The following is a 57,671-nucleotide window of genomic DNA, read 5'->3' on the forward strand; positions in this document are numbered from 1 at the left end:
GGGGGGCTGGGCCCGAGGGGGGGCTAGCCCCCGGAAATCCTGAGGAAAACCACAGGGGAAGTGTGCGATTTTCCCCAGCGCGCCGGGGGGCCTCGGACGCGCAGAATCAGGTGGGAACCGGCCAGGCCCCCACGCCGCACACCGGGCCGAACCGGACCGCACCGGGCCGCACCACCACCGCACCACCGCACCGCCACCGCCGAACCACCACCACACCGCCACACAGCGCGAGGCGCGCACCGTGCCTCACGACGCCTGAATATCAACGGACTTAGGAGACTTACCGTGACAACGGCTGTAACCATCCCCAAGCACGGGGGAACGGGAGGGCGTTTGGCCGTCGCCGCGCGAGCGCGGCAGGTCGTCAAGGCCTACGGCTCGGGGGAGACCCGGATCGTCGCGCTCGACCATGTCGATGTGGACATCGCCCGCGGGCAGTTCACCGCGATCATGGGCCCGTCGGGCTCCGGCAAGTCGACGCTGATGCACTGCCTCGCCGGGCTCGACACCGTGTCGTCGGGGGAGATCTATCTCGACGAGACCGAGATCACGAAGCTCAAGGACAAGAAGCTCACGCAGCTGCGCAGGGACCGGATCGGCTTCATCTTCCAGGCCTACAACCTGCTGCCGACGCTCAACGCCCTGGAGAACATCACGCTCCCCATGGACATAGCGGGCCGCAAGCCCGACCGGCAGTGGCTCGACCGGGTCGTGGAGACCGTCGGTCTCGCCGGCCGGCTCAAGCACCGGCCCACCCAGCTGTCCGGCGGTCAGCAGCAGCGTGTGGCCGTCGCCCGCGCGCTCGCCGCCCGGCCCGAGATCATCTTCGGTGACGAGCCGACCGGAAACCTGGACTCGCGGGCCGGCGCCGAAGTGCTGAGCTTCCTGCGCAGGTCCGTGGACGAGCTGGGGCAGACCATGGTCATGGTCACGCACGACCCGGTCGCCGCGTCCTACGCGGACCGGGTGCTGTATCTCGCCGACGGCCGGATCGTCGACGAGATGCGCGACCCGACCGCCGAGCAGGTCCTCGACCGCATGAAGAACTTCGACGCGCGGGGGCGGACGTCGTGACCGTCGTCAAGACCTCCCTGCGCAACTTCCTCGCGCACAAGGGACGCATGGCGCTCTCCGCCGTCGCCGTCCTGCTGTCGGTGGCGTTCGTCTCCGGGACGCTCGTCTTCACCGACACCATGAACACCACGTTCGACAAGCTCTTCGCCGCGACGTCGTCCGACGTCACCGTCAGTCCCAAGGGCGCGGCCGCGGCCGACGAGACGCCGTCACAGACCGGCAAGCCCGAGTCGCTGCCGGCCTCCGTCGTCGGCCGCGTCGAGAAGTCGCCGGGCGTGAAGTCCGCCGAGGGCGCGGTCAGCAGCATGAGCGTCACCGTCGTCGACGCCGAGAACAAGAACGTGGGAGCGTCCAGCGGCGCCCCGACGATCGCGGGCAACTGGACCGACAACGACCTCAAGTCGATGGAGATCACCTCCGGCCACGCCCCGCGCGGTCCCACCGAGGTCATGGTCGACGCCGACACCGCGGACAAGCACGACCTGAAGCTCGGCGACGAACTGCGCACCATCGTGGTCACCGGAGACCTCAAGGCGAAGATCGCCGGTATCGCCACCTTCAAGGTGACCAACCCGGGCGCCGCCATCGTCTACTTCGACACCGCGACCGCCCAGCGCGGACTCCTCGGTGAGACCGGTGTGTTCACGCAGATCAACGTCGTGGCCGACCAGGGGGTGAGCGACGCCCGGCTGAAGGCGGACCTCGCGGGGTCGCTCGGGGGCACGTACAAGCTCCAGACGCAGAAGGAGATGGCGGACTCGAACAGGGACAGCGTCGGCTCGTTCCTGGACGTGATGAAGTACGCGATGCTCGGCTTCGCCGGGATCGCCTTCCTCGTCGGCATCTTCCTGATCGTCAACACCTTCTCCATGCTGGTCGCCCAGCGGACCCGGGAGATCGGCCTGATGCGGGCCATCGGGTCCAGCCGTAAGCAGGTCAACCGCTCCGTGCTGCTGGAGGCCGTCCTGCTCGGCATCGTCGGCTCCGTCGCCGGCGTCGCCGCGGGCGTCGGACTGGCCGTCGGCCTGATGGAACTGATGTCGTCCATGGGCATGGAGCTGTCCACCCAGGACCTCACCGTGAAGTGGACGACCCCCGCGATCGGACTGGCGCTCGGGGTGATCGTCACCGTCCTCGCCGCGTACATACCGGCCCGCAGGGCCGGGAAGATCTCGCCGATGGCGGCGCTGCGTGACGCCGGTACGCCGGCCGACGGCCGCGCCGGACGGATCCGGGGCGCGATCGGCCTGCTCCTCACCGCCGGTGGCGTCGCCGCGCTCCTCGTCTCCACCGGGGCCGAGAAGGCGGGCGAGGGCTCCCTCTTCCTCGGCCTGGGCGTCGTGTTGACCCTCATCGGCTTCGTCGTCATCGGCCCGCTGCTCGCCGGTTTCTTCGTCAGGATCCTGAGCGCGGTCGTGCTGCGGGCCTTCGGTCCCGTCGGCCGGATGGCCGAGCGCAACGCGCTGCGCAACCCGCGGCGTACGGGAGCCACGGGCGCGGCCCTGATGATCGGCCTGGCCCTGGTGGCGTGCCTGTCGGTGGTCGGTTCGTCGATGGTCGCCTCGGCGACGGACGAGCTGGACAAGACGGTCGGCGCGGACTTCATCATCCAGTCGGACACCGGTCAGCCGATCGTGCCGCAGGCCCAGAAGGCGCTGGAGAAGGCACCCGGTATCGCGCATGTCACCGAGTACAAGATGGTCGAGACCAAGCTGACCACGCCCGACGGGAAGACCGTCAGCGAGGACCTGGCGGCGGCCGACCCGACCTACGCGCGGGATCTGCGCCGCGAGACCGTCGCCGGTGAGCTGTCCGCCGCGTACGGCAAGGACTCGATGTCCGTCGGCGACACCTTCGCCGAGGAGCACGGCGTCAAGGTCGGGGACGAACTGACCGTCGCCTTCAAGGGTGGTGAGAGCGCCAGGCTCAAGGTCGCGGCGATCACCTCCGACGACGTGTCGGTGGACAAGGGCGCCAAGTACACCTCCATCGAGACCGCCGAGCGGTATCTGCCGGCGGAGAAGGTGCCGAAGAACATCCTCATGTTCGCGGCGGCCGACGACGGCAAGGAGAAGGAGGCGTACGCGGCGCTGAAGGACGCGCTCGCCGCGTACCCGCAGTACAAGGTCCAGGACCAGACGGACTTCAAGCAGGATCTGAAGGACCAGATCGGCCAGCTGCTCAACATCGTCTACGGCCTGCTCGGACTGGCGATCATCGTCGCGGTGCTGGGAGTGGTGAACACCCTCGCGCTGTCGGTCGTCGAGCGGACGAGGGAGATCGGACTGCTGCGGGCCATCGGTCTGTCGCGCCGTCAACTGCGCCGCATGATCCGCCTGGAGTCGGTGGTCATCGCCCTCTTCGGAGCACTGCTGGGCCTCGGTCTGGGCATGGGCTGGGGCACGGCGGCACAGCAACTCCTCGCCCTGGAGGGCCTGGGGGTCCTGGAGATCCCGTGGCCGACCATCATCGGGGTGTTCGTGGCCTCGGCCTTCGTGGGACTGTTCGCCGCGCTCGTCCCGGCGTTCCGGGCCGGGCGGATGAACGTCCTGAACGCCATCGCCACGGACTAGTTCCCGTCCGGCGAGTGATGGCCGGTAGTTGGCCAACGTAGGTTTTCGGCTCCGGTGGGCGTCCTTCACGCTCATCGGGGCCGATTTCGTTCTCCCTGGTCAGGGAGGTGCTGACAACAAGCTGCGCGCGTAGATGCAGCAAGCTGACAAGTCTCGGCCCCCCATTTCGAGACACCCGCTGTCATCGTCGTCCCACCGGAAGCGATCCGGTCCGACGGAACGATTCAACAGGGGGAATTGTGCTCGGTGTACCGCACTGCAACTCCAAGAAGATCACGGCCCGTTCGCGCACCGCGCGTACCGCACGTACCGCCCTCGCCCTTGGTGTCTGTACGGCCGCACTGACCCTGTCCGCGGGGACCGCCTCCGCCTCCGCGCCGTCCGCCGGTGACGGCGTGAGCATGAGCAAGCTTGTCAACGGCTGGGACTGAGGCGTAGCCGGTGCGGTTTCAGCTCCTCGGGCCGCTCAGCATCACGGACGGCTCCGACACCGTCGTCCTCCAGCCGTCCAAACCCACCATTCTCCTCGCCTCACTGCTCCTGCATGCGAACTCAGTCGTCTCCGCCGACTACTTGCAGCGGACCATGTGGGGCGAGGAACAGCCCGCCACCTCCCGGGCCGCGCTCCAGACGTGTGTGCTGCGGCTGCGCCGGCTGTTCACCAAGCACGGGGTGACCGAGACCCCCATCGAGGCCGTGCCCGGTGGCTACCGGATCACGGCCGGGCCCCGGCATCTCGACCTGATCGGTTTCCGGGACGAGGTACGGCGTGCCGCGGAGAGCGCCGACCCGGAGAGTGAACTGCACGTGCTCAAAGGGGCGTTGTCGCTGTGGGAGGGCTCCGTCCTGGCCAATGTCCGCTCCGACGTGCTGCACCGCGACGAAGTACCCCGGCTCGTCGAGGAGCGGCTGCGGATCCTGGAGCGCGCCTGCGACCTCAAGCTGCGGCTCGGCCGTTGCGGCGAGGCGCTGGTGGAGCTGTGGAGCGCCAGCCGGGCCCACCCCGGACACGAGCGGTTCCGTGAACAGCTCATCGAGGCGCTGTACCGCACGGGCCGACAGACCGAGGCGCTCGCCGAGTACCGGCTGGTCAAGGACTATTTGCACGACGAGTTGGGCGTGGACCCCTCGCCCGCGCTGCGCCGGCTGGAGATGGCCATCCTGCGCGGCGAGAACCTGGGGCCCGCCGACGACCGGCACCCCGCCGGTCCCGCGTACCTCCCCGGCGGCGGCGAGCGGCAGCACCCCGTCGCCTCCGCCGTCGCCACGAACCGGGCCGCGCCGCCGACGGCGATGGTGGGGCCGGTCGCGGCCGTGCACTCCTTCACCGGGCGCGCCGCCGAGACCGCCGCGCTGCTGGAGCGGCTGACCGCGCCCGGCCACGACCCGGTCACCCTCCTGGTGTCCGGGGCCCCCGGTATCGGGAAGTCCGCGCTGGCCCGGCACCTCGCCCACCAGGTCAAGGACGCCTTCCCCGCGGGGCTGTTCATGGTGCGGATGGTCGGCCCGGACGGTGCGCCCCGCAGCCCCGGCGACGCGGCGGCCGAGGTGGCCGCCGCCCTGCGCGAGCAGGTACGCGGTGAACGCGCACTGCTCGTGCTGGACGACGTGGTCGACGCCGACCAGGTCAGGCCGCTGCTGCCGGCCGGCGCCGACGGCGCGGCGATCGTCACCAGCCGGCGCGGCCTCGCGGGTCTCGTCGCCACCCACGGCGGCTGGGTGCTGCGGCTCGGCACCTTCGCCGAGGAGGAGTCGTACGCGCTGCTGCTCGCCGTACTCGGTGCCGAACGCGTCGGGGCGGAGCCGGAGGCGGCCCGCCGGCTCGCCGAGGCGTGCGGTCACCATCCGCTCGCCCTGCGCATCATGTCGGCCCGGCTGCTCACCCGGCCGGCGCTGCGGCTGGCGGACTCCGTGAGCTGGCTGGCGGAGGACCCGCTGGCGCGGCTCTCGCTCGCCGACTCGCCCGAGTTGTCGGTGCACCGCGTGCTCGGCGGGGCGCTCGACCGGCTCGACCCCCGGCTCGCCGACGCCTTCCTGAAGGTCGCCGCGCAGATCCCCGACCACTTCACGGCCGAGGACAGCGTGCGCGTACTCGGGATGTCCCCCGTCGAGGCGGACGACGTACTGGACCGGCTCGCCGACGCCGGACTGCTGGAAGAAGGGCCGCCCGGCCCGTACCGGGTGCATGAACTGCTCCGTGTGTACGCGCGCAGAACCGCGCCGTATCGATCCCGACCGATACAGAAGGTGTGAATCCCCATGGCTGCAGAAGCGACAGCGACTCCGACGGCCGTCGCGCCTCCGGTGGTTCAGGGAGCGGCGGTTGAAGTGACGGCCGCGGCCGCCGAGACCGCCGTGTCCGCCTTCGACGCCCTGGCCGGCACCAGGCCCCGAGTCCGCCGGGACGTGCTCTTCACCGAGACGCCCGGCGGGGTCCTCTTCCACAACGCCGACGGAGGCTTCCACCTCACCGGCCGCACCGCCTACCGCTTCGCCTCGCTGATGGTGCCGCACCTCGCCGGCCACCACCGGCTCGCCGACATCTGCCAGGGTTTCGGCCCCGCTCAGCAGGCCATGGCCGCCGAGCTGGTCAAGACGCTGTACGAGCGCGGCTTCGCCCGTGACATCCCCGAGGACGAGACCGCCACCTCCGGGACCGCCACCTCCGGGACCGCCACCTCCGGAACCCCCGAGACCTCCGCCGCCCCCGTCCCCGACGACCTCCCCGACGTCCTGACCGACGCGGTCACCACCCGATTCGCCGCCCAGATCGCGTACGCCGACCACTACGCGGACGGCGCCCTCGCCCGCTTCCGCCGCTACCGCACCACCCGCGTCGCGATCCTCGGCACCGGGCCCGTCGCCCGCTGGTGCGCGCTCAGCCTCGTCCGCAACGGCGGAGCCCGCCTCGCCGTCGAGGGCGACGCGGACAGCGACCGGACCCTGCTGGCCGAGATCGCCGAACTGGCCGCCCAGGACTGCCCGGTGACCGTCGACAGCCTGGCCGCCGACCCCGACTGGACCGCACTGGACGGCTACGACATCGTCGTCGTGACCGGCGCCGACGCCTCCGCCCGCACCCACGCCCTGCTCTCGGCGGGTGTGCCGGAGGGCACCACCCTCATCCCCGCCTGGACGTTCGGCCGCAGGTCGGTCACCGGGCCGCTCAGCAAGGCGGGTTCGACCGGCTGCTGGTCCTGCGCGGTGCTGCGCCTCGGTGGCAACACCGACGCCGGGACCGCCGCCGACATCTGGAGCGAGGTCGCGGGCGGAGCCACCGCCCGTGCCGCGGGACGCTCCCCGCTGACCGGCCCCGTCGCCGCGATGTCCGGCAACCTCCTCGGTTACGAGATCTTCCGCCTCACCACCGGCGTGCTGCCCGCCGAGACCGACGGACAGGTCCTCGTCCAGGACCTCGAATCGCTCGACGTCATGGCCGAGCCCGTCCAGCCCCACCCACGCTGCGCGCTGTGCGCGCCCGCCACCGCGGCCGAACGCCCCACCCTCCCCGGCGGGCCGACCCTCCCCGTCACCCCGACCGTGGAGGGCGCGGGTGAGGCGGAGGCCCTGGTCGAAGGGCTCAACCGGATCAGTACGGCGCTGGTGCGCCCCTTCACCGGCATCTTCAGCCGGTACGAGGACGAGAGCCTCACCCAGACCCCGCTCAAGATCAGCCGGGTCGAACTGGCCGTCGGCCACGGACCGCGCAGGCGGATCGCCGCATTCGACGTGCACCACCTGGCGGGTGCCCGGCTGCGCGCGCTGTACGCGGCGGCCGAGACGTACGTCGAGCACGTCGTGCCCGTGACCCCCGAGACCGGCCCGCCCGGGGCCGCCGCGCTCGCCCCCGACAGCCTGACCACGGGCAGTGGCACCGGCGCGGGCGTCGAGACGGTCGGCGCCTGGCTCACCGCGACCTCGCTGCTCACCAAGGAGCCCGTACGGGTACCGGCCGCCGCCGTACGGCCGTTCGGCCCGTACAACGCCGAGCGCCTGCACCAGGCGACCACCGCCGGCGCGGGCGCGGGTCCCAGCCCGCAGGAGGCGGCGGGCCGCGGTCTGCTGTCGGCGCTCGCCCACGGCGCGCTGCTGCGGGCGGTACGCGGCGAGGCGCCCGGCGCGCTCGTCACCTCCCCGGCGGCCGGGGAGCCGGACGCCGACCCGGAGCTGGTGTTCCTGCTCAAGTCCGTCCCGAACGTGGGGATACGGGCCGAACTCGTCGACCTCGGCGAGCAGGACCACTCCGGCGCCCATGTCGTCCTGGCCCGTGAGACGGGCGGAGTGGACGGCGTCGGACCGGGAGCCGGATCCGAAGGGCGGGGCCGCTGGGCCGTCGCCGCCGGGCTCTCCCGGACCGCCGCCGCGTGCGCCGCGCTGCGCGACCTCATCGGCCAGGTGCAGCTCGACACCGAGGACCCGGACTCCACCGTCGACACCGGCGACCCGCTGATGGGTGAACTCGCCGCCGCCACCGTCCTGCTGACTGCCGAACCGGTCGCCGCCGACGCGACCGCCACCACGTTCGACGCGGTCCTCGACCGGCTGGGCGCGGCCGGGCGGGACGTGCTGTACGTCGCCACCACCCCGGCCGACCTGCCCGCCGGCGGCATCAGCACGGCACGCGTCCTGCTCACCACCGGCGTGGAGGGTGCGCCCGATGCAGGCTGAGCCCTGGGAGCGGTCCGCCCGCGACCTCGCCACGCTGATGCGCCGCAGCTTCGACGCGGCGGCCGTCCCCGCCCCCGCGCTGGACGTCGCGCCGCTCGGCGTCCGCGACGCCTTCGCGCAGGAGGGCGAGGGTGACGAGGCGCGGCGGGACGGCGTGCCCGTACGGTTCTACGGCCGCCACGCCGTCGTCGGACCGTTCCCCGCCGCCAACACCGACAGCACCGCCAACGCCGACGGTGCCGCCAACCCCGACAACACCGACCGTGCGGCCACCCACCGCCCCTGCGCCCGCTGTCTCGCCCGCCGTTGGCAGGGCGTGCGCTCCGTCGCGCTGCGCGAGGCCCTCGAACTGGGCTCCGGCACCAGGGCCGCCGGGGAGTCGCCGTACATCACCCCGTTCACCGCCGACGCCCTCGCCGGGATCGTCGCGGCCCGCCTCGCCGGGCAGGGGCCGTCGACCGGCTCCTTCCCGGCGGTCCACCTCGTGGATCTGGAGACCCTTCAGGTACGGCACTACCCGCTCGTACCGGACCCCGAGTGCCCCCGCTGCGGACGCGGCGAGGAGGACACTCCCGAGGCGGCGGTCCTCACCCTGAACCCCGCGCCCAAGCACAAGCCGGGCAGCTTCCGGCTCCGGGACATCAGCGCGTACGAACTGCCCGTGGAGCCGTACGCCAACCCCGTCTGCGGGTCCCTGGGACCCTCCGTCGTGCAGGACATCTCCTCCGCGTCCACCTCGGCGACCATCGGGTGCTTCTCGATGCGCTCCGGCGACTATCTGCGCGAGACGTTCTGGGGCGGCCACGCCGACACGTTCGCGCAGAGCGTGCGCATCGGTGTGCTGGAGGGACTGGAGCGGTACGCCGGGATGCGCTCGCGCGCCAAGACGGCAGGCGTTCTCGGCTCGCTCAACGGGCTGCGGGCGGCCGGGGAGCACACCCTGGACCCGCGCGAAGTCGGCCTGTACTCCGAGGAGTTCCACCGCGCCAACCCGCGCGTCACGCCCTTCCACCCCGACCGTGAACTCCCCTGGGTCTGGGGCTACTCGCTCCGCGACAGCCGGCCCGTCCTCGTACCCGAAGTGCTGACGTACTATCACGCGCCGGGCCTGGAGAACCGGTTCGTGCAGGAGAGCTCCAACGGCTGCGCGTCCGGCGGCTGTATGGAGGAGGCCGTGTACTTCGGCCTCATGGAGGTCGTGGAACGCGACGCCTTCCTCCTCACCTGGTACGGCAAGGCCGCCCTCCCCGAACTCGACCCGCGCACCAGCACCCGCCCCGCCACCCGGCAGATGGTCGACCGCCTGGAGATGTACGGGTACGAGGCCCGGTTCTTCGACACCCGGATCAGCTTCCCCATCCCGGTCATCACCGGTGTCGCCGTACGGCCCGACGGCGGCCCCGGCCGGATGTGCTTCGGCGCGGGCGCCGGTCTCGACCCGGAGTCCGCGCTGTCCGGGGCGCTCTGCGAGATCGCCACGGACGCCGTGAACCTCCAGGGCCGCACCGCGCGGGACGAGGTACGGCTGCGCGCCATGGCCACCGACTACGACAAGGTCGCCGCGCTGCACGACCATCCGCTCGCCTACGGCATCCCGGAGATGGGGAACAACGCCCACTTCCTGATCGGCGAACCGGGCGCGCCCCGGCCGCGCAAGCGCTCACTCACGGAGGCGTACGGCGACGGATCCCTGCCGCCCGTCTCCGACGACCTGCGCGACGACCTCACGCGGTGCGTCACCGCCGTGACCGACAAGGGATTCGACGTGGTCGTCGTCGACCAGACCATGCCCGAGCAGCGTGATCTGGGCCTGACGACGGTCTCGGTGATCGTCCCCGGCCTGCTGCCCATCGACTTCGGCTGGACCCGGCAGCGCGCCCTCGGCATGCCCCGGCTGCGCACCGCCCTGCGCGAGGCGGGCCTGCGCGAACACGACCTGACCGACGCCGATCTGAACCTCGCGCCGCACCCGTTCCCCTGAGAGGAGCACCACCCATGGGGTACGCCCATGACTACGCCGCCGCGATCATGCAGCGGGGCCGGGTCCCGATGCCACCGGCCGACTTCGTGCCGAACTGGTCCGACGGGCCGCGCAAGGCGAAGTACTACCCGGGGGTCGACAGCCTCCCGCTGCCCGTCGCCGACTACCCGGCGGGCGCGAGCCTGGACCGCGCCTTCGGCTTCGACAACGGCGCACCGGGCGCGGGGGAGTTCGACCTGACGTCGCTCTCCGGGATGCTCCTCGACTCGTACGGCCTCACCGGCCGCCGGCTCGGCGTCCAGGCCAACACCGACCTGAGCGCCCTGCCGTTCTACCCGCTCGCCAATTGGTCGCGCGGCTCCGCCTCCGGCGGCGGTCTCTACCCCGTGAGCGTCTACTGGGTCTCCGGGCCGAGCGGCCCCGTCACACCGGGCGTGCACTACTACTCGACCCGCCACCACACCATGCAGCGCCTGCTCACCGGAGACGTGTCCGGCGAGGTGCGCGAGTCGCTGGGCGGGCCCGGCGCGGACACCGACCAGTACCTGGTCCTGGGCATCAAGTACTGGCAGAACTCCTTCAAGTACAACAGCTTCTCCTTCCACGCCGTGAGCATGGACCTCGGCGCCGCCGTGCAGACGTGGCGCATGTGGGCGGGGGCGCGCGGGCTGTCCGTCGAACCGGCGATGTGGTTCGACGAGGCGCGCCTCCAGAAGCTGCTCGGCGTACAGGGCGAGGAGGAGGGCGTGTTCGCCGTCATCCCGCTCAAGTGGACCGGAAAGTCCGGCGGTTCGGCCGCCGCGACCACGGGAGCGACCCCCGCGGACGTCTCCGTACGGCGCCGTGATGTCGAGCGCTCGCGCGAGGTCTTCACCTTCGACGCGCTGCTGAAGATGCAGGCGGCGACCTCCGCGCACGCCGCCGAGCGGCCCGCCCCCGGCGTGCTCGCCCCGGCCGCCGCGCCCCCGGCCGACCCGGGCCGGCCGCTCGCGCCGCTGCCCGCCGCACGGCCGATGCCCGGTGACGTACGGACCGTGCTGCGCCGCCGCCGCAGCAGCTTCGGCCGCTTCGACGCGAGCCGCCCGGTCACCGGCGAGCAACTGGCGGCCTGCCTCGCCGCGTCCAGCGCGGGCTCACGTCTCGGCGGCGACACCGGTACCGGCGCCGAGGACGGCGTGCGGCTCGCGAAGCTGTACGCCTTCGTCAACCACGTCGACGGCCTGGCACCGGGCGCCTACGAGTACGACCCCGACGCCCGGGAGCTGCGGCTGGTCAAGGCGGGCAGCCCCGGCGAATTCCTTCAGCGCAACTACTTCCTCTCCAACTACAACCTGGAGCAGGCGGGCGCCGTCCTGGTGCCCACCGTCCGTACCTCCGCCGTCCTCGACGCCGTCGGTGACCGCGGCTACCGCCTGGTCAACGCGACCATCGGCGCCGTCGCCCAGTCCGTCTACACCGCGTGCAGCGCGCTGGAACTGGGCTGCGGCGTCGCCCTGGGCTTCGACAACGTGTCGTACATCGAGGAGTTGGCGCTCGACGCCACCGGCGAGGCGCCGCTCCTGATCATGATGGTCGGCAACGAGCGCCCCGCCCCCGCCGACTTCCGGTACGAGATCGCCTGAGCCGATGAACTATTCCAAGGGGAACAGGGATGCCTGACCAGGCGTACCACTCGCACGACCAGGATCCGAGACGCGCGTTCATGCTGCGCGTCGCCGGGCTGCCGATCGAGACCGTGCGCGCTCTGCGCTGCCCGGCGAGCCGCCGCTGGGCGGAGACCGTGCTCGCCGAGGAGGAGCGGCTGCGGGCGGCGGGGGAGCGCGTCGGCGATCTGCTGCACGACCTCGTCGGCCGCACCGGCGACGGCGCGGACGCCGAGCCCGGTGAGGCCGCCGACCGGCGCGCGCTGCTGAAGCTGCGCCGCGAGGTCTTCAACAACCGGCTGCCCGGACGGCCCGGCGCCGCCCTCGCGCTGGTCGCCGGGCGCGACGCGGCGACGGGCGAGGCGCTGTCCCGCTGGCTGCTCGACCGGCGGGAGCTGGCCGAACTGCGCGCCGGGGGAGTCGGGTTGCTCGCCGGCGAGAGCGCCGACGCCCGTGCCGCGCTCCGTGGGATCGCGGGGGAGGAGCGGCTGCGCAAGGGGCTGCTGCTGGCCTCGCCGACGCTCGACGCGCAGATCGACGGCTTCGTCCGGCAGGGTGCGGACGGCAGTCACGACGCCAGGCCCGACAAGCGGCGCAGGAAGATCGAGCGGTCGCTGCTGTCGTACCTCTACCGCACCGTCTGCAAGACCAGCCCGTTCTCGACGTTCACCGGGGTCGCGCTCGGTGAGTTCGAGGACGAACAGGCCGGGGACGGCTTCGAGGTATGGGTCGGCGAGAAGTGGACCGGTCACGCGCGGGTCAACGTCGTGGCGCTCGGCCGCCTCGCCGAGTGCGTGATCGCCGACCCCGTACGCCGCGCGGATCTGCCCGTCGCCCCCGCCTCCGGCTGGGGCAGGGACGACGACCGGGTGCGATACGTACGCCGCTGGATCACCACCGGCGACGACGACACGGCCGTGACCTTCGACGCGGTGAAGGACCGGCTGTTCTTCCTGCGCCGCAGCGGCACGCTGGAGCGGCTGCTCGACTTCTTCGAGGAGCACCCGGTCCTGCGGTACGGCGAGTTGGCGGCGTGGCTGGCCGACGACGCGCAGGCGGACGCGGAGGAGGCGGAGCAGTATCTCGCCGCCCTGCTGGACCTGGGCATGGTCCAAGTACCCGCACTGCGTACGGCTGTTCACGACACCGACCCGCTGCGCGCCTTCCAGCGATCCCTGCGTGAGCTGGGCCGACCGTGGGCCATGGAGCTGGCCGGGCGCCTGGACGGGGCGATCGCGCTGACCGACCGGTTCGCCGGGGCGGAGCCCGCCGAGCGCCGCGAGGTGCTCGCCGCGCTCCGGACCACCCTCCAGGACATCCAGTCGGAACTCGGCGCCGAGAAGGCCCGGGTGCCGCAGACCCTGCTGTACGAGGACGCGGCGGCCGGACGCGGGACGACGATGGACCTCGGTGCCTGGCGCGCGCTGACGGCCGCGCCGCTCGGCCGGGTGGAGAGCGTGCTGCCCGCCTTCGATCTGACGCTCCCCCAACGCGTCACGTTCAAGGGCTACTTCCTGGCCAGATACGGGCAGGGCGGGCGCTGCGACGATCTGCTCAAGCTGGTGCACGACTTCCACGAGGACTTCTTCGACCAGTACATGACGTTCACCGCGAGCCGTACGCCCTTCGACGCCGACGGGCAGTACGTGCCCGAGGTGAACTGGCTCGGACTGCCGCAGCTCAAGGCGATCGACACGGCGCGGCAGATGTTCATCGAGCGGATGCGCGCGCTCTGGTCCACGGAGGGCGACCGCGACGAGATCGACCTCGACACCGGCCTCCTCACCGACATCGCCACCGAACTCGCCCCGGCGGCACCGAAGTTCGCGCCGATGAGCCACCACATCCAGCTCGCCGACCGCCGGCATGACCCACTGGTCGTCCTCAACCGCTCGTACGGCGGTCTGTCCTTCCCCTTCAGCCGCTTCACCCAGTGCTTCGAAGGACTCGACACCGCCCTGCTGGCGGGCGCGGCCCGGGTACAGCCGCCGGGAGCGGTGTTCGCCGAGGTCACCGGCGGGCCCGTCACCAGCAATCTCAATCTGCACGGGCGGCTCACCGAGTACGAGATCGTCTGCCCCGGCGAGAGCGGCACGCTGCCCGAGGACTGCCGCATCGACCTCGACGACCTGTTCATCGAGCATGCCATCGACGACAACGGCGCCGACCGCCTGGTGCTGCGCTCGACACGGCTCGGCCGCGAGGTCATCCCCGTCTACCTCGGCTATCTCGTACCGCTCGCCCTGCCCGAACTGCCCCGCACCCTGCTGCTCCTGTCACCCACCTCGATGTCCCCGCTCAACGTGTGGGGCGGGGTGCCGGAGGGCGAGGCGGTCGGCGGCGTCACCCGCAGGCCGCGCGTGCGGCACGGCAGCGTCGTACTGAGCAGGCGCAGTTGGAGCGCGCCCGCCGCCGAACTGCCGCTGCTCGCGCCGGGCGTCGGCGACGACGAGTGGTTCCTCGGCTGGCACCGCTTCCGGCGCGCGACCGGGCTGCCCGACCGGGTCTTCGTGACCGTGTCGGACAGCGGGGCGCGCGGCGCGACGGGCGCCAAGCCGCAGTATCTGGACTTCGACAGCCCGCTCTCGCTCACCGCGTTCGAGGCGCTGCTCAAGACGGACGGGGCGCGGGTCGTGTTCCGCGAGATGCTGCCGGACGAGGACGGGCTGCACGCCGTGTCCGAGCGGGGCCGCCATGTCGCCGAGCTGGCCGTGGAAACCCTGGCAGGCCCGGCCCCGACCACTCCCGCGGAACTCGTATCCGCCGACTCCGTACGAAGGGACGCCTCATGACCACCCCCGGACCCGTCGCCGTCCCCGGCGACTGGCAGGCCACGCACGTCTTCTACGCCGCCAACCCCAGGCCCTTCCTGCTCCAGTGCGTGCGTCCGCTGGTCGCCGAGCTGACGGCGGAAGGACTCATCGACAACTACTTCTTCATGAACTACTGGCTCGAAGGCCCCCACATCCGGCTGCGCCTCAAGCCCGCCGACGAGGCGGTGGCCTCCACCGTGCGCGCCCGCACCGAGCGGGCCGTCGACGCCTTCCTGGCCGAGCGCCCCGCGCTGTACGAGGTCGACTCCGGCTTCCTCAACGACTTCTACAACACGCTGTTCGAGATCGAGTTCCCCGGCAGCGAGCGCGGCCACTACATGGACGACCAGGGCCGGATGAATCTGCGCCCCAACAACTCGCGCAGCGCCGAACCGTACGAGCCCGAGTACGGCAAGTACGGCGGCCCCGCCGGGATCGAGCTGGCCGAGTGGCACTTCAGGCACTCCAGCGATCTCGTCATCGAGGCGCTGCGCACCAAGAACCTGCATCTGCGGACGGTCCTGCTCGGCACGTCCGCGCAGCTGATGATGGCCATGTCGGGGACGTTCCTGCCGGGCGACCAGGAGCTGACCGACTACCTGGAGAGCTACTACGAGTTCTGGCACACGGCGTTCCCGGGCACCGGCTTCATCGGCACCGTCGAGTACGACAAGAACTACGCGGCGATGGCCCCCGGCCTCACCAGCCATTTCGCCCGGATCAGGGCCGCCGTCGGCGCCGGTGAGCCCGGCAGGCTGCCCGGCTTCCTCGCGGGCTGGGCGGAGCACTGCGCCGAACTGAACGAGCGGGCACGGAAGCTGACCCTCGACGGCGACCTGGTCTTCCGGTCCTGGGACGGCGAGCGGGACGAGCGGGTGACGGACCCGGCGGTCGCGCTGCCGCTGCTGCTCTCCCCGTACATGCATATGACGAACAACCGGCTGCATGTCACCATCCGCGACGAGGCGTATCTGTCGCACGTACTGGGCCGGACCCTGCGGGAGTCCGTTGCCCCGGCGCCGGCGGAGGCGGCGGCGGTGACCACGCCGTGACCGCCCCCACGGACCAGGTCCCGACCGACCGGTACCGGCCGTGTCTGCGCCCCGAGGTGCTGGTCAGCGACGCGCTGTTGCTCGGCCCCCGGATCGTGCACCTCGTCAAGAACCCGCGGAGCGGCAAGTCGTACGAGGTCGGGGTCAAGGAACATTTCCTGATGGCGCGCATGGACGGCACACGCGGTCTGGACGAGCTGGGCGCGCAGTACGCGGCGGAGTACGGCAAGCGCCTCGGCGACGCCAACTGGCAGCAGCTGCTGACCATGCTCGGCAGCCGGGGGCTGCTCGCGGACGGGCCCACCGCCCCGCCCGCCGAGGTGACGCCGAAGCCCGCGCGCACCCTGCTGCGCGGCACCCTCCCGCTGGTCGCCGACGCCGACGCGACGGCCGAACGGCTCCACCGCGCCGTCGGCTTCCTGCTCGCCGCGCCCTTCATGGTCCCGCTGCTCCTGCTGATCACCGCCATGGAGGTCGTGGCCGCGGCGCGCCTCGGCGAACTCGTCGACGGCGCGGTGGCCCTCTTCGCCAACCCGGTCCTGCTCGCCGGCGCCGCCGCGCTGCTCTGGTTCAGCACGGCGCTTCACGAGCTGGCCCACGGGGTGGTGGCGAGACGCTACGGCGGGCAGGTCGCCGAGATCGGACTGCGCTGGCGCCTGCCCGTCGTGATCATGTACTGCACGGTCGACAACTACCTCTATCTGCGGACCCGTCGGGACCGCGTCGCGACAGCCGCCGCGGGCGCCGTGATGAATCTGGCCGTCCTGCTGCCGTTCTGCGCGGCCTGGCTGTTCCTCCCGGTGGACGACGCCACCGGCGAGGCGCTGGCCGGGCTGCTGCTCCTGGGCAGTGTGCAGGCGCTGGCCATGCTCGTACCCCTCCCGCCGCTCGACGGGTACAAGATCGTCGCGCAGCTGTGCGGCGCGACCGGACTCGCCGCGTCCAGCCGGGAGTACGTGCGCCTCGCCGTGCGGCGCGATCCGGCGGCGAAGGCGTACCCGCGCCGGGCCCGTACCGCCTACCTCACCTACACGCTCGGCTCGCTCCTCGTCCTCGCCGGGATCGTCGCGGCCGTCGTCGCGCTGCTCGTCCACCTCCTGGCCACGTGAGCCGCCCCACCCCGCACGCCGTCCGCTTCAGGGAGACCCGCATGACCCCCACCCCCGCCTCCACCGACGACCCGACCGACGACCGGACCGACAGCCCCGCCGTCGTCCTCGACACGATCCACAAGCGGTACGGGGAGAAGAGCGCGGTGGACGGCATCTCGCTGACCGTCCCGCGCGGCGAGTTCTTCGGTCTGCTCGGCCCCAACGGCGCGGGCAAGACGACCCTGGTCGAGATCATGGAGGGCCTGCGCCGACCCGACTCCGGCTCGGTCACCGTCCTCGGCCGGCACCCCTGGCCGCGCGACCCCGAACTGCTGCCCAGGCTCGGCGTCCAGACCCAGGCGTCGGCCTTCTTCGTACGGCTCACGGCGCGCGAGCACCTCTCGACGGTGGCCGCGCTCTACCGGGCCGACGGGGAGGCGGCGGAGCGCTCTCTCGCCGCCGTCGGCCTCACCGAGCAGGGCGACGTCCGGGTCGACGACCTCTCCGGTGGTCAGCGCCAGCGCCTGGCCATCGCGTCCGCGCTCGTCCACGACCCCGAACTGATCTTCCTGGACGAGCCGACGGCCGCGCTCGACCCGCAGGCCCGCCGCGCGCTGTGGGACGTGCTGCGCGCGCTCAAGGGCGCCGGGCGGACCATCGTCTACACCACGCACCACCTGGACGAGGCCGAAGCGCTCTGCGACCGCGTCGCGATCCTCATCGACGGCAAGATCGTCGCGCTGGACTCGCCCGGCAGGCTCGTCGCCGCCAGCAGCGCGCTCACCCGGCTGCTGGTCCCCGCGGACCGGCTCCCGCTCGCCGACGCGCAGGCCATCCCCGGCGTCCTGCGGGCCTCCGTGGACGGCGACTCGGTCGTGCTGGAGACCGAGGACGCGGGGCCGGTGCTGTCGGCCGTCGACGCGCTCGCCGGACTGCACGGCGTACAGACACGGACCGCCAGCCTGGAGGACGTGTACCTCGAACTGACCGGCAGCCCGCAGCCGCAGCCGCCGTCGCCGTCGCCGTCGCCTTCTCAGCCCCAGCCGCAGGCGTAGCCGAGCACGACACACGACGCGCGACCGAGCACCGAGAGACGGAGCACCGACGATGAGCACCACGACGCCCACAACCACGACGCGACCGCGCGCCATGAGCGCCTATTCCGCACTGAGCCAGGCCGGTTTCAAGGCGTACACGCGCGACAAGACCACCCTCTTCTTCACGTTCGCCTTCCCCCTCCTCTTCCTGATCGTCTTCGGTCTGATCTTCCACGGCATGACCGTCGAGGAGAGCGGACGCCCCTACATCAACTACATCGCCCCGGGCGTCCTGTCGTGGGGTGTCGCCAACGCCGCCGTCTTCGGCGTCGGCTTCGTCATCATGCAGTGGCGCCGCGACGACCTCCTGCGGCTGATCCGGATGACGCCGACCCCGCTGCCCACGATCCTCGGCTCGCGCTACGTCCTGGCGCTCGGCATCGGCACCGTGCAGGCCGCGATGTTCGTGCTCGTCGCGATGCTGCCGTTCTTCGGCCTCGAACCGGCCGCGAGCTGGCCGCTGGCGCTGCCGGTGCTGTTCCTCGGTATCACCGCGTTCCTCGCGGTCGGTGTGATCGTCGGCTCGTTCGCCAGGACCCCGGAGGCGGTCGCCGCCGTCGCCAACTGCCTGATGGTGCCGATGGCGTTCCTGTCCGGGTCGTTCTTCCCGCTCGACGCCATGCCCGGCTGGATGCAGAACGTGTCGCTGGTCCTGCCGCTGCGCTACTTCAACGACGGCATCTCCGCCGCCATCACTGGTGACGGGGGCGGCGGCGACATCCTGGTGGCCTGCGGCGGCATCACCGCCTTCGCCGTCGTCTTCGGCGCGGTCGCGCTGAAGACCTTCCGCTGGAGCGACCAGTCATGACGACAGCCACCGGGCCGACGGCCGCCACCGGTACGGAGGCGGGGGCGGCTGTGGTCCTCGCCGACGGCGCACCCCTGGAGCGTGGCCGTGCCCGTCTGCAACAGGCCCTGACCGTACGGTACGAGGCCGCCGCCGCCCGCACGGCGCGGGTGCCCGCCCCGCTCGTGGTGCCGCTCGGCGCCGCCGACGTCCTCGGCTTCGGGCGCCCCGACCCGTACGCCGCCCTGCGCCCGCGCGCCAACGTCCAGCTCACCTCGCGCGCCGCCCTCGTCGGCCCCTGGGGCGCCGCCGGCACGGACAGTGCCGCCTGCGGACAGTGCCTCGCCATGCGCTGGCAGCGGCTGCGCAGCCGCTCCGAGCGCGAGGCGCTGGAGCTGGGCCACGAACCGCGCGGCGCCGCCGACTGGCCGCTGCTCACCGACTACGCGGTGGACGCCGTCTGGGCGGCCCATCTCGCCGTCCACACCGGGGAGTCGACGCCACCCGCCACCGGCGCGCCCGACCGCGAGCTGCCCCAGGTCACCCGGATCGACCTCGGCACCCTCGCCGCCGCGACCTTCCCGCTGCTGCCCGAACCGCTCTGCCCGTCCTGCGTCCCCCCGCGCCCCGACACCGCCGACGCCGCGCGCATGCACCTGACGGCCAGGCCCAAGCCGGACCCCGACGGTTACCGGCTGCGCCCGCTCGGCGCGTACCCGCTGCCGACCGCGGCGCTCGCCAACCCCGTCTGCGGCACGCTCGGTTCGGACACCTGGATCAACCCGACGTCCACCACGACCGCCCCCGTCGCCGGCACCAACTTCGTCCGCGGCTACGCCGGACTCAACGACGTCACCTGGAGCGGCCAGGCCAACAGCTACTCCACCAGCCGGACCCTGGCCTATCTGGAGGGACTTGAGCGGTACGCGGGCACCCACCGCCGCCGTGGCACCTCCCCGGTCGTCGACTCGTACAACAATCTCAGCCCCGACGCGCTGAACCCGGCGGACCGCGGCTTCTACGCGGACGCCACGTACGAGAAGGACCCTCTGGTCAGCCCGTTCGACCCCGACCGGCCGATCCCCTGGGTGTGGGGCCACTCGCTGCGCGACGAGCGCCCGATCCTGATTCCCGCGCGCCTGGCGCACTACAGCGCGGGCGTCGACGCCGACAACTTCGTCTTCGAGTGCTCCAACGGCTGTGCCACCGGCGGGAGTCTGGAGGAGGCGATCCTCTTCGGACTGCTGGAGCTGATCGAACGCGACGCGTTCCTGCTCGCCTGGTACGGCCGCGCCCGCCTCACCGAGATCGACCTCGGCTCGTGCACGGGCGGCGCGATCCGCACGATGCTCGACCGGGCCGCCCTGCACGGCTACGACGTGCACGCCTTCGACACCCGGATGGACCTCGCCGTCCCCGTCGTCACGGCCCTCGCGGTGCGCCGCGACGGCGGTCTCGGCACGCTCTCCTTCAGCGCCGCCGCGGGCTTCGACCCGGAGGGCACGGTCGACGCCGCGCTCTCCGAAGTCCTCACCTACATCCCCCATCTGCCCTACCAGGTCGCCGAACGCGAGGGGGAGCTGAAGGAGATGGCGGCCGACTACCGCAAGGTCCTGCACCTCAAGGACCACGCGCAGCTGTACGGCCTGCCGGAGATGGCGCGCCACGCGCGGGAGTACCTGGAGCCGACGGCCGTACGCTCGCTCGACGAGACGTACGCCGACTGGGCCCCGCTCAGGCCGCGCACCGGTGATCTGCTGGACGATCTGCGGCTGCTGCGCGACGAGTTGGCGGGCGCGGGATACGACGTGATCGCCGTCGACCAGACGACGCCGGAGCAGCGGCGGATGGGGCTGCACACCGTGAGCACGCTCGTGCCCGGACTGCTGCCGCTGGACTTCGGCTGGACGCGGCAGCGGGCCCTGCTGATGCCCCGGCTGCGGACGGCGCTGCGGGTGGCCGGGCGGCGCCCGGACGATCTGCCCGAGTCCGCGATCAAGGCGGTCCCGCATCCGTTCCCGTAACACCACGGGCCGTTCCCGTGACACCACGGGCACGACGGCCGACGGCCCCTCCCCTGGCGGGTGATACCCACGGGGGAGAGGCCGGCGGTCATGTGCTGTCTGCGACGCCGGATCAGGCGGAGCAGGAGGTGGTGCTGGTGGTGCTGGAGCAGGTGGACGTCGAGGAGCACGACGTGGAACCGGCGAGAACGACCTCGGACGCGTCCGAGTAGTCCGAGATCTCGAAGGTCTCCGACTCGAGCTCCAGGATCTCGTCGGCGAGGGTGGCGAGACCAGTCTTCGGGGCCATGGGGATCTCCTTCGGTCACCGGGGCTTCACCGGCTTGTCCGGCGGCGCTCCCTTGCGATGTCCCCATTCCACCGGTGCCCGCTGTCAGTTCGGCCCGGCTTTCGCTGTCACCCCGCTGACACGTGGTGTCAGCGGAACGTGTGTCAGGTGCGCGTGCCCTGCCGCACGCTCGATCCTCAAGGAATGCTCAAGCAAGGAGGTGCGTGGCGCATGATCGACGCGCTGAACGGGGAATCACTCCGAGCCGGACCTGAAGCCGCGCCCGAACCGGAAGCGGCGCCCCGACCGGATCCCGCGGCCCTCGGCCCCGCCGCCGTACCGCGCGAGACCCTGCGGGACGCCCTCGGGCTCTATCTCGAACTGCACGCCCACCCGGAGCTGTCCGGCGCCGAGGCCCGGACCGCCGAGCGTTTCGCCGACCACCTCGCGGGCGACGGGGCCACCGTCACCCGTGGCCTCGGCGGCCACGGTGTCGTCGGCGTCCTGCGCAACGGCACGGGCCCCACCCTCATGCTGCGCGCCGAACTCGACGCCCTGCCCATCGGCGAACGCACCGGCCTGGCGTACGCGAGCACCGTCCCCGGCACCATGCACGCCTGCGGCCACGACCTCCATCTCGCCTCCGCCGCAGGCGCGTTCGCCCTGCTCGCGCGGTCGGCGGACAGCTGGAGCGGCACCGTCCTCGTCGTCGGCCAGCCCGCCGAGGAGACCCTGGAGGGGGCGGGCGCGCTGCTCGCCGACGGCCTCTACGAGCGGTTCGGCACCCCCGACGTCGTCCTCGCCCAGCATGCCGCGCCCCTGCCCGCCGGGTCACTCGCGCACGGCCGGGGCCCGATGATGGCGGCGAGCGCCGCGCTGGACGTCGTGATCCACGGTTACGGCGGGCACGCCGGCACCCCGCAGCTCACCGTCGACCCCGTCGTCACCGCCGCGGCGACCGTCATGCGCCTCCAGACCGTCGTCTCCCGCGAGACGGCGCCGTCCGACCAGGTCGTCCTGACCGTCGGCTCCCTGCGCGCGGGCCGGCTCGGCAACGTCATCCCGGACGACGCCGAGCTGAGCATCACCGTCCGCGCGGCGACCGACCAGGCCCTGGAACGGGCCGTGGCGGCGGCGGAGCGGATCGTACGAGCCGAGTGCGCGGCCTCCGGCTGCCCCAGGGACCCCGACGTCACGGTCGTCTCCCGCTCCCCCGCGCTGCTGCCCGACCCGGCGGTCACGGCGACCGTACGAGCCGCCCACGAGCGGGCGTTCGGCCCGCACCGGGTGGCCGACTGGCCGGGCTCGATGGCCACCGAGGACTTCCCGCGCTTCGCCGTCGACGGTGTGCGAACGGCATACTGGATGGTCGGTACGGTGTCCCCGCGTCAGTGGCGCGCCGCCCGCTCGGCCGGCCGGCCGGTGCCGCCCAACCACTCGGCGGAGTTCGCCCCCGACGTACGGACCGCTCTGCCGGCGGGTATCGCGGCCATGGCGACGGCCGCCGGGCAGCTGTTCAAGGAGACAGGTTGATGATGACGGCCCAGTGGCACGGATGCGCGGACATCGGGAACGCCCCCGGATACGTGGAGGTGGTGACGGTCCGCGAGGACAGCGCGGCCCCGTCCGCCGAGACGACGGTCATCCGTCTCCTGGGGCTGCTGGCAAAGCACTTGAGAGGTGTCCCGGAGGTCGCGGAGGTCACCGGTGACCTGGTGCGGCTGTGGATCGCGCGGGACGTCGCGACGACCGACACCGACATCCGCCACGCGGTCCGGGCGGTCCTGGCGGACGCGGCGCTGAGGGGCTGGACGGAGCAGCGCTGACCCGCCCGTTCTCCCCGACCGTCCGTCAGATCCAGCCCCGTTCGCGGGCCAGCAGCGCACCCTGCGCGCGGCTCGCGGCGCCGAGCGCCTGAAGCAGGTCGGCCACATGTCTTCGGTACGTACGGACCGAGATCCCCAGGTCCCGGGCGCCCGCCTCGTCCTTGCCCACCGTGCACATCGAGATCAGCACCTGCTGCTCGATCTCGCTGAGCCCGTCCACCGCGTCGGCGCTCTCCTTGGTGACGGTGCGCAGATCGTCCGCCTCCGTCCAGATCTTCTCGAACAGGGCGATGATGTTGGTGACGAGCCCGCTCTTGTGGGCCAGCAGCGCCCCGCGCGCGGTGTTCTGCGGGTCCACCGGCACCAGGGCCGTACGGCCGTCGTAGACCAGGATCCGCTCCGTGATGTTCTCCGCGACCCGGATCTGTGCCCCGCGCTTGACCAGCTCGCGCAGATAGTCACGGGTCGGCAGATCGTCCAGCGCGGCGGCGAGCACCACATTGCGGATGCGCACCCCGCGCCGCAGACATCGCAGGTCCAGCGGGCGGGACCGTTCGATGTTCTCGGCCGAGAGCTTCGTGTACGGCTCCACGGACAGGATCTCGTCGCGCGCGAAGAACGCGAGGTCGTCGATCCGGTTCCGTATCTCGGTCAGGCCCTCCAACTGCTCGATGCCCTGCACCGGGGGCAGCCGCGAGCCCTGCTCGGCGCGCAGACCGTCGACGAGATCGCGGGCCTGCATGACCCGGCGCAGCTCCTCGTGGAGCGCGTTGAGCCGCGAGTCGGTCAGCCGGCCGATGGCCACGCCGGGGTCGGCGGGGGAGACGCGGTCGTGGCTGCTGTCGGGGTGGAGCAGGCCCAGCTTCCGCAGCCGGTCCAGGCTGTGCTTGGCGTCGTCCTGCGCGGTGTGCACCAGCAGGTGGATGTCGTCAGCCGACGTATCCGGATTGCGGAGAAAGTGCCGGTAGATCTCTTCCTCGGTCGGAGAGACGCCGAAGACGGACATCTCGTTGTCGCCCAAGACTTGGCCTCCGCTACTTGATCAGTTCACGCCGAGGACGGGGTGGGTCGTCGGTGCCGTTGGTGCGATTCGCCGGACTCGCGGCGCCGCTCGGAGGGGCCCCTGGAGAGAGTAAAGGCAATGCCATGACTCTGTAACTGATCTTGCGAGGAACTGTGGCCTGGATATGGGTGAACCGTGCGTGTCGTAACTGACCGCTGTCCGCCCGGCGCGCCGGGTTGCGAAGCGGCTCGGCGGGCTCGCGCCCCCTCCCCGTGAGCGGTCTCCGGGCAGTCTCCCCACGGTCGTCGCCGCCTACACAACGGCCCCGCGGGCGCTCCGGCGGCCCTGCGGAGGCGGGGCCCACTCCGGCGGGCGTAACCTGGAGACCCCCGGCCCGTTCGACGTGTCGGGCCCTTTGCGTTGCCCACCCCACACCCGCGTCACCTGTATTCGGACGGAAGCCCCTTCATGAGCCTGCACGGTCTGCTCGACGCCGTTGTACGAGACCCGGCGCTCGCCGAAGCGGTCGGCGCCGCCGCCGACGGGCATCGAATGTATGTCGATCTGGTCGGCCCGCCCGCCGCCCGCCCCTTCGCGGTCGCGGCCCTCGCGCGGGACGCGCGCCGTACCGTCCTCGCCGTCACCGCGACCGGCCGGGAGGCCGAGGACCTCGCCGCCGCGCTGCGGTCCCTGCTGCCCGCCGACTCCGTCGCGGAGTTCCCGTCCTGGGAGACGCTGCCGCACGAGCGCCTGTCGCCCCGCAGCGACACCGTCGGCCGCCGGCTCGCCGTGCTGCGCCGGCTCGCGCACCCCAGCGCCGACGACCCCGGCGCCGGGCCGGTCAGTGTCGTCGTCGCGCCCATCCGCTCCGTACTCCAGCCGCAGGTCAAGGGCCTCGGCGACCTGGAGCCGGTCTCGCTGCGCGGCGGCGGGACGGCGGACCTGAACGAGGTGACGCAGGCGCTGGCCGCCGCGGCGTACTCCCGTGTCGAACTGGTCGAGAAACGCGGCGAGTTCGCCGTACGCGGCGGCATCCTGGACGTCTTCCCGCCCACCGAGGAGCACCCGCTCCGCGTGGAGTTCTGGGGCGACGACATCGAGGAGATCCGCTACTTCAAGGTCGCCGACCAGCGCTCACTCGAAGTCGCCGAGCACGGACTGTGGGCGCCGCCCTGCCGTGAACTGCTGCTCACACCGCAGGTACGGGAGCGGGCCGCCGCCCTCGCCGAGGTGCACCCCGAGCTGGCCGACATGCTCGGCAAGATCGCCGAGGGCATCGCGGTGGAGGGCATGGAGGCCCTGGCCCCGGTCCTCGTCGACGACATGGAGCTGCTGCTCGACGTACTGCCCGCCGGCTCGATGGCGCTGGTCTGCGACCCCGAGCGGGTCCGCACCCGGGCCTCCGACCTGGTCGCCACCAGCCAGGAGTTCCTCCAGGCGTCCTGGGCGGCCGGAGCCGGCGGCGGCGAGGCCCCCATCGACGTCGGCGCGGCCTCCCTGTGGGGCATCGCGGACGTCCGCGACCGGGCCCGTGAGCTGGGGATGATGTGGTGGTCGGTGGCGCCGTTCGCCGCCGACGAGGAGCTGTCGCAGGACACCCTCAAGCTGGGTATGCGCGCCCCCGAGACATACCGCGGCGACACCGCCCGCGCCCTCGCCGACACCAAGGGCTGGCTCGCCGACGGCTGGCGCACCGTCTACGTCACCGAGGGCCACGGCACCGCCGCCCGTACCGTCGAGGTACTGGGCGGCGAGGGCATCCCCGCCCGCCTCGACACCCCCGAGGCGCACGGCGGCAAGGGCCTGGGCGAGATCACCCCGTCCGTCGTGCACGTCGCGTGCGGCTCGATCGACTACGGCTTCGTGGACCGGGCACTGGGGCTCGCCGTCCTCACCGAGACCGACCTGTCCGGCCAGAAGGCGGCGGGCAAGGACGGCGTACGGATGCCGACCAAGCGCCGCAAGACGATCGACCCGCTCACCCTGGAGGTGGGCGACTACATCGTCCACGAGCAGCACGGCGTCGGCCGGTACGTCGAGATGGTGCAGCGCACCGTCCAGGGCGCGACGCGCGAGTATCTGCTCGTCGAGTACGCCCCCGCCAAGCGCGGCCAGCCCGGTGACCGCCTCTACATCCCCACCGACCAGCTCGAACAGGTCACCAAGTACGTCGGCGGCGAGGCCCCCACCCTGCACCGCCTCGGCGGCGCCGACTGGACGAAGACCAAACAGCGCGCCAAGAAGGCCGTCAAGGAGATCGCCGCCGACCTCATCAAGCTCTACTCGGCACGGATGGCGGCCCCCGGCCACGCCTTCGGCGCGGACACACCCTGGCAGCGGGAGCTGGAGGACGCGTTCCCGTACGTGGAGACGCCCGACCAGCTCTCCACCATCGCCGAGGTCAAGGAGGACATGGAGAAGACGGTCCCGATGGACCGCCTGGTCTGCGGCGACGTCGGCTACGGCAAGACGGAGATCGCCGTGCGCGCCGCCTTCAAGGCCGTCCAGGACGGCAAGCAGGTGGCCGTCCTCGTACCGACGACGCTGCTCGTGCAGCAGCACTTCGGGACCTTCTCCGAGCGGTACGCGCAGTTCCCCGTCGTCGTGAAGGCCCTGTCCCGCTTCCAGAGCGACAGCGAGGCGAAGGCGACCCTCGAAGGGCTGCGGGAGGGGTCGGTCGACATCGTCATCGGCACGCACCGCCTGTTCTCCTCCGAGACGAAGTTCAAGGATCTCGGCCTGGTCATCGTGGACGAGGAGCAGCGCTTCGGCGTCGAGCACAAGGAGCAGCTGAAGAAGCTGCGCGCCAACGTCGACGTGCTGACGATGTCCGCGACGCCGATCCCGCGCACCCTGGAGATGGCGGTGACCGGCATCCGCGAGATGTCGACCATCACCACCCCGCCGGAGGAGCGGCACCCGGTGCTGACCTTCGTCGGCCCGTACGAGGAGAAGCAGATCGGCGCGGCGATCCGCCGTGAACTGCTGCGCGAGGGCCAGGTCTTCTACATCCACAACCGCGTCGAGTCGATCGACCGCGCCACCTCGCGGCTGCGTCAGATCGTGCCCGAGGCGCGCATCGCGACCGCGCACGGCCAGATGTCCGAACAGGCCCTGGAACAGGTCGTGGTGGACTTCTGGGAGAAGAAGTTCGACGTCCTCGTCTCCACGACGATCGTGGAGTCCGGCATCGACATCGCCAACGCCAACACGCTGGTGGTCGAACGCGGCGACAACTTCGGCCTCTCCCAACTCCACCAGCTGCGCGGCCGGGTGGGGCGCGGCCGGGAACGCGGCTACGCGTACTTCCTCTACCCGCCGGAGAAGCCGCTCACCGAGACGGCGCACGAACGTCTCGCGACGATCGCCCAGCACACCGAGATGGGCGCCGGCATGTACGTGGCGATGAAGGACCTGGAGATCCGCGGCGCGGGCAACCTGCTCGGCGGCGAACAGTCCGGGCACATCGCGGGCGTCGGCTTCGACCTGTACGTACGCATGGTCGGCGAGGCGGTCGCGGACTACCGCGCGGCCGTCGACGGCACGGTGCAGGAGGAGCCGCCGCTGGAGGTCAAGATCGAACTCCCGGTCGACGCGCACATCCCGCACGACTACGCGCCCGGCGAGCGGCTGCGCCTCCAGGCGTACCGCGCGATCGCCTCCGCCAACTCGGAGGCCGACATCACCGCCGTACGGGAGGAATTGACGGACCGTTACGGCAAGCTCCCCGAACCGGTGGAGAACCTGCTGCTGGTGGCGGGCCTGCGCATGCTGGCACGCGCCTGCGGGGTCGGCGAGATCGTCCTCCAGGGCCCCAACATCCGCTTCGCGCCGGTGGAGTTGAGGGAGTCGCAGGAGCTGCGCCTCAAGCGCCTGCACCCCCGCACGGTGATCAAGCCGACGGCCCACCAGATCATGGTCCCGCGCCCGACGTCGGGCAAGATCGGCGGCAAGCCGGTGGTCGGCCGCGAGCTCCTGTCGTGGACGGGGGAGTTCCTGGCGACGATCCTGGGGTCGTGACCGCTCTCAGACTCAACTCCCCGCGTACCGCCCGTCCGGTACTTCCGCTGCTCGTCGTCGCCCTCGCCGCCACGCTGCTCACGGGGTGCGACGACCTCGATCCCGCCGGGTCCGGCGAGGCCGACGGCAGCGCCCCGGACGGGCGGGCGACCAGCCCGCTCAAGAACACCGACGGCACCGCGCCAGGTCTCGCGCCCCTCACCGGGGACGCGGACCTGGCGGCGGCGCGCAAGCTGATCGGGTCGCTGGAGGTGAAGGGGCGCGGGCCCAGGACCGGGTACGACCGGGACAAGTTCGGCTACGCGTGGATGGACTCGGCCGACGGCGTCCCGTTCGCCCGCAACGGCTGCGACACCCGAAACGACCTGCTGAAACGCGACGGCCAGGAGGTCGAGTTCCGGTCGGGCTCCAACTGCGTGATCGTCTCGATGACGCTGCACGACCCGTACACCGGCAAGGACATCGCCTGGAAGAAGAAGCGGGCGACGGCCGTCCAGATAGACCACATGGTGCCGCTCTCCTACAGCTGGCAGATGGGCGCGGCCCGCTGGAACGAGGACAAGCGTGAGCGGCTGGCGAACGACCCCCTGAACCTGCTGCCCGTCGACGGCCCCACCAACAGCGGCAAGAGAGACTCGGGCCCCGCCTCCTGGCTGCCGCCGAACAAGTCGGTGCGCTGCGCGTACGTGGTGCGGTTCGCGCAGGTCGCGGCGGAGTACGAACTCCCGGTGACCGCCGCCGACAAGCGCGTGATGACCGTCCAGTGCGGCGGCTGACAACGGCGCGCACGCGTGAGCCGCGGCTTCGCCGAACCGCTCGCCCCGGGTACCCGGTGCCCTCATGGCCGTGCACTGCGAGGCCACACGCGGCTACGGTGTCTACGTCGAACCCAATGCGTGGGTGCGTCACCGGATCCGAGCGTTGGGGACAGGTCCGGGGGCCGGGGGAATCCGTACGGCAGGGTTCGGCGGGCGGTGCCGCTGTATACCCTCGATACGCTTTCGCAGACGTCCCCCTGGCCTGTCAGGAGCAGCATGCACGGCCCCGGAATAGCGCATCCTCCGCCGAACGGCACACCCACGCCGGGGATGCTCGCCTTCCTGCGCGTGATCTTCGTGGCGATGCCGTTGCTGACCTGCGGTTTCCTCTCCTGGGCGGCGACGCTGCGGGTGGCGATCGTGACCCGGTCCGTCCTGAACTGGTGGCTGTTCGTCGGGAACGTGGCCCTCAGCGTCCTGTGGATCTTCTATCTCGCCCAGGACGACACCGACGACTTCGGCAGCCGTGAGGGCAACATCGGCATGATCGGCATGCTGTCGACCGGTGCCGCCGCCATCGCCTACTACCTGTACGCGGACTTCAAGCACTACCGGGGCCACGCGGGGCCGTACGGGGGCTACTACCCGCCGCCCGTGACGGGGCAGTACCAGCCGCCCGCCAACTCCGGTTACGGCTACGGCGGTCCCACCCGGCCCATGGCCGGCCAGCAGCAGCCGCAGCCGTACCAGCAGCCCGGCCCCGCGGCCCCCGTCCGGGCGCAGCCCAACCACCCCACGCCGCCGCCCCGGATCGACCAGGTGCGCGCCGAGCTGGACGAGCTGAGCGATCTCCTCCGCCGCGACGGCCGCGACAGCGGGAGCGGGAACGGCGGGAGCGGCGGGAACAGCCGCGACGGCGGCAACAGCGGCGAGGGCGACAAGCGGTGAACGCCCGCGTCGTCGCGGGCCGTTACGAGATGGCCGGCCTCATCGGCCAGGGCGGCATGGGCCAGGTCTGGACGGCGTACGACCAGCGCCTCGGCCGCCGCGTCGCCGTGAAACTGCTGCGCCCCGACAAGATGGCCGCCGACGCCGGCGCCGAGGACATGCGCCGCCGGTTCATCCGCGAATGCCGGGTCACCGCCCAGGTCAACCACCCCGGCCTGGTCACCGTGCACGACGCGGGCAGCGACGGCGACGAGCTGTACCTGGTCATGCAGTACGTCGAAGGCACCGACCTCGCCGCCCACTTCATCGGACACGCGCCCTATCCGTGGCAGTGGGCGGCCTCGGTCGCCGCCCAGCTGTGCGGCGTCCTCGCCGCCGTACACGCGGTGCCCATCGTGCACCGCGACCTCAAGCCGCGGAACGTGATGGTCAAGCCCGACGGCACCGTCCTCGTGCTCGACCTCGGCGTCGCCTCCGTCATCGACACCGACACCACCCGCCTCACCCACACCGGATCGGTCATCGGCAGCCCCGCCTACATGGCCCCCGAGCAGGTGATGGGCGGCGCCGTCGGCCCGTACACCGACCTCTACGCACTCGGCGTGGTCCTGCACGAACTCCTCAGCGGCAGCGTCCCGTTCCCGGGGACGACCGCCCTCGGTGTCCTGCACCGGCATCTGTACGAGCCGCCCGTCCCGGTCCGCCGGATCCGCCCGGAGATCCCCGAGACGCTGGAGGCGCTCGTCCTGCGCCTGCTCGCCAAGGACCCGCAGCACAGGCCCGCCGGAGCGCAGGAGGTGTACGAGGCACTCGCCCCGCTGCTTCCCACGCGCGGTGTGGTCGGCGCGCCCCACTCCGGCCAGGCCGGCACACCGCTGGACCCGAGCCGCCCGTTCCTGCGCCCGCACGCGCCCTGGCCCGACCGCGCCGCCGCCCCGCCGCCCGCGCCCCTGGCGCCGAAGCCGGAGAACGTCCCCGCCCGGCGGCCCGACGTCGCCGCCGCCGTTGACGAGGCCAAGCGTCTCCTCGGCGAGGGCAGCATCACGCAGGCCGTGGACATCCTCGGCGGAATCCTCCCGGCTGCGGCGGCCGAGCACGGCGAGCGCTCACCGGTCGTCCGCATCCTGCGCAAGCAGTACGCGACGACGCTGATGGACGACGGCCAGTACCGCCGCGCCCTGCCCGAGCTGCGCCGCCTCGCCGACGACCGCGCGGCCGAGGCCGGCCCCGGCGACCCGCAGACGCTCCAGTTCCGCTTCGATGCCGCGCAGTGCCTCGAACAGCTCGGCGAGGCGGGCGCGGCGCTGGAGGAGTACCGCGCGGTGCTGCCCTACTACGAAGGCGCCGGACAGCCGGGCGCCGACCAGTCGCGTGCCTTCGACATCCGGCACCGCATCGGGCATCTGCTGCTCGCGGTGGGCGACCACTCGGCGGCGCAGCAGCAGTTGCAGTACCTGCTGTACGACGCGGAGCGCGCGTACGGCCCGTACCACCCGCTGCCCGTCGAACTACGGCGTGGGCTCGACCGCAGGCAGCAGTTCCGGGGCACCACCCGGGGCAGGTAGTTCCGCCGGGCCGGGCTGTTCGTCACGTCGCGGCTGTTTGTCACGTCGCGGCTGTTCGCGACGTCGCCTCCGTACGGAGAGCGCGCCGACGCCCAGCAGCACGAGCAGCGACGCGGCCCCCAGGGCGCCGCCCGAAAGCAGCCCCGGCGGACGGAAGGAGCAGTCGACCGAGGTCGTCGTGCCGTCCGGGTCCAGCGGGACGGCCACCAGCCCCAGCGACGAGTCGGCGGGCTTCCCGGCGCAGCTCCAGCCGGCGATACGGGGTACGGCGAGAACGGCCGTTCCCGCGCTCCCGGGCGGCAGTTGGGCCCGTACGCCATGGTCCGATACCCGCACGGAGACGGCGCCGGTCTTCTTCATCCGGTCCACGGCGGCGGCGAGGCGCGCCCGGTCGAGGCAGGCCACCGTCCGCACGCCGGGCGCCTTCCGGTCGAACGTCACCCGCTCACCCACGCGTTCGGCCGTCCCGAGCGATGTCACGGCCGCGCGCCAGCGGGGCCTGTCGCCGCGCAGCATGACCGGCGGGGCGTCGCCGAGCCGGGCGGTGCCGTAGTAGTCGGGCGCCCAGAGGAAGACCTCGCGGCCGGCCGGGCAGGCGCCCGCCACGGGGGCGGCGTAGACGCGCGAGCCGAGCAGCAGTTCCTGATTGCGGAAGGGCGAGGGCCCGTAGCGCGGTGGGGTCCGTTCCGGCGGCCGTACGGTCACCAGCGGAGGCACGTCGGCCCGGCTCACCTCCGGGCGCGACAACGCGGGCCCGCCCGCCGATCCGCCCGCGCGCCCGCCCGCCGCCGAAGATCCGGCCTCCTCCGTACGGAGGCGCGCGCCCACCGCGAACACGGCGTCCACGACCGGGTTGTCCAGGCTCTGCACCGCCCGCCCGTTCGACGTCCAGCCGGCGCCCAGCGCGCCGAGCGTGCGCGTCAGCACCTCGGGCGTGTGACTGCTGTAGTAGGAGGAGCCCTGCCCGCCCAGCAGCAGCGGATCGTTCGCGGTGATCTGCGTACGCCCCGGGTCGGTGCGGTAGCGCGGCCACCCGTCCACCTCGGCCAGCGCGTCGGCACGCTTCTCGTGCGCCGCGCCCCAGGCCGGGTAGTGGTCGAGCCGATCCAGCCGCGCCCGGTCGGCGTACGCGGTGGTCGCCGCCGCCTGCCCCGCGAGCCCGCCCACGAGCAACAGGGCGGCCAGCGCCGCGTAACGGCGCCGGGGGAGCCGTACCACCAGCAGCGCCGCCACGGCCGCCGCGAGCCCGCACGCGAACAGCGCGAGGGCGCGCCGCCCGGTCAGCGCGTCGGTGGCGGCGACGAGCCCGACCGCGACCAGCACCCCACTGCCGCCGAGCAGCGCACGGCGGCCCGGCCAGCCGTACGCCAGGCACTGCCAGGCCGCGATCACCAGCAGTCCGGACAGCACGAACGTCTGGCGGAAGGGGCTGCCGTTGGGCGTCGCGAAGGCGTGCCACACCAGATGCGTCGGCCCCCACTGCGAGGAGAGCGCGACCGCGCCCGCGAGCCCCGCCCACGCGACGCGCTCGCGTCTGGGGACGGCCCGGTTGAAGGGCAGCACGGCGGCGAGGAGCAGGGCGCCGCCGCCCAGGAAGACGGCGGGCGTGAAGAAGTCGTACGTCGCGGGCAGCGCCCGCGCGAACACCTCGCTCCAGCCGGCCGCCCTGAACTCCGTCGTCCAGCCCGGATAGGCGTGCCGCGTCCCCATCACGACCGGCAGCAGCACGGGCGCGGCGAGCCCGATCCCGAGCAGCACGGTGAACGCGCCGCGCACCAGGACCCGCAGCCGTTCGCGCATCACCCCTTCATGGAGCAGGAGTTGGACGCAGAGCACGAGTACCGCGCCGAGGGTCGCCATGTACGCGGTGTAGAAGTTGGCGACCCAGGCGAGGGCGACGACGAGCGGGCCGACGACCGGCCGCCGCCCCGCCCGTACCCACTCACCGACCAGGCAGAGCAGGGGGAAGGCGATGAGCCCGTCGAGCCACATCGGGTTGTACGACGCCTCGATGACCGACCAGCCGCAGAGCGCGTACGTGGCCCCGAGCACCCCGGCGACCCACCAGGGGGCCGCGCCCGACCCCGGCCGTCTCCTCGCCATCGCCGGCAACAGCCACGCCATCGCCGCGCCCGCCGCCGCCATCTTGAGCACGGTGATCACATACACGGCGAGATCGATCCGGTCCCGTGGAAAGAGCCCGACCAGCAGGGCGAACGGGCTCGTCAGATACGTGCCGAGGTCGGGCAGGAACGCGGTGCCGTACCCGGACTGCCAGTTGAGCAGCAGCCCGCCGTCCCCGCGCCCGTGCAGCAGGTCCCACAGCTTGGCGTGGAAAGGGACGAACTGATTGCCCAGGTCGTTGACGCTCCGGGTGCGGGAGCCGAACGGGAAGCTCCGGGCCACCGCGTCACCCGCGCAGACGGCGGTCACGGTGATGAGGGCGGCGAACGCGGCTGCCCGGCCACGCACGGATTCCAGGGTCGGCATAGTGATCGAATATGTCAGCGTGCATCCCGACAAAAGGGCTGTTGGTGCTTCAGTTCATGTGATGGCCGCCCGCAATTCACGCGGGGACTCCAACGGTGACATTCCTGTCGGATGTGGTTCTACGGTGCTGATCTCGATAGTGGTCCCGTGCTTCAACGAAGAGGAGATCGTCGACCGCTTCCACGACCATGTGACCGATGAACTCGCGCTGCTCGAAGGGGAACTCGGGCATGAATTCGAGCTGGTCTATGTGGACGACGGTAGCCGGGACGGCACTCTGGAGCGGCTGGAGAAGATCGCCGCGGCCGACTCCCGCACCCGTTACGTCTCCTTCAGCCGCAACTTCGGTAAGGAGGCCGCGATGCTCGCCGGCCTCCAGTACGCGAGGGGCGAGGCCGTGGTCATCATGGACGCGGACCTCCAGCACCCACCGGCGTTGGTCCGCCGCATGCTCTCCCTCCATGAGGAGGGCTACGAGCAGGTCATCGCCCGCCGCACCCGCAAGGGCGACCGCGTCACCCGCACCCTGGCGGCCCGCGCCTACTACCGGCTGATCAACCGTCTGATCGAGGTGGAACTGGTCGACGGCGTGGGGGATTTCCGGCTGCTCTCCCGCCGCGCGGTCGACGCGGTGCTCGGCCTCGCCGAGTACAACCGCTTCTCCAAGGGAATCTTCGCCTGGGTCGGATTCCGCTCGACGACATTCGAGTACGAGAACGCGGTACGTGAGCAGGGCCGTTCCAAATGGAGCTTCGGAAAGCTGCTCAACTACGGGCTCGACGGCATGCTCTCCTTCAACAACAAGCCGCTGCGGGCCGCGCTCTACCTCGGACTGCTGCTGCTCACGCTCGCCTCCGTGTACGCGGCGTGGATTGTCGGCGTCGCCATGGTGAACGGGGTCGACACCCCCGGCTATGTCACACTTCTGGTGGCCGTCACAGCCCTGTCGGGCGTGCAGATGGTGATGGTGGGAGTCGTCGGCGAGTACGTCGGCCGCATCTATTACGAGGTGAAGCGGCGCCCCCACTACCTGGTGGCGGCGACCGACGCGGACCGCCCCCGGCGGGCACGTGCGGCGACCGCGGCGACGACGGCGACGACGGACCAGGAGCTCGTAGGCACATGACGGTCCGGGGCCAGCTGATCCGATTCGCGCTCGTCGGGGTCGTCAACACCGGTTCGTACTACGCCTGTTATCTGGTGCTGCTGACCTGGCTCCCGTACGTCGCGGCGCATGTCGTCGCCTTCGTGCTCAGCATGACCGGCTCCTTCTTCCTCAACTCGCGCTTCACCTACCGGACCCGGCCGACCTGGCGGAAGTTCCTGCTCTTCCCGCTCACCAACGCGGCGAACTTCACCATCACCACGTGCGGTGTCTATCTGCTGGTCGACGTGCTGCACCTCAGCAGGACGTACGCGCCGCTGATCGCGGCGGCCGCGGCGATCCCGATCACATTCGTGGTCTCCCGCACGATCATGCTGCGCCCGGACGACCCGGACGACCCGGACGACCCGGACGACCCGGACGACCCGGACGACCCGGACCGCCGCGACGACGCGAACCCCGCCGACGCCCCGGACCCCGCCGGCTACGCCGCCCCCGTCCCGAGCCGCGCGGCCCGTATCGACAAGTAGTGGTACTCGGGCGTGCTCGTCGTACGGGAGGCCGCGGCCCGGTAGTTCTCGGCCGCCGCCTCCCGGTCGCCCGCCATCTCCAGCAGATGCGCCCTGACCACGTACAGCCGGTGGTGCCCGGCGAGCCGCCCCGCCGCTTCGAGCCCGTCGACGGCGGCGAGCCCGGCGGCCGGACCCCGCACCATCGCCAGCGCGACCGCGCGGTTCAACGAGACCACCGGATTGTCGACGAGCGCGTCGAGCACCCCGTACAGCGCCAGGATCTGCGGCCAGTCCGTCTCGTCGGCCGACCCCGCCTCGTCATGGACGGCGGCGATCGCCGCCTGCACCTGATACGGGCCCACCGGGCCGTACGGCAGCGCCGCCGTGATCAGCGCGACGCCCTCGGCGACCGCCGCGCCGTCCCAGCGCCCCCGGTCCTGCTCGGTCAGCGGGATCAGCTCGCCGCCCGGCCCCGTCCGGGCCGCGCTGCGGGCCTGGGTGAGCAGCATCAGCGCCAGCAGCCCGGTGATCTCGCTGTCGTCCGGCAGCAGTTCATGGACGGCCCGGGTCAGCCGGATCGCCTCGTGGGACAGCTCGACCCGCTGGAGTTCGGGCCCGGCGCTCGTGGCGTACCCCTCGCTGAAGATCAGATACAGCACGTGCAGTACGGCTCCGAGCCGGCGCTCCCGGTCCGCGTCGTCCGGCCCCGGCATCCGGAACGGCACCCCGGACGCCCTGATCCGCTGCTTCGCCCTGCTGACCCGCTGGCCCATGGTCGCCTCGGGCACCATGAAGGCGCGGGCGATCTCCCCCGTACCGAGACCGCCCACGCACCGCAGCGTCAGCGCGACGGCGGCGGCCGGCGACAGCGCCGGATGGCAGCACAGGAACAGGACGGTCAACGAGTCGTCCCGGTCGGCCGGTTCGTCCGCGTCGGCGGGCGGCGCCACCCGCCGGTCGGCGGGCTCCCGCCCCGTCGCCAGGTCCTCACGCCGCCGCCGCGCCTCCTCCGCGCGCACCCCCTCGGTCATCCGGCGGCTCGCGACCTGGATCAGCCAGCCGCGCGGATTACCCGGCACGCCCTCCCGCGGCCACTGCGTCGCCGCCGCCAGCAGCGCCTCCTGCACGGCGTCCTCGGCGGCGGCGAAGTCCCCGAAGCGCCGCGTGAGCACGCCGACGACCTGCGGCGCGAGTGTGCGCAGCAGGTCCTCGTCGTGGAAGGTGGTACGGCTCAACGCCCGCTCTCTCAGAGCTCGTCGGGCGGGCCGGCCATGATCTGCCGGGCCTCGATCGCCATGTTCAGCGGCTTGCCGCCGGGGCCGGGGGCCGCCGAGATGTACGCGGCGATCTCGTCCGCCCGCTCGGACGTCTCGCAGTCGACGACCCAGAACCCGGCCAGGAACTCCTTCGTCTCGGGGAACGGCCCCTCGGTGACGACGGGCGCGCCGCCGCTCCCGGCCCGTACGATCCGCGCCGTGTCCGGCCCGGCGAGGCCCTGGGCCTCCACGAATTCGCCCGCGTCCTTGAGCATCGTGTTCGTGTCGCCCATGAAGGCGATGTGCGCCCGGATCTCCTCGGGGGTCCACGTCGAGATCTCCGGGAAATCCGCGGTCCGGGCGCTGAACTGCATCAGCAGCATGTACTTCATGGCTCGCTCCTCTTCGTAACTGTCCAGTGGTGCTCTCACACACTGGTAGAAGCCACCGCCGCGATTTCGACACCCCGGCCGACCGGTCGGCGAAGTTTTCGAAAAAAGACCGGCTGACTGGATCGGATCCGCCGCCACTGCCTAACATCGATCAACGCACGGTCGTTGTCACGATCCAGGAGGCACCCTTTGCACCGCCGCCGTCGCACAGCGCTCACCCTCTCCGCCGCGCTCCTCGCAGCGGCCCCGCTCCTCACCGCCTGCGGCAACGACGCCCATCCCGGCGCGGCGGCCGTCGTCGGCGGCGAGCGCATCGACGTGTCCTCGCTCCAGGCCCAGGTCCGGGACGTGCGCGACGCGCAGCAGGAGTCTCCGCAGGCGGCCGAGCTCATCAAGAACACCGGCCAGCTCAGCCAGGTCAAGCTCAACAGCATGATCTTCGACGAGATCCTGCGGAAGGCCGCGGACGACGCGGGTGTGAAGGCGTCCCGCAAGGACATCCAGAACACCCGCCAGGCGGCGGCCCAGCAGTCCGGCGGCGAGGACCAGCTGGCGGCGATGCTGCTCCAGCAGGGCGCGCTCACCCCGGGCCAGATCGACGCCGCGATCCGCCGCGAGGTGCTGATGTCGAAGCTGGCCCAGTCGCTGGGCGCCAACACCGCCACACCGGAGGGCCAGCAGCAGGTTCTCGCCGTGCTGGTCAAGACGTCCGAGGACCTGGGCATCGACGTCAACCCGCGCTACGGCGCGTGGGACACCAAGCAGGTCAGGCTCGGCGAGGCGAAGACGCCGTGGCTCACCCAGGTCACGAAGGAAGCCCCGCCGGAGCAGGCCCCGACGGGCGCGTGAGACGAGGCCGGGGCCCGAGGGTAGGTTGCTCCGGGTGACCGAAGAACCCGCCGTCGCCCCCGGCCGTATCGTCCTGCTCACCGTCAGCCACCGGGTCGCGCCGGGCGTGCTGTCCTGGCCCGCCTGGCAGACGCTGCGCGAGGCCGACCAGGTCCTGTGCGCGGACCCCGCGCACCCCCAGCTGCCGTATCTGCGCGAGGCCGGCGTCACCGTCGAACGCTCCGCGCCCACCGCGCGGGAGCTGGTCGACGCCTGCGCCGGCGGCCGTACGGTCGTGGTCCTGCCCTCCGGCGAGGGCGACCAGGCCCTCACCGACGGCCTCTCCCGCCTCGCGGGCTCGGGCCGCGTCCAGATGCCCGACCTGGAACTGCTCCCCGGCTCCTACGACCTCCCGGGCGCCCGCCTCCTGGACCTCGTCCAGGTCATGGACCGGATCCGCGCCGAATGCCCGTGGTCGTCCACCCAGACGCACGAGGGCCTCGCCAAGTACGCCATCGAGGAGTCGTACGAACTGGTCGAGGCGATCGAGAGCGGCGACCGCGACGAACTGCGCGAGGAACTGGGCGACGTCCTGCTCCAGGTGGTCTTCCACGCCCGTATCGCGGAGGAGGAGGACGAGCCGTTCTCGGTGGACGACGTCGCGGCCACGATCGTCGAGAAGCTGATCCACCGCCACCCCCACGTCTTCGGCGACGAGACGGCCGAGACCCCGGCCGACGTCCACGCGCACTGGCTGCGCACCAAGGCGGTGGAGAAACAGCGCGACTCGATCACGGACGGCGTCCCCCTGGCCCAGCCGGCCCTCGCCCTGGCCGCCAAACTCACCTCCCGCGTCGCCGCCGCACCCTTGGACGTCCCGCTCCCCCAGGGCGAGGGCATCGGCTACGACCTCCTCGCCCTGGCCGCCCGCGCGGACGCCGCGGGCATCGACCCCGAATCCGCCCTCCGCGCGGCGGCCCGCACCTACCGCGACACGATCCGCGCGGCGGAGCGGCGCGGTTCAGACGGGTAGCGGCCAGCTCGGCCGGTTCGTCTCCCCGTCGCACGCCCCTCCGGCGGACCGGTCAAGGCGGGCGAGCGCGACCACTTTGCCGAGGCAGGTACCGACACCCCAGCGCCGTAGCAGACGCGCTCCGTCTGGAGGTCCGGAGCGCCGGCGGGCGGCGGCCGAGGAGGACCGCGCACGCGAGTGCTGTGGCCGTGCATGTTCGGGAATGGCGCTCGGCTGTGGGGGTCGCGGAATGCTGGTAGAGGTCGCAGGGGTTCCCGTACCCGCGGGACGGGCGGCGGAGGCGGCGCGAATGGTCTGTGCGCAATACGCCGACGACGCGCTGTACCACCACTCTGTGCGGTCGTACTTCTTCGGCGCGGCCTGGGCGGAGGCACGCGGCCTGGACTTCGACCGTTGAACGGTCACGGCGCTGCCCTTGTGAAGTCTCAGTGGCGTTCAATACCCTTCCCCGCATGACGAGTTGGCCAGACCACCGCCGATTCGCCTGAGAAAGGGAGTGCACGTGTCTGCCCTCCCCTGGTAGAAGTTCACGATCAACGGCGAGGCGAACCGTTGCGTCTATCTCGCTGTGGTTGACGACGGCACCAGCAAGGTCCGTGAGAGCGACGAGCCCGACACCGTCGTCACCACCACCACCCCCAACACCGGCACGGACACCGACCCCCGGCGCCGAGCGGCGCGTGCGGTGATCACTCGGGTGGTCGGTGACCTTGGCGCCGGGATCCCTGAAGGCGCATGGAGAGCGGCCGGTTACTGTCAGGCCCATGCACGACCCCGCTGCCACGCCGCCACCCCCCGCCCCCGAACTCTTCACCTGGGAGTTCGCCACCGACCCCTACCCCGCCTACGCCTGGCTGCGCGAGCACGCGCCCGTGCACCGGACCCGGTTGCCGAGTGGGGTCGACGCGTGGCTCGTGACGCGGTACGTGGACGCCAAGCGGGCGCTCGCCGATCCGCGGCTGTCGAAGAATCCCGTGCACCATGCCGAGCAGGCGCACGCCAAGGGGAAGACGGGGATCCCGGGGGAGCGGGGCGCGGAGTTGATGACGCATCTGCTGAACATCGATCCGCCCGACCACACCCGGCTGCGGAGGCTCGTGTCGCAGGCGTTCACGCCTCGCCGGGTGGCCGAATTCGCTCCCCGCGTGCAGGAGTTGACGGACGGGCTGATCGACGCCTTCGCCGCGAAGGGGGAGGCCGACCTCATCCACGACTTCGCCTTCCCGCTGCCCATCTACGCGATCTGCGATCTGCTCGGCGTCCCGCGCGAGGACCAGGACGACTTCCGCGACTGGGCCGGGATGATGATCCGGCACGGCGGCGGGCCGCGGGGCGGGGTCGCGCGGTCCGTGAAGAAGATGCGGGGCTATCTCGCCGAGCTCATCCACCGTAAGAGGGACGACCCCGGCGACGACCTGATCTCCGGTCTGATCCGGGCGAGCGACGACGGCGAGCACCTCACCGAGAACGAGGCCGCCGCGATGGCGTTCATCCTGCTCTTCGCGGGGTTCGAGACGACCGTGAATCTGGTGGGTAACGGGGTGTACGCCCTGCTCCGCAACCCTGATCAGCGTGAGCGGCTCCAGCGTTCGCTCGACGCGGGCGAGACGGGGCTGCTCGCGACCGGGATCGAGGAACTGCTGCGCTACGACGGGCCGGTGGAGCTCGCCACCTGGCGCTACGCCACCGAGCCCGTGCGACTCGGCGGGCAGAACGTCGCGGTGGGCGACCCCGTCCTCGTCGTACTCGCCGCCGCCGACCGCGACCCGGAACGGTTCGACGATCCGGACCGGCTCGACCTGTCGCGGAGTGACAACAAACACCTCGGATACGGCCACGGCATCCACTACTGCCTCGGCGCACCGCTCGCCCGGCTGGAGGGGCAGGCCGCCCTCGGTACGCTTCTGACCCGCTTGCCCGACTTGCGACTTGCGGTCGATCCATCCGATTTGCGGTGGCGTGGGGGGCTCATCATGCGTGGACTGCGCACGCTCCCGGTGCAGTTCACAGCGGTGCGTGACTGACGGATCGTCAACACTGTGACTTTCACGTGATCTCCGCTGCATCGACTTGTGACAGACCTTGGAGTACGGCTACGTTCACGACCGTCTCAGCAGTCACGTGTTCGGGATTCACGTTTCAGCAGTCTCACGGAAGGCAACCGCATGCGCTCCGGGAACGGCCGGCACCGTCGGCCCCGTCAAGCCCCCGCCCTCGTCGTCGCGGCAGGGGTGACAGGCTCGGCGATCGCCATTCCGCTGCTCGGCGCGACCGGCGCCAGCGCGGCCGACGCCACCACCTGGGACCGCGTCGCCGAGTGCGAGAGCGGCGGCATGTGGAGCGCCGACCTCGGCAACGGGTTCTATGGCGGGCTCCAGATCTCCCAGGAGACCTGGTCCGACTTCGGCGGTACGGCGTACGCGCCCACCGCCGACCAGGCCAGCCGCAGCCAGCAGATAGCCGTCGCCGAGAAGATCCTCGACGCGCAGGGGCCGACCGCGTGGCCGACCTGCGCGCTGGTCACCGGGCTCACGGCGGACGCCGGTACGGCTCCGGACGGCGAGCCCTCCGGTGACTCCTCCGACGCCGCCCAGAAGTCCAAGGCGCCCGCGGAGCCCGAGCCGAGCGAGACGGCCGTCCTGCCCGCCGCTCCCGAGTCGACGCCCGCGTCCGGTCAGTTCGGCCGTGACTCCGCCTCGGAGGCCCAGGAGCCCGGCACTGGGGGGCCGGGCACGGAGTCGAGCACGGACGCCGCTACCGAGGCCGGCGGCGGCCAGGGCAAGCACCGCGGCGAGGCGGCACCCGAGGCGGGCACGTCGGCCGACGCCTCGGACGGATCGGGCGAATCGGATGGAACGGCCGAAGCGGGCACGTCGGACGAAGCGCGCGACGGCGGTCGTCATGCCTCGCGGAGTGACGGTTCGGCACGCGACGGCGACACCGCCGCCGACGGCTCGTACACCGTCCGCGCCGGCGACAACCTGTGGGCCATCGCCGACGAGCAGAAGGTGGAGGGCGGCTGGTCCGCGCTCTACAAGGCGAACCGCGAGGTCGTGGGCTCCGACGCCGACCTGATCCTGCCGGGCCAGAGTCTCGATCTGGCCGCGAAGTAGGGGTAGTTAAACGGTCTATGTCCGTATCTGGGCAAGTGAGACAAGGGTCTCTTCGCCCCAACTGATGCGGTCTGACCGGCACGTCGCCCCGCCTCCGTCCCGACCTGCGTAAACAGGGGTTTCCCCGGGACGGGATGGGCGAATCATCCCGGATGTTCCTCCTTTGAACATCCGGGATGTCTGTGTTTACGGTCTGAACCGCTCGCACCGCGGGCACCGTCGACCGTCACGCCGAATCCTGCCGTCGGTCGGGGGGAGTAGTCGTCGCGTCAAGCGCCGAAGGCAGGAGCGGGGGACCCAAAGGTAAGTGCCGGTCAGTACGGCCGGCTCGGGGTGCAGTCGTGTGCAGGGGGACGTGAAGGCGTTCCCGGGTCACACGGCCGGGCAACTCACTTGGCCCGAACCCGACAGCTCACCTCGTAGGCGTCGGTGAGGAGATCTCGCATGCTGTTTTCCAGCAAGTCCGGCAGGGCCAAGCACCGCCGCCCGTCCAAGGCCGTCCGTTACGCCACGCTCGCCGGCATCACCGGTGCCGCTGTCGCGGTCCCGCTGATCGGCGCCACCTCCGCCTCCGCGGCCACCACCTCCGAGTGGGACGCCGTCGCCCAGTGCGAGTCCGGCGGCAACTGGTCGATCAACACCGGCAACGGTTACTACGGCGGCCTCCAGTTCTCCTCCTCCACCTGGGCCGCGTACGGCGGCAGCGCCTTCGCGTCCAGCGCCGACCAGGCCTCGAAGTCCCAGCAGATACAGGTCGCCGAGAAGGTCCTGGCGGGCCAGGGCAAGGGTGCCTGGCCGAGCTGTGGCGTCGGCCTGTCCAACGCCGCGAACAACGCCGGCTCCGACGACTCCGGCCAGCAGGCCCAGGAGCAGGCCCCCAAGGCCGCTCCCAAGGCCGCCCCGAAGGCCGCTCCGAAGCAGGAGTCCGCCCCGCGCGCCGCGCAGGAGCAGTCCGCCTCGCGCGGTGAGACGCGCGGCCCGGTCAAGAAGGGCGACGGCGAGTACAAGGTCAAGGCCGGCGACACGCTCTCCAAGATCGCCGACACCAAGAAGGTCGAAGGTGGCTGGAAGAAGCTCTTCGATCTGAACAAGGGCATCGTCGAGAACGCCGACGAGATCTTCCCGGGTCAGCAGCTCCACCTGAGCTGACCCTTCCCTGCCCGAGCCCCGGCACGGCGCGCCTCACTCCCCCCGGACGCGCCGTGCCGGGGCTCGGCCCCGCCCGGCCGCCACCGCCTTCGGGCCGGACCGGACCGGACAGGGCTGGACCGGGCCGGGCCGGACCCCAGGACATTCGCGGCTGAACGGGCATTCAGGACTCTTTTCGTCCCAGCGGGCGGGCATCTGCCGACCGCCGACCGGGAGCCGGTTAGGCTCATGCCGCAAGGCCAACGAGGCTCTGCACTCCACGCGTCACATCCCAGAAGGAGATGCTCGTGCCGTCCATCGACGTCGTCGTAGCCCGGGAAATCCTTGACTCCCGAGGCAACCCAACGGTCGAGGTCGAGGTCGGCCTCGACGACGGCAGCACCGGCCGTGCTGCTGTCCCCTCCGGTGCGTCCACCGGTGCGTTCGAGGCCCTTGAGCTCCGCGACGGTGACCAGAACCGCTACCAGGGCAAGGGTGTCGAGAAGGCGGTCCTCGCCGTCATCGAGCAGATCGGCCCGGAGCTCGTCGGTTACGACGCCACCGAGCAGCGCCTGATCGACCAGGCGATGTTCGACCTGGACGCCACGCCCGACAAGTCCTCGCTCGGCGCCAACGCCATCCTCGGTGTCTCCCTGGCCGTGGCGCACGCCGCGTCCGAGGCCTCGGACCTGCCGCTCTTCCGCTACCTCGGCGGCCCGAACGCGCACCTGCTGCCCGTTCCGATGATGAACATCCTCAACGGCGGGTCGCACGCCGACTCCAACGTGGACATCCAGGAGTTCATGATCGCGCCGATCGGCGCCGAGTCGTTCTCCGAGGCCCTGCGCTGGGGTGCCGAGGTCTACCACACGCTGAAGAAGGTCCTGAAGGAGAAGGGGCTCTCCACCGGCCTCGGCGACGAGGGCGGCTTCGCGCCGAACCTGGAGTCCAACCGCGCCGCGCTCGACCTGATCCTCGTGGCCATCAAGGAAGCCGGCTACGCCCCGGGCAAGGACATCGCGCTCGCGCTCGACGTGGCGGCCTCGGAGTTCTACAAGGACGGCTCCTACGAGTTCGAGGGCAAGTCGCGCTCGGCCGCCGAGATGACCGAGTACTACGAGGAGCTCGTCGCCTCGTACCCGCTCGTCTCCATCGAGGACCCGCTCTTCGAGGACGACTGGGCCGGCTGGAAGGTCCTCACCGACAAGCTGGGCTCCAAGGTCCAGATCGTCGGCGACGACCTCTTCGTCACCAACCCCGAGCGCCTGGCCCGTGGCATCGAGGAGGGCTCGGCCAACGCCCTGCTCGTCAAGGTCAACCAGATCGGTTCGCTGACCGAGACCCTGGACGCCGTCGAGCTGGCGCAGCGCAGCGGCTTCAAGTGCATGATGTCGCACCGTTCCGGTGAGACCGAGGACGTCACGATCGCCGACCTGGCCGTCGCCACCAACTGCGGCCAGATCAAGACCGGCGCCCCGGCCCGCTCCGAGCGCGTCGCCAAGTACAACCAGCTGCTGCGCATCGAGGAGATCCTCGACGACGCGGCGGTGTACGCGGGCCGCAGCGCGTTCCCCCGCTTCAAGGACTGACCCTCCAGCGGGCCCTCCAGGGACTGCCCTCCCAGGGCTGACCCTTCCGGGACCGCCCCTGGGGCACCGGTCATTGCCCCGCCCGTCCTACGGCCGTCCCCGGCCACGGTCCCGTACCGTGTCCGGGGACGTACGCGCGTACAGAGGCAGTACGGCGGTACAGAGGTACGAGGGGTCCGCCGGGCCTCCAGGGAGGCGGGACCATGGCCGCGAACCGGGACCGGTTCTCCACCGCGACCAAGATCAGGATCCTGGGCGAGCAGACCGCCGCCCGCGTCTACCGCTCGCAGACCCGCAGGCAGGCCCGCCGCTCCCGGCTCACCGGACGCGCGGCCTTCCTCGTGCTCGTCGTCTGCTCGCTGATCGTGGCGCTCGCCTACCCGATGCGGCAGTACGTGTCGCAGCGGAGCGACATCGCGGAGCAGAGGCAGTTGACGCGCGAGGCGGCGCGGCGGGTCGAGGAACTGCGTGACGAGAAGGCCCGACTCCAGGACGACGCGTACGTCCAGCGGCTGGCGCGCGAGCATCTGCACTACGTGATGCCGGGGGAGACCGGCTACATCATGGCCGACCCCCGGGCGGCCGACGAGCGCCGCACCGACCAGGGCGCGGCCGACCGGCCCTGGTACTCCAATCTCCTGGACGGCGTCGACAGCGCCGACCGGACGGACTGACAGACATCAAGGAAACCGACGCAGGTATGCAAACGCCCCCTCCGCAGACGACACGCGGCGAACCCACCGAGGCGGACGTCGCGGCGTTCAAGCAACAGCTCGGCCGGCCCCCGCGCGGTCTGCGCGCCATCGCGCACCGCTGCCCCTGCGGGCAGCCCGATGTGGTGGAGACCGCCCCGCGACTCCCGGACGGCACGCCGTTCCCGACGCTCTACTACCTGACCTGCCCGCGCGCGGCCTCGGCCATCGGCACGCTGGAGGCGAACGGTGTCATGAAGGAGATGACCGAACGCCTCGCCACCGACCCGGAGTTGGCCGCCGCGTACCGCGCGGCCCACGAGGACTACATCGCGCGCCGTGACGCCATCGACGTGCTGGCGGGCTTCCCGAGCGCCGGCGGGATGCCGGACCGGGTGAAGTGCCTGCACGTGCTGGTCGGCCACTCGCTCGCGGCGGGTCCGGGAGTGAACCCGCTGGGCGACGAGGCGCTGGCGATGCTGCCCGAGTGGTGGCGCAAGGGCCCCTGTGTGATCCCGTTCACAAAGCCCGGGGACGCCGACGCCGCCCAGACCGACGCCGAGGCCGCCGCCCAGCCCGACGCCGAGCAGGACGCCCGGCCCGCAGCCCAGGCCGACGCGGAGGACACGGTATGACCAGGATCGCGGCCGTCGACTGCGGTACGAACTCCATCCGCCTCCTCGTGGCCGACGCGGACCCCGCCACCGGCGAACTCGTCGACCTCGACCGGCGCATGACGATCGTGCGGCTCGGCCAGGACGTCGACCGGACGGGCCGGCTCGCCCCCGAGGCGCTGGAGCGCACCTTCGCGGCCTGCCGCGAGTACGCCGGGGTCATCAAGGAACACGGCGTGGACCGGATCCGCTTCGTGGCCACCTCCGCCTCCCGTGACGCCGAGAACCGCGACGAGTTCGTACGCGGCGTCCTCGACATCCTCGGTGTCGAACCCGAGGTGATCACCGGCGACCAGGAGGCGGAGTTCTCCTTCACCGGCGCCACCAAGGAGCTGACCGGCCGCACCGACCTGGCGAAGCCCTACCTGGTCGTGGACATCGGCGGCGGCTCCACCGAGTTCGTCGTCGGCGACGACCGGGTCACGGCCGCGCGGTCGGTGGACATGGGCTGCGTACGGCTGACCGAACGGCACCGCCCGGCCGACCCGGCCACCCTCGCCGACATCACCGCCCTGCGCGCGGACATCGCCGCCGCCATCGACACGGCGGAGCGGGCCGTCCCGCTCGGCGAGGCCCGCACCCTGGTCGGCCTGGCCGGCTCCGTCACCACGGTCGCGGCGATCGCGCTGGGTCTGACGGCGTACGACTCGGAGGCGATCCACCACGCGCGCATCCCCTTCGACGTGGTCCGGGAGATCACCACGACGCTGCTCGCCTCCACCCACGCCGAACGTGCGACGATTCCGGTGATGCATCCGGGGCGCGTCGACGTGATCGGCGCGGGCGCGCTGATCCTGCTCACGATCATGGAACGGACCGGTGCGCGGGAGGTCGTCGTGAGCGAGCACGACATCCTCGACGGCATCGGCTGGTCGATCGCCTGAACGGGTGACCGGGGGGTGTCGCGGGGGCGTTCCGGGGTGCCGGGAGCGTCTTTACGGGGGTCTTACGGGGGCTCTGCGCCACGCTCCGGAACGAAGTTCGTGAAGTTCTTCACAAGGAAAACCGCCGGGTTGGACGCACATCACTCCCTGGGGACCCCAGGCACCGCCCCGACCCCCCTGTACGGCCGGTCAACGGGCTGTACCGGCGGCATTGCGGGCGTGTGAACCACCCGGTGGTCCACCGCCGGGAAAGGTCTCAAGGGCCAGCTCACGAGGGGTGTGGAAGGTCTCACGACACCACCTGGTCGCACCGCCGGAGCCGGATGTGGATCATGGGGGCCGCGCAGTGTAGCAGAGGTGTGGGGGGTGCTTGTGAAGGGGCTCACGAGCACCCCCTCCAGGGCGGGTGGATACTCGATGGCATGAGCACCACGGAGCGTCCCAGGATCCTTGTTGTAGGCGGAGGGTACGTAGGCCTGTACGCAGCTCGTCGCATTCTGAAGAAGATGCGCTACGGGGAGGCGACGGTCACGGTTGTCGACCCCCGCTCGTACATGACGTACCAGCCCTTCCTCCCCGAAGCCGCCGCCGGAAACATCTCGCCCCGGCACGTCGTCGTACCGCTGCGACGCGTGCTGCCCAAGGCTGAGGTGCTCACCGGCCGGGTCACGACCATCGACCAGGACCGCAAGGTCGCCACGGTGTCGCCGCTCGTCGGCGAGGCCTACGAGCTGCCCTTCGACTACCTGATCGTCGCGCTCGGCGCCGTCTCCCGTACCTTCCCGATCCCCGGCCTCGCCGAGCAGGGCATCGGTATGAAGGGCATCGAGGAGGCGATCGGTCTCCGTAACCACGTGCTCGAACAGCTCGACAAGGCCGACTCGACGACCGACGAGGACGTCCGCCGCAAGGCGTTGACCTTCGTCTTCGTCGGCGGTGGCTTCGCCGGCGCCGAGACCGTCGGTGAGGTCGAGGACCTGGCGCGCGACGCCGCGAAGTACTACACGAGCGTCAAGCGCGAGGACATGCGCTTCCTGCTGGTCGATGTCGCCGACAAGATCCTTCCCGAGGTCGGCCCGAAGCTGGGCAGCTGGGGCAAGGAGCACCTGGAGAGCCGCGGCGTCGAGATCTACCTCAAGACCGGTATGGAGTCCTGCGTCGACGGCCGCGTCGTGCTGGGCAACGGACTTGAGGTCGACTCCAACACCATCGTGTGGACCGCGGGCGTCAAGCCCAACCCCGCGCTCGCCCGCTACGGTCTGCCGCTCGGCCCGCGTGGTCACGTCGACACCAACGCCAAGCTCCAGGTGCAGGGCACCGACCACATCTGGGCCGCCGGCGACAACGCCCAGGTCCCGGACATGGCCGCCCGCAAGGCCGGGGTCGAGAACGCCTGGTGCCCGCCGAACGCCCAGCACGCGCTGCGTCAGTCGAAGGTCCTCGGCGACAACGTGATCTCCGGCCTGCGGGGCTTCCCGCAGAAGGAGTACAGCCACGCCAACAAGGGCGCGGTCGCGGGTCTCGGCATGCACAAGGGTGTCGCGATGATCGTCGTCGGCAAGATGAAGATCAAGTTCCGTGGTCGGCTGGCCTGGTACATGCACCGCGGCTACCACGGCATGGCGATGCCGACCTGGAACCGTAAGATCCGCGTCTTCGCCGACTGGACGCTCTCGGCGTTCCTCAAGCGCGAGGTCGTCTCGCTCGGCGCGATGGAGACACCGCGCGAGGAGTTCTACGAGGCGGCCAAGCCCGCCCCGGCGCCGCAGGCCGCCGCCGCCCCCAAGTCGGGGCCGGAGTCCGGCTCGGAGCAGGTGAAGGCCGAGGCCGGTTCGACGGTGAAGGCCTCCTGAACCGCGCGTAGCGCTCGTACCGACCCGAAAGGGCCGCCCGCCATCCGTGGTGCGGGCGGCCCTTTCGCGTGCGCCCGGCGCCGAAGTGGGGTACGACATGCCAGGCAAGGGTGCGCATCGGTAGATTTGGCCACAAAATGCGTGGCTGGTGCAGCTATTTTGCCCGCCCATTGCGTGCTGTCGGGACTGCCACACGCTCCCGGCGGTGTTTACGTGTGTGTTGAGCATTTCTGGGATCCACCATCACGGAGGTGTGCGCCATGGCCGACGCCGCACTGCGGCTGAGCACTCTTGCCGAGGAACTGCTGGGAGCCCCGCTCCCCGTACGTATCCGCGCCTGGGACGGCAGCGAGTCGGGTCCGCCCGGCGCGCCGACCTTTGTCCTCCGGCACCGCCGGGCCCTGCGCCGACTGCTCTGGAAGCCCGGCGAACTGGGCCTCGCCCGCGCCTGGGTGGCCGGTGAGATCGACATCGAGGGTGACCTGTACGCCGCCCTCGACCTGGTCGCCGGACTCCTCTGGGAGCGCGGCGCCGACGCCAAGGACACGGTGCGCCCACTGCGCGATCCGCGGATGCGCGCCGCGGCCAAGGGCATCGTGGAGATCGCCGGCCCCTGGCCGCCGCCCCCGCCGCCCCCCGAGGAGGTCCGGCGCAGGTCCGGCGCGCTGCACACCAAGCACCGGGACAGGGCGGCGATCAGCCACCACTACGACGTGGGCAACGACTTCTACGAGATGGTCATCGGACCGTCGATGGTCTACTCGTGCGCCTACTTCGAGGAGCCCGGCTCCACGCTGGAGGACGCGCAGCGCGACAAGCTCGACCTCGTCTGCCGCAAGCTCGGCCTGAAGGAGGGCGAGCGGCTGCTCGACGTCGGCTGCGGCTGGGGCTCCATGGCCATGCACGCGGCGCGCGAGTACGGGGCCCAGGTCACCGGTGTCACCCTCTCCCGCGAGCAGGCCGCGTACGCGCGCAAGCGCATCGCGGAGGCGGGCCTCACCGACCGGATCGAGATCCGGGTCCAGGACTACCGGGACGTCAGGGACGGGCCGTACGACGCCATCTCGTCCATCGGCATGGCCGAACACGTCGGCTCGGTCCGCTACCGCGAATACGCCGACGCCCTCTTCGCCCTCCTCAGGCCGGGCGGCCGGCTGCTCAACCACCAGATCGCGCGCCGCCCCGAGAAGGACGAGGCCAAGTACCACGTCGACGACTTCATCGACGCGTACGTCTTCCCCGACGGCGAACTCGCCCCGCTCGGCCGTACCGTCGCCACGCTGGAGGAGGCGGGCTTCGAGGCCAGGGACGTCGAATCCCTGCGTGAGCACTACGCCCTGACGCTCCGTCAGTGGGTGCGGAATCTGGAGAGGCACTGGCCCGAGGCGGTACGGGCCACCTCGCCCGGCCGCGCCCGCGTCTGGCGGCTCTACATGGCGGCCTCCGCGCTCTCCTTCGAGCACAACAGGATCGGCGTCAACCAGATCCTGGCGGTACGGCCCCGCGCGTCGGGCGACGCGGGTGTCCCCCTGCGGGCCCGCACCTGGCGCTGACACGAGTCAGGAACGGCACGCCAGGCAGCGGAGTACGGCGAAGGGCCCCGCACCGGGGGGATGCGGGGCCCTTCGCCGTACCGGTCACCGGAGCCGGATCACTCGGTCTTGATCGCCGTCAGCATGTTGAGCCTGGCCGCGCTGCGCGCCGGCCAGAGCGCCGCCAGCACACCCACCAGGCCCGCGAGGACCAGGAAGATCCCGATCCGCTCCCAGGGCAGCACCAGCGCGTACCCGGGGATGGACCCGCGGATCGTCTGGCCGACCGCCCAGGCCAGGAACGTACCGAGTCCGACACCGACCAGCGCGCCGAAGACCGAGATCACCACGGCTTCGAGCCGGATCATGCGCTTGACCCTGCGGCGGTCCAGACCGATCGCCCGCAGCATGCCGATCTCCTGCTGGCGCTCGAAGACGGACATCGCCAGGGTGTTGACGACGCCGAGCACCGCGATGATCAGGGCCATCGCCAGCAGGCCGTACATGATGTTCAGCGCGGTGTTGATCATGCCGCCGAACATGTTCCTGATGTCCTGCTGGTCGGCGACGTTGATCGCGGGGTTGTCGCCCAGCGCGTTCACCAGGGCCAGTTCGTTGGACTCGGACGCCCCGCCCTCCATCGCCACGTACACCTCCGGTGTGTACGCGTCCTCCTCGTGCGCGTCCACCAGGTCCGTGGAGATGAGGATCGGTGAGAGGAACTCGTTGGGCGCGTACGTGGCGCCGATCTTCAGCCGCGCCGTCCTGTCGTCCAGGAACTTCACCGTGACTGTGTCGCCGGCCTTCCAGCCCCGGGACTTCGCGGTGTCCGAGGCCACCGCGATCGCGTCACCGCTCAGCGTGCCCAGCGAACCCGTCGCCGTCTTCAGGGTGAGGAGCTGCTCGATGTCGCCGGGAGCCACACCCGAGGCGGAGCTGTCCTTGCCGTCGATCGACAGGTACGCCGACCGCTGCGGGGAGACCGCGCGCACGCCCGGCGCCTTCTCCAGTGCCTTGATCGCCGACTCGTCGAGACCGTCGAAACCGCCGGCGGCCATCGTGACCATGTAGTCGGCCTTGATGTTGTCCGTGGTCGCCTTGTCGATGGCCGTACCCAGCGTGACGCCGACGGTCGTGAGCCCGGTGACCAGGGTGAGGCCGATGGCCAGCGCGGACGCGGTGGCGCCCGTACGGCGCGGGTTGCGCACCGCGTTCTGTCCGGCGAGCTTGCCGGCGACGCCGTACAGACGGTTCAGCAGGGGCTGGACGAGGGCGATGACCGGGCGCGACAGCAGCGGGATGAGCACGATGATGCCGACGAGCGAGAAGAACGCGCCGGCGCCGATGAGCAGCTTGCCGTCCTTCCCGACCGAGGCGCCCGCGATGATCCCCGCGGCGCCGATGAGCGTGAGCACGGCGCCGATGGAGTTGCGCAGGACGAGCGACTTCATGGTGGCCACGGCGTGCACGCTGCTCATGGCGGCGACCGGCGGGATCTTCGCGGCCCGGCGGGCGGGCAGCCAGGCGGCGATCAGGGTGATCACCACGCCGACACCGAAGGCGGCGGCGACGGCGACCGGCGTGATCATCAGCGGTCCCGCGGGGACCTTCGCGCCGAACGAGCCCATGGCGGCGCGCAGTCCGACGGCCAGACCGATACCGAGGACGAAGCCGATGGCGGACGCGACGAGGCCCACGATCAGCGCCTCGGCCATCACCGAGCGCTTGACCTGGCGGCGCGAGGCGCCGACGGCGCGCAGCAGTGCCAGTTCCTTGGTGCGCTGGGCGACCAGCATGGTGAAGGTGTTGGAGATCAGGAAGACTCCGACGAAGAGCGCGATGGCGGCGAAGGCGAGCAGCATCTGGTTGATGCCGCTGAGCTCCCGCTCGATCTGCGCCGCCTGGTCGTCGGCGAGCTGCGCGCCGGTCTGGGCCTCGGCGTCCTCGGGCAGCAGCGGCTCGACCGCGTCGAGGATCTTCGCGTCGGAGGCGCCGGGCGCCGCCGTGACGGTGGCGTTCTGGAAGAAGCCCGGCTTCAGGTAGAGCTTCTGGGCGACCGCCGTCTCGAAGAGCACCAGGCTGCCGCCCGCGTTGACCGCGCCGTCCTCGGTGGTGAAGACACCGGAGAGGGTGTACTCCTTCACCGGCCCGTTGGTGGAGACCCGCACGGGGGCGCCGACCTTGTACTCACCACGGGACGCGGTCGACTCGTCGAGCGCGATCTCGCCGGCCTTCGTGGGGCCCGCTCCTTCGGTGAAGTCGTAGGGGGCGTCCTTGCCGTCCTCGCCGGGGGCGAAGTTGGTGCCGGTGTTGGACCAGCCGTTGCCGATGAGCTTGCCGTCCGGGTCGGCCACGCCGGCGAATCCTTCGACCCGGCCGGTGACGGAGTCCACGCCGTCGATGGCGCCGATCTTGTCGAGGGTCTTCGGGCTGAGCCCCGGCTCCGGCTTCTTCCCGTCGGACCCCGTCTCGTTGGAGGCGTAGGTGGTGACGGAGACGGCGACGTCCTTGTAGCTCTTGGCCGACTGCTTGTTGAAGGCGTTGCCGAGGGTGTCGGTGAAGACCAGCGTGCCGGAGACGAAGGCCACGCCGAGCATCACGGCGAGCACGGTCATCAGCAGCCGGGCCTTGTGCGCGAGCACAGTGCGCAGGGCGGTACGGAACATGGTGGGAGTCCAGGTGAAGTGGGCAGGCCGGAGGCGGGCAGGGCGGACGGCCCGCACGGCCCAAGGACGGCGGGGCGGACGTGCCGCGGAGGAGGGAGGGACGGCCGGGGAGGGCCGTCAGGAGTGCGGGGCGACGGGCGTCGTCAGCTCGTACGGCCCTTGGAGTCGAAGGCCTTCATCCGGTCGAGCACGCCGTCGGCGGAGGGGTCCAGCATCTCGTCGACGATCCGGCCGTCGGCGAGGAAGATCACCCGGTCCGCGTAGGAGGCGGCCACCGGGTCGTGGGTCACCATGACGACGGTCTGGCCCAGCTCCCGTACGGAGTTGCGCATGAAGCCGAGCACCTCGGCGCCGGCCCGTGAGTCGAGGTTTCCGGTCGGCTCGTCGCCGAAGATGATCTCGGGGCGGGAGGCCAGCGCGCGGGCGACGGCCACGCGCTGCTGCTGGCCGCCGGAGAGCGCGGTGGGGCGGTGGTGGAGCCGGTCCTTGAGGCCGATCATCGTGATCACGTTGTCCAGCCACTCCTTGTCGGGTTTGCGGCCCGCGATGTCCATGGGGAGTGTGATGTTCTCCAGGGCCGTCAGTGTCGGCAGCAGGTTGAACGCCTGGAAGATGAAGCCGATCTTGTCGCGGCGGAGCTGGGTGAGCTGCTTGTCCTTGAGCGTCCCCAGCTCGGTGTCACCGATGCGTACGGAACCGCTGCTGAAGCTGTCGAGACCCGCCACACAGTGCATCAGGGTCGACTTGCCGGACCCGGACGGGCCCATGATCGCGGTGAACTCACCCTGCCGGAAGTCGACGGTGACCTGGTCGAGGGCGACCACCTGAGTCTCGCCCTGCCCGTAGACCTTGGACAAGCCGGAGGCGTGGGCGGCCACGGCGCTGGCGCGGTGGAGGAGAGGCATGGTCGTCACGGGTGGGGCTCCTTCAGGGGCGTCCGGCGGGATTGACTCAATCCTCTCGGCCGTCCGGCCTCAGGTCGTCACTCCTCATGCCCGTTCCTGTGGCCCTCTCGGGTCGGACCAGGAGGTGCCTCGGTCCTCCTCGGGTATGACACCGACCCCGACCCCGCGGTATGACACCGACCCCGACCCCGCTCACTCCGTCACCGCGTTGTCACGCCGACGACGCCTCCGCGCAATCCGTGTGCGGGGAGTGGCGAATAGTAGACAGAGAGCGGCGAGTTTCCGTCATATCCCGAGGTCCGTATCAAGACCTTCGTCCTGCTTCCGGCATGTGCCGATGGCGTGTTACCTGGGCTGACACACCCTCAGGTGCCAATAAAATCAGACAGGATCGCCTGAGTACTCGGCCGTCCGAGGGGTCCTCCCGGATAGGCTCGTGAGCCAACGCGGAGCCGCGTACGCCCGGATGGTGGAATGCAGACACGGCGAGCTTAAACCTCGCTGCCCCAAATGGGGCGTACCGGTTCAAGTCCGGTTCCGGGCACACTCTCTGTACGTGTGCTGACCTGCGAAGATCGATTCACCCTCTCTTTTTTGCCTCTGAGGCACACTTCTGCGGAAACGTGCCTGCGGATCGCCACGATCGACCAACTCGATTGAAAAGTAAAGCTCTTGACGAGGAGTCAGTTTCAAGAGATGACGAACCCGCAGCTCAGGGGCCTTGATCATCTTGTCGAGTGCGCGTCAATGCGCAGAATCCCGGACTCCGCGGCGGTGCCGCCGGAGAGGCTCCCGGAGGGGTGCGGAAGCACCACCGGACGGTGCTCCGGGCCGGCCCGGCGGCCCCGGTCCGGAACCCGGCGCGTCACGATCGAGGAAAGATCCTCCCAGGGCACTAGGGTGATCCCTTTGCTCCCGCATTACTCTTGTGCCAAGGCCGCGCAGGGTGGCCGCCATGGAGGAGTGAGATGAGGAGCAGCAACCCGGTCTTCTCGCGACGGGGCTTCAGTCGCGACAACGGTCAAGCGGGCTTCAACGCGGCGCCGCAGGCCGGGGGCCCCGCCGTAGGAACGCAGAACCCGTACGCGACGAACCCGTACGCCACCAACCCATACGCGCAGACCGACCCCCAGCTCGGCGGCGCCGGTCCGCAGGCGCCCGCCCGCGCCGGGGTCATGACGATCGACGACGTCGTGACGCGCACCGCGTCGACGCTCGGCACGGTCGTCCTCACCGCCGTCCTCGCCTGGGTCCTGCTCCCGGTCGACCAGGACAACATCGGCAAGTCGTACGGCATCGCCATCGGCGCGGCCCTCGTGGCCCTGGTCCTGGCCCTGGCGCAGTCGTTCAAGCGCAAGCCGGTCCCGGCGCTGATCCTGGCGTACGCCGCGTTCGAGGGCGTCTTCCTCGGCGTGATCAGCAGCGCGGTCAGCACGTACCTCTCGCCGGGCGTGGTCGTCCAGGCCGTGATGGGCACGATGGCGGTCTTCGCCGGTGTGCTGATCGCGTACAAGATGCGCTGGATCCGCGTCACGCGCCGGTTCTACGGCTTCGTGATGGCCGCCGCGATGGGCTTCGTGCTCCTCATGGTCGCCAACCTGCTGTTCAGCGTCTTCGGCGGCGGTGACGGCCTCGGCTTCCGCAGCGGTGGCCTCGGCATCCTCTTCGGTGTCATCGGCATCATCCTCGGCGCGTGCTTCCTGGCGCTCGACTTCAAGCAGGTCGAGGACGGCGTCACGTACGGCGCGCCGCGCGAGGAGTCCTGGATGGCGGCCTTCGGCCTCACCATGACGCTCGTCTGGATCTACCTGGAGATGCTGCGGCTCTTCTCGATCCTGAGCGGCAACGACTAGCACCGACGGCGATACGCCTCACGCGATACGGCGAAGGGGTCCACGGGCGGCAGCCCGTGGACCCCTTCGCCGTATCCGCTCGGTGGCCGGCCGCGGCGGCCGGCGCGGCCGGCCCTGCCGTCAGCCCAGTCTGCGGGCGGCCCGCCTCAGGTCGTACTCGTGGATGATCGCCTTGGCGTGCCCGTACGCGAGGTCGTACTCGCCGCGGAGCCAGGCGACCTTCTCGTCGAAACGGACAAGGGCGGGGCCGTCGTCGACCGCGCGCAGCCAGTCGGTGATCTCGCGACCGGTGCAGTGTGGGATACGGGACAGCAGGTTGCGGTGGGTCTCCTCGGAGAAAACAACGGACATCGGCGCCTCCGGACGCTGCTTCGCGCGTACTGGTCCTTCACGTCACCGTGCCTCAGCGTTCGCCCGTTGGCAACAGTCCGGGGAGGGCGCGTAGGGTCGCGGCGTGCTTGATACGACGCGCCTGACCGCCGCCGTGGACCGATTCGCCGACCGGCTGCGGGCAGCCCCGCAGAGCAGGTTGCAGCGAGGGGCCGCGGCCGAAGGGCTGGCTCTGGCCAGGGAATTGTCCGTGACCGCCCAGCGCATCGAAGCCCCGGACGGCCCCCCGCAGGGGCCGCCGAGGATCATGCCGGACGTCGGTGTCTTCGCCGTCGCCGATCAACTCACCGTCGCGGCCGGTGATTTGGCGGAGGCATTGAGAACGGCCCCATCCGTGGCGGAACTGGACGAGGCCGTGCGGGCGGTGGAGCGGGCCGTGGCTAGAGCGAAGCTATGACGCGGTCGGCGAGAATGTAGATGTGGTCGTCGGCGGAGGCGTCCTCACCCCTCGTACCCGCGTTCCCCGCGCACGTGGCGCCGTCCACGCCGGCGGCGGCGCCGCACGAGAACGTGAGGGCGTAGGCCCCGGAGACACCCGAGCCGCCCAGCAGGAACGGCGTACCGCCGTCGCGCAGCGCGCCCGCGAGGCGTTCCGCGGTCTCGCGGTGGCCCGGGGTCATGCAGAGCGTCGTACCGTCGGTGAAGACGTACACGTCGAGCGTGCCCAGCGGGCCGGGCCGGACGTCGGCGAGCGCGGTACGGGCGTCGGCCAGCTCCTCGAGCCGCGCGACCGTGCGCTCGTGGTCGGTGACGACCGGCGTGCGGACCGGCACGAAGTCGGGGTGCGAGGGGTGCCTGCGGCGGGCGGCGGCCAGCTCCGGGGAGTCCTCGGCGAACTCACCGATCTCGCTGACCTCACTCACCTCGCTCAGTTCGGGCAGTCCGTCGAAGTCCGCGTAGTCCCCGAGGCTCTCCAGCTCCTCGAACTCCCCGAGATCCGCGGCGTCGGCCTGGTCGCCCAGCTCGCCGCGCTCCCGCAGCCCGGCGAGTTCCGCCAGCTCCGCGAGATCGTCGTAGTCGTCCTCCGTGGCACGGCGGGCGCGGTCGGCGCGGTCGAGCGCGTCGAGGTCCAGCGCCTCCAGACCCACGAAGTCGGCCTGGCGCGGCACGTAGAAGGGTCCGTCCTCGGCGCCGGGACCGACGAAACCACCCAGCAGCGACGGTGCGTCGGTGGCGTCACGGGCCTCCTGCGCGGCCCAGAAGGCACGCGCCTCGGCCAGCTCCCGCTCGCGCTCCTCGGCCAGGGCCTCGGCGACCGCCAGCCGTATGTCCTCGGTGGACGTGGCGGCGGCCGGCGCCGATTCGCCGGAGCGTGCCTGCGGTACGGCGGCGTGGCCGCCCGGATTCGCCAGGGACAGTTCGCCGCGCAGGGCCGTGACCTCTCGCCGCAGCCCGTGAGCGGCGTGCAGGGCGGCGACGCCCACGGCCGTGGCGGCGGCCGTGGTAAGCAGCAGGGCAATAGACATGGCGCTCACTGACTTACTCCCGGTCTTCAATGGTCCCCCGACTTCCTACATCAGCTTGTCGTGGGGGCGCACACGTCGGCAGTGCATTACGTCATGAATTGGACAGGTCTTTCGGCCTT

Annotated in this window: 43 protein-coding genes, 1 tRNA gene and 1 riboswitch; of the genes, 35 read left to right on the top strand and 9 right to left on the bottom strand. The window is 71.4% G+C overall.

What is annotated here, in order from left to right; genetic code table 11:
* Nucleotides 1–285: 285 nt before the first annotated feature.
* From P3L51_RS06410 to P3L51_RS06470, 13 genes are all read left to right on the top strand, one after another.
* The gene (locus tag P3L51_RS06410) at nt 286–1,074 is read left to right on the top strand and encodes an ABC transporter ATP-binding protein (protein WP_354604078.1); all 789 of its coding nucleotides are present in this window, start codon (nt 286–288) and stop codon (nt 1,072–1,074) included.
* Nucleotides 1,071–3,647 carry an ABC transporter permease gene (locus P3L51_RS06415; RefSeq protein WP_354604079.1) on the top strand — a complete coding sequence of 859 codons (2,577 nt, stop codon included), beginning with the start codon at nt 1,071–1,073 and terminating at the stop codon, nt 3,645–3,647. Before P3L51_RS06410 ends, P3L51_RS06415 begins: the two co-directional genes overlap by 4 nt.
* Before the next feature lie 239 nt (nt 3,648–3,886).
* A complete protein-coding gene (locus tag P3L51_RS06420) occupies nt 3,887–4,078 on the top strand; it encodes a hypothetical protein (RefSeq protein WP_354604080.1) in 192 nt (63 codons plus the stop codon).
* A 10-nt stretch (nt 4,079–4,088) separates the two neighbouring features.
* Nucleotides 4,089–5,900: an AfsR/SARP family transcriptional regulator gene (locus tag P3L51_RS06425; RefSeq protein WP_354604081.1), complete on the top strand. Its 1,812-nt coding sequence runs from the start codon at nt 4,089–4,091 to the stop codon at nt 5,898–5,900.
* Nucleotides 5,901–5,906: 6 nt separating this feature from the next.
* Nucleotides 5,907–8,315 (top strand): TOMM precursor leader peptide-binding protein, encoded by a 2,409-nt coding sequence (locus P3L51_RS06430; RefSeq protein ID WP_354604082.1) that lies wholly within the window; start codon nt 5,907–5,909, stop codon nt 8,313–8,315.
* A gap of 37 nt (nt 8,316–8,352) precedes the next feature.
* Nucleotides 8,353–10,296, top strand: coding sequence for a TOMM precursor leader peptide-binding protein (locus P3L51_RS06435; protein WP_354604125.1), 1,944 nt, complete (start codon nt 8,353–8,355; stop codon nt 10,294–10,296).
* A gap of 14 nt (nt 10,297–10,310) precedes the next feature.
* On the top strand, nt 10,311–11,918 hold the full coding sequence (locus tag P3L51_RS06440) for a nitroreductase family protein (protein ID WP_354604083.1): 1,608 nt from the start codon (nt 10,311–10,313) through the stop codon (nt 11,916–11,918).
* A gap of 29 nt (nt 11,919–11,947) precedes the next feature.
* Entirely contained in the window at nt 11,948–14,731 is a 2,784-nt protein-coding gene (locus P3L51_RS06445; protein WP_354604084.1) for a lantibiotic dehydratase, read from the top strand.
* On the top strand, nt 14,728–15,804 hold the full coding sequence (locus tag P3L51_RS06450; protein ID WP_354604085.1) for a lantibiotic dehydratase C-terminal domain-containing protein: 1,077 nt from the start codon (nt 14,728–14,730) through the stop codon (nt 15,802–15,804). Before P3L51_RS06445 ends, P3L51_RS06450 begins: the two co-directional genes overlap by 4 nt.
* The gene (locus P3L51_RS06455; RefSeq protein WP_354604086.1) at nt 15,801–16,913 is read left to right on the top strand and encodes a site-2 protease family protein; all 1,113 of its coding nucleotides are present in this window, start codon (nt 15,801–15,803) and stop codon (nt 16,911–16,913) included. Before P3L51_RS06450 ends, P3L51_RS06455 begins: the two co-directional genes overlap by 4 nt.
* Nucleotides 16,914–16,954: 41 nt before the next feature.
* Nucleotides 16,955–17,950 (top strand): ABC transporter ATP-binding protein, encoded by a 996-nt coding sequence (locus tag P3L51_RS06460; protein WP_354604087.1) that lies wholly within the window; start codon nt 16,955–16,957, stop codon nt 17,948–17,950.
* Nucleotides 17,951–18,044: 94 nt separating this feature from the next.
* Nucleotides 18,045–18,800: an ABC transporter permease gene (locus P3L51_RS06465; protein WP_354604126.1), complete on the top strand. Its 756-nt coding sequence runs from the start codon at nt 18,045–18,047 to the stop codon at nt 18,798–18,800.
* The gene (locus P3L51_RS06470; protein WP_354604088.1) at nt 18,797–20,803 is read left to right on the top strand and encodes a TOMM precursor leader peptide-binding protein; all 2,007 of its coding nucleotides are present in this window, start codon (nt 18,797–18,799) and stop codon (nt 20,801–20,803) included. Before P3L51_RS06465 ends, P3L51_RS06470 begins: the two co-directional genes overlap by 4 nt.
* A 112-nt stretch (nt 20,804–20,915) precedes the next feature.
* Here the strand turns inward: P3L51_RS06470 and P3L51_RS06475 are convergent, their stop codons facing one another.
* Nucleotides 20,916–21,092: a thiazolylpeptide-type bacteriocin gene (locus P3L51_RS06475; RefSeq protein WP_069628355.1), complete on the bottom strand. Its 177-nt coding sequence runs from the start codon at nt 21,090–21,092 to the stop codon at nt 20,916–20,918.
* A gap of 210 nt (nt 21,093–21,302) precedes the next feature.
* Here P3L51_RS06475 and P3L51_RS06480 point away from each other — a divergent pair, with 210 nt between their 5' ends.
* On the top strand, nt 21,303–22,604 hold the full coding sequence (locus tag P3L51_RS06480; protein WP_354604089.1) for an amidohydrolase: 1,302 nt from the start codon (nt 21,303–21,305) through the stop codon (nt 22,602–22,604).
* The gene (locus P3L51_RS06485) at nt 22,604–22,897 is read left to right on the top strand and encodes a hypothetical protein (RefSeq protein ID WP_354604090.1); all 294 of its coding nucleotides are present in this window, start codon (nt 22,604–22,606) and stop codon (nt 22,895–22,897) included. Before P3L51_RS06480 ends, P3L51_RS06485 begins: the two co-directional genes overlap by 1 nt.
* A gap of 25 nt (nt 22,898–22,922) precedes the next feature.
* On the opposite strand, the gene P3L51_RS06490 is transcribed toward P3L51_RS06485, so the two are convergent.
* The gene (locus tag P3L51_RS06490) at nt 22,923–23,918 is read right to left on the bottom strand and encodes a helix-turn-helix transcriptional regulator (protein WP_354604091.1); all 996 of its coding nucleotides are present in this window, start codon (nt 23,916–23,918) and stop codon (nt 22,923–22,925) included.
* A 450-nt stretch (nt 23,919–24,368) separates the two neighbouring features.
* On the opposite strand from P3L51_RS06490, the gene mfd reads away from it, so the two are divergent.
* The 4 genes from mfd to P3L51_RS06515 all read left to right on the top strand — a co-directional run bounded on the left by mfd (nt 24,369) and on the right by P3L51_RS06515 (nt 31,191).
* The gene (gene mfd, locus P3L51_RS06495) at nt 24,369–27,920 is read left to right on the top strand and encodes a transcription-repair coupling factor (RefSeq protein WP_354604092.1); all 3,552 of its coding nucleotides are present in this window, start codon (nt 24,369–24,371) and stop codon (nt 27,918–27,920) included.
* Nucleotides 27,921–27,967: 47 nt separating this feature from the next.
* Entirely contained in the window at nt 27,968–28,696 is a 729-nt protein-coding gene (locus tag P3L51_RS06500; protein ID WP_435594389.1) for an HNH endonuclease family protein, read from the top strand.
* Between the two features lie 258 nt (nt 28,697–28,954).
* Entirely contained in the window at nt 28,955–29,626 is a 672-nt protein-coding gene (locus tag P3L51_RS06510) for a hypothetical protein (RefSeq protein WP_354604093.1), read from the top strand.
* The gene (locus P3L51_RS06515) at nt 29,623–31,191 is read left to right on the top strand and encodes a serine/threonine-protein kinase (RefSeq protein WP_354604094.1); all 1,569 of its coding nucleotides are present in this window, start codon (nt 29,623–29,625) and stop codon (nt 31,189–31,191) included. Before P3L51_RS06510 ends, P3L51_RS06515 begins: the two co-directional genes overlap by 4 nt.
* Here P3L51_RS06515 and P3L51_RS06520 read toward each other — a convergent pair.
* Entirely contained in the window at nt 31,135–33,681 is a 2,547-nt protein-coding gene (locus tag P3L51_RS06520) for a YfhO family protein (RefSeq protein WP_354604095.1), read from the bottom strand. The two genes, P3L51_RS06515 and P3L51_RS06520, sit on opposite strands and share 57 nt — an antisense overlap.
* A gap of 124 nt (nt 33,682–33,805) precedes the next feature.
* Here P3L51_RS06520 and P3L51_RS06525 point away from each other — a divergent pair, with 124 nt between their 5' ends.
* Nucleotides 33,806–34,807 carry a glycosyltransferase family 2 protein gene (locus P3L51_RS06525; protein ID WP_354604096.1) on the top strand — a complete coding sequence of 334 codons (1,002 nt, stop codon included), beginning with the start codon at nt 33,806–33,808 and terminating at the stop codon, nt 34,805–34,807.
* Nucleotides 34,804–35,316 (top strand): GtrA family protein, encoded by a 513-nt coding sequence (locus P3L51_RS06530; protein ID WP_354604097.1) that lies wholly within the window; start codon nt 34,804–34,806, stop codon nt 35,314–35,316. Before P3L51_RS06525 ends, P3L51_RS06530 begins: the two co-directional genes overlap by 4 nt.
* Here P3L51_RS06530 and P3L51_RS06535 read toward each other — a convergent pair.
* Together P3L51_RS06535 and P3L51_RS06540 are read right to left on the bottom strand one after the other, a co-directional pair.
* Entirely contained in the window at nt 35,271–36,533 is a 1,263-nt protein-coding gene (locus tag P3L51_RS06535; RefSeq protein ID WP_354604098.1) for an RNA polymerase sigma factor, read from the bottom strand. The two genes, P3L51_RS06530 and P3L51_RS06535, sit on opposite strands and share 46 nt — an antisense overlap.
* Before the next feature lie 11 nt (nt 36,534–36,544).
* Nucleotides 36,545–36,946: a YciI family protein gene (locus tag P3L51_RS06540; protein ID WP_354604099.1), complete on the bottom strand. Its 402-nt coding sequence runs from the start codon at nt 36,944–36,946 to the stop codon at nt 36,545–36,547.
* A 189-nt stretch (nt 36,947–37,135) separates the two neighbouring features.
* On the opposite strand from P3L51_RS06540, the gene P3L51_RS06545 reads away from it, so the two are divergent.
* From P3L51_RS06545 to P3L51_RS06595, 11 genes are all read left to right on the top strand, one after another.
* Nucleotides 37,136–37,795 (top strand): SurA N-terminal domain-containing protein, encoded by a 660-nt coding sequence (locus tag P3L51_RS06545; RefSeq protein ID WP_354604100.1) that lies wholly within the window; start codon nt 37,136–37,138, stop codon nt 37,793–37,795.
* A gap of 34 nt (nt 37,796–37,829) precedes the next feature.
* The gene (locus P3L51_RS06550) at nt 37,830–38,807 is read left to right on the top strand and encodes a nucleoside triphosphate pyrophosphohydrolase (protein WP_354604101.1); all 978 of its coding nucleotides are present in this window, start codon (nt 37,830–37,832) and stop codon (nt 38,805–38,807) included.
* 764 nt (nt 38,808–39,571) lie between these two features.
* Nucleotides 39,572–40,831: a cytochrome P450 family protein gene (locus tag P3L51_RS06555; protein WP_354604102.1), complete on the top strand. Its 1,260-nt coding sequence runs from the start codon at nt 39,572–39,574 to the stop codon at nt 40,829–40,831.
* A gap of 141 nt (nt 40,832–40,972) precedes the next feature.
* Nucleotides 40,973–41,920 (top strand): transglycosylase family protein, encoded by a 948-nt coding sequence (locus tag P3L51_RS06560; RefSeq protein ID WP_354604103.1) that lies wholly within the window; start codon nt 40,973–40,975, stop codon nt 41,918–41,920.
* A gap of 264 nt (nt 41,921–42,184) precedes the next feature.
* Nucleotides 42,185–42,361: riboswitch (cyclic di-AMP (ydaO/yuaA leader) on the top strand.
* A gap of 3 nt (nt 42,362–42,364) precedes the next feature.
* Nucleotides 42,365–43,069 carry a transglycosylase family protein gene (locus P3L51_RS06565; RefSeq protein ID WP_354604104.1) on the top strand — a complete coding sequence of 235 codons (705 nt, stop codon included), beginning with the start codon at nt 42,365–42,367 and terminating at the stop codon, nt 43,067–43,069.
* A 281-nt stretch (nt 43,070–43,350) separates the two neighbouring features.
* Nucleotides 43,351–44,637, top strand: coding sequence for a phosphopyruvate hydratase (eno, locus tag P3L51_RS06570; protein WP_354604105.1), 1,287 nt, complete (start codon nt 43,351–43,353; stop codon nt 44,635–44,637).
* A 203-nt stretch (nt 44,638–44,840) separates the two neighbouring features.
* Nucleotides 44,841–45,311, top strand: a complete 471-nt coding sequence (locus tag P3L51_RS06575; RefSeq protein ID WP_354604106.1) for an FtsB family cell division protein — start codon at nt 44,841–44,843, stop codon at nt 45,309–45,311.
* A 26-nt stretch (nt 45,312–45,337) separates the two neighbouring features.
* Nucleotides 45,338–45,964 (top strand): DUF501 domain-containing protein, encoded by a 627-nt coding sequence (locus P3L51_RS06580; RefSeq protein WP_354604107.1) that lies wholly within the window; start codon nt 45,338–45,340, stop codon nt 45,962–45,964.
* A complete protein-coding gene (locus tag P3L51_RS06585) occupies nt 45,961–46,887 on the top strand; it encodes a Ppx/GppA phosphatase family protein (RefSeq protein ID WP_354604108.1) in 927 nt (308 codons plus the stop codon). Before P3L51_RS06580 ends, P3L51_RS06585 begins: the two co-directional genes overlap by 4 nt.
* Nucleotides 46,888–47,309: 422 nt before the next feature.
* On the top strand, nt 47,310–48,740 hold the full coding sequence (locus P3L51_RS06590) for an NAD(P)/FAD-dependent oxidoreductase (RefSeq protein ID WP_354604109.1): 1,431 nt from the start codon (nt 47,310–47,312) through the stop codon (nt 48,738–48,740).
* A gap of 260 nt (nt 48,741–49,000) precedes the next feature.
* Nucleotides 49,001–50,293: a class I SAM-dependent methyltransferase gene (locus tag P3L51_RS06595; protein WP_354604110.1), complete on the top strand. Its 1,293-nt coding sequence runs from the start codon at nt 49,001–49,003 to the stop codon at nt 50,291–50,293.
* 98 nt (nt 50,294–50,391) lie between these two features.
* On the opposite strand, the gene P3L51_RS06600 is transcribed toward P3L51_RS06595, so the two are convergent.
* Together P3L51_RS06600 and P3L51_RS06605 are read right to left on the bottom strand one after the other, a co-directional pair.
* The gene (locus P3L51_RS06600) at nt 50,392–52,938 is read right to left on the bottom strand and encodes an ABC transporter permease (protein ID WP_354604111.1); all 2,547 of its coding nucleotides are present in this window, start codon (nt 52,936–52,938) and stop codon (nt 50,392–50,394) included.
* Nucleotides 52,939–53,081: 143 nt separating this feature from the next.
* Entirely contained in the window at nt 53,082–53,843 is a 762-nt protein-coding gene (locus P3L51_RS06605; RefSeq protein ID WP_435594390.1) for an ABC transporter ATP-binding protein, read from the bottom strand.
* A gap of 460 nt (nt 53,844–54,303) precedes the next feature.
* On the opposite strand from P3L51_RS06605, the gene P3L51_RS06610 reads away from it, so the two are divergent.
* Both P3L51_RS06610 and P3L51_RS06615 read left to right on the top strand, forming a co-directional pair.
* Nucleotides 54,304–54,387, top strand: a tRNA-Leu gene (locus P3L51_RS06610).
* Between the two features lie 424 nt (nt 54,388–54,811).
* Entirely contained in the window at nt 54,812–55,696 is an 885-nt protein-coding gene (locus P3L51_RS06615; protein WP_354604113.1) for a Bax inhibitor-1/YccA family protein, read from the top strand.
* Nucleotides 55,697–55,816: 120 nt separating this feature from the next.
* Here the strand turns inward: P3L51_RS06615 and P3L51_RS06620 are convergent, their stop codons facing one another.
* Complete coding sequence (locus P3L51_RS06620) at nt 55,817–56,047, bottom strand: DUF4287 domain-containing protein (RefSeq protein WP_354604114.1); 231 nt, start codon at nt 56,045–56,047, stop codon at nt 55,817–55,819.
* Between the two features lie 103 nt (nt 56,048–56,150).
* Between P3L51_RS06620 and P3L51_RS06625 the strand changes: the two genes are divergently transcribed.
* Entirely contained in the window at nt 56,151–56,483 is a 333-nt protein-coding gene (locus P3L51_RS06625; protein WP_354604115.1) for a hypothetical protein, read from the top strand.
* On the opposite strand, the gene P3L51_RS06630 is transcribed toward P3L51_RS06625, so the two are convergent.
* Entirely contained in the window at nt 56,467–57,552 is a 1,086-nt protein-coding gene (locus tag P3L51_RS06630) for a hypothetical protein (protein WP_354604116.1), read from the bottom strand. The genes P3L51_RS06625 and P3L51_RS06630 overlap by 17 nt on opposite strands.
* Between the last annotated feature and the right edge of the window lie 119 nt (nt 57,553–57,671).

The organism is Streptomyces panacea (genome assembly GCF_040560175.1).
GTDB classification, from domain to species: Bacteria; Actinomycetota; Actinomycetes; order Streptomycetales; family Streptomycetaceae; genus Streptomyces; species Streptomyces panacea.

Coding starts and splice junctions, on each gene's coding strand:
- P3L51_RS06430 (WP_354604082.1), top strand. CDS start 5,907: ATGGCTGCAGAAGCGACAGCGACTCCGACGGCCGTCGCGCCTCCGGTG.
- P3L51_RS06435 (WP_354604125.1), top strand. CDS start 8,353: ATGCGCCGCAGCTTCGACGCGGCGGCCGTCCCCGCCCCCGCGCTGGAC.
- P3L51_RS06440 (WP_354604083.1), top strand. CDS start 10,311: ATGGGGTACGCCCATGACTACGCCGCCGCGATCATGCAGCGGGGCCGG.
- P3L51_RS06445 (WP_354604084.1), top strand. CDS start 11,948: ATGCCTGACCAGGCGTACCACTCGCACGACCAGGATCCGAGACGCGCG.
- P3L51_RS06450 (WP_354604085.1), top strand. CDS start 14,728: ATGACCACCCCCGGACCCGTCGCCGTCCCCGGCGACTGGCAGGCCACG.
- P3L51_RS06460 (WP_354604087.1), top strand. CDS start 16,955: ATGACCCCCACCCCCGCCTCCACCGACGACCCGACCGACGACCGGACC.
- P3L51_RS06465 (WP_354604126.1), top strand. CDS start 18,045: ATGAGCGCCTATTCCGCACTGAGCCAGGCCGGTTTCAAGGCGTACACG.
- P3L51_RS06470 (WP_354604088.1), top strand. CDS start 18,797: ATGACGACAGCCACCGGGCCGACGGCCGCCACCGGTACGGAGGCGGGG.
- P3L51_RS06475 (WP_069628355.1), bottom strand. CDS start 21,092: ATGGCCCCGAAGACTGGTCTCGCCACCCTCGCCGACGAGATCCTGGAG.
- P3L51_RS06480 (WP_354604089.1), top strand. CDS start 21,303: ATGATCGACGCGCTGAACGGGGAATCACTCCGAGCCGGACCTGAAGCC.
- P3L51_RS06485 (WP_354604090.1), top strand. CDS start 22,604: ATGATGACGGCCCAGTGGCACGGATGCGCGGACATCGGGAACGCCCCC.
- mfd (WP_354604092.1), top strand. CDS start 24,369: ATGAGCCTGCACGGTCTGCTCGACGCCGTTGTACGAGACCCGGCGCTC.
- P3L51_RS06510 (WP_354604093.1), top strand. CDS start 28,955: ATGCACGGCCCCGGAATAGCGCATCCTCCGCCGAACGGCACACCCACG.
- P3L51_RS06520 (WP_354604095.1), bottom strand. CDS start 33,681: ATGCCGACCCTGGAATCCGTGCGTGGCCGGGCAGCCGCGTTCGCCGCC.
- P3L51_RS06530 (WP_354604097.1), top strand. CDS start 34,804: ATGACGGTCCGGGGCCAGCTGATCCGATTCGCGCTCGTCGGGGTCGTC.
- P3L51_RS06540 (WP_354604099.1), bottom strand. CDS start 36,946: ATGAAGTACATGCTGCTGATGCAGTTCAGCGCCCGGACCGCGGATTTC.
- P3L51_RS06555 (WP_354604102.1), top strand. CDS start 39,572: ATGCACGACCCCGCTGCCACGCCGCCACCCCCCGCCCCCGAACTCTTC.
- P3L51_RS06560 (WP_354604103.1), top strand. CDS start 40,973: ATGCGCTCCGGGAACGGCCGGCACCGTCGGCCCCGTCAAGCCCCCGCC.
- P3L51_RS06565 (WP_354604104.1), top strand. CDS start 42,365: ATGCTGTTTTCCAGCAAGTCCGGCAGGGCCAAGCACCGCCGCCCGTCC.
- eno (WP_354604105.1), top strand. CDS start 43,351: ATGCTCGTGCCGTCCATCGACGTCGTCGTAGCCCGGGAAATCCTTGAC.
- P3L51_RS06575 (WP_354604106.1), top strand. CDS start 44,841: ATGGCCGCGAACCGGGACCGGTTCTCCACCGCGACCAAGATCAGGATC.
- P3L51_RS06580 (WP_354604107.1), top strand. CDS start 45,338: ATGCAAACGCCCCCTCCGCAGACGACACGCGGCGAACCCACCGAGGCG.
- P3L51_RS06585 (WP_354604108.1), top strand. CDS start 45,961: ATGACCAGGATCGCGGCCGTCGACTGCGGTACGAACTCCATCCGCCTC.
- P3L51_RS06590 (WP_354604109.1), top strand. CDS start 47,310: ATGAGCACCACGGAGCGTCCCAGGATCCTTGTTGTAGGCGGAGGGTAC.
- P3L51_RS06595 (WP_354604110.1), top strand. CDS start 49,001: ATGGCCGACGCCGCACTGCGGCTGAGCACTCTTGCCGAGGAACTGCTG.
- P3L51_RS06600 (WP_354604111.1), bottom strand. CDS start 52,938: ATGTTCCGTACCGCCCTGCGCACTGTGCTCGCGCACAAGGCCCGGCTG.
- P3L51_RS06605 (WP_435594390.1), bottom strand. CDS start 53,843: ATGCCTCTCCTCCACCGCGCCAGCGCCGTGGCCGCCCACGCCTCCGGC.
- P3L51_RS06615 (WP_354604113.1), top strand. CDS start 54,812: ATGAGGAGCAGCAACCCGGTCTTCTCGCGACGGGGCTTCAGTCGCGAC.
- P3L51_RS06620 (WP_354604114.1), bottom strand. CDS start 56,047: ATGTCCGTTGTTTTCTCCGAGGAGACCCACCGCAACCTGCTGTCCCGT.
- P3L51_RS06630 (WP_354604116.1), bottom strand. CDS start 57,552: ATGTCTATTGCCCTGCTGCTTACCACGGCCGCCGCCACGGCCGTGGGC.